This window comes from Acidobacteriota bacterium, assembly GCA_039683095.1.
Classification (GTDB): domain Bacteria; phylum Acidobacteriota; class Aminicenantia; order Aminicenantales; family Saccharicenantaceae; genus RBG-16-66-30.
The window spans coordinates 1,029,902-1,087,572 of sequence record JBDKSB010000012.1 but is presented as its reverse complement, the minus strand read 5'-3'; the positions used below and the strand labels follow the sequence as shown (position 1 = coordinate 1,087,572).

The following is a 57,671-nucleotide window of genomic DNA, read 5'->3' as shown; positions in this document are numbered from 1 at the left end:
ACCTTAGAGCCGGAAAGGATGGAGTGTTCATGAGAGCCTTACCTCGCCTCAAGGTCAACGCCAGCGCGCGTACCGCCATCTTCGGGCTGGCCGCGGTCGTGCTCGCCGCCGGCCTGGCCGCCGGTCCCGCCTCCGGGGCCATGGGCGCGGCGCGCACCAAGATGAGCAAGGCCCACGCCGAGTGGCTGGACAAGGTCGATTACATCATCACCAAGGACGAGCGCAAGATCTTCCGCGAGCTCCCGGAGAGCGGCCGGGACGATTTCATCGCCGAGTTCTGGAAGCGGCGCGATCCCAGCCCCGATTCCGAGCGCAACGAGTTCAAGATCGAATATGAGAACCGGGTGGCCAAGGCCGCGACCCTGTTCCTCGGCGAGGGGCGGCCGGGCTGGCGGACCGACCGGGGCCGCATCTTCATCCTGTTCGGGCCGCCGTCGGAGCGCCTGACCTATCCCATGGACGCCTCCGGCTACTGCCGGGAGATCTGGTATTACGGCGCCTTCCCGGTCGTCTTCATCGACGAGCACTGCTCCGGCTACTTCGTCATGCGGGCCATCAACCTGGAGCATCTCCAGGAGCTCAACATCGCCCAGGGCTACTTCCAGAAGACCTTCTCGCAGGAGAAGAAGTTCTTCGATTACGAGGTCTCGATGCAGAAGACCCGGGCCGAGGGCGGGGTCTACGAAGGCCGGGTCTTCGTCGACGTCCCCTACGACACGATCTGGTTCAATTTCAAGGGCGGACGCCTGGAGACGGCCTTCGAAGCGCATCTCGAGATCTCGGACAATTCCGGGACGATCCTCTGGCAGGCCGAGAACACGTTCCCGCTGACGCTCGAGGAAAAGGACCTGACCGAGAACCGCAAGAGCCGCTTCCGCATGGAATTCCCCCTGCTCCTCGACAAGGACCTGGATCGGCTGAAGTCCCAGAAGCTGCGGCTGGACGTCTCGGTCCGGAGCACGTCCGAGGGCGAGGAGCTGAAGAAGGCCGTGGCCTTCCAGCTAAAATTTTAGATTGAGGTTCAGCCGGATCGTCCGCGTGCCGATATACGGCGTCAGGGTCCCGTAGGTGCCGCTGAGGATCCGCGTGCCCGCGCTGGCGCCCGCGCCGTCCGGGGCCCAGGTCCCGCCGTCGTTGAGATCGAGCGTCCGGTATTTCTCGCCGAGCAGGTTGAAGACGTCCACCGACAGGGAGAAGCGGCTGAGCCCGGCCCGCAGGAAGTCCTTTTCCAGCCGGAGGTCCAGGGTCTTCCAGGCGTCGTAGCGCCGCGAGCCAGGGTTCTCCAGGTAGACCGTGATGGGGGTCACCTTGGCGCCGTTGGCCGCGGCCCACGCGGCCGGCGGGATGATGGTCACCGTCCGGGCCCAGGTGCCGCCGCTCTGCATCTTGAAGAGCGCGCTGGCGTAGATGTCCAGCGGGAAGCGGAAGGTCCCGGCCAGCTTCAGGACGAGCGGCCGGTCCTGCAGGAGCCGGTCGGTCGCGGCGATGTTGGTGAAGGAGTTCGGGGTCAGCAGGACGGGGGAGTTGCCGGCGCCCCAACGGGAGGCCACGCTGGTCGTGCCCGTGGCCCGGTTCCAGGCGATGGAGCCGAAGGCCTGCCAGTTATGGGACATCCTCTTGTGGAATGAGAACTCGACGCTCCGGTACCGGGCTTCGAGCTCCGGGACGTTCTCGATCCGCTTGAAATAATCCGGGGCCTGGGTCGCCGGGAGGTAGAGGTTCAGGGCCACGTCGGGGTAGCCGCCGGTCCCCGGGACGACGGTCGAGAAGGGAACCCACCAACCCTCGGGCGCGTCCTCGGCCCGCCACCATTCGGCCCCGGTCGAAGGATCGAAGACGACCTGGCCGATGAGATTGGTCTTGCGGCGGTCGATGTAGCGGGCGGCCAGGACGAGATCGGCCCCGGCCGACTGCTCCAGGCCGGCCGTCCATTCCTCGGTCACGGGGGCGGACAGGTCGGGGTCGACGGCCTGGCGGAAGTAGGTGCTGCTGTAGACCCGGTAATCATAGGGGACTATGGCGTACGAGTCGTCGTCGCCGACCAGGCCGTCCCCGTCCTCGTCGTACCAGAAAAAGTCGTGGGATGCGGTCGGGTCGACCTGGGCCAGGTCCTGGGAGTAACCCAGCCCGAGGTATTCCGGGAGCCGGGCCCAGGTGCCCTTGATGACGGTCCGGCCGTTGCCCAGGAGGTCGAAGCTCAGGCCGAAGCGGGGCGAGAGGGAGTTCCAGACGATGGCCTTGTCCCAGCTCGCGAGGCTGAGCGAGCTGAAGATGCTGTAGCCGAGGAGCGGCTTGATGAGGTCGGTGCCGAGCGTGACGCTCACGCTGTTGCCGCTCGCGCTCTTGGAGAAGGAGTTGAACCGGGTCTCGGACCGGTCGAACCGCAGCCCGGCGGACAGGGACAGGCGCCCGCCGACCTTGATCGTGTCCTGGGCGAAGAAGCCGACCCGCTTGAGCTCGCGCTTGAGCGACATGCCGCCCTCGGCCTTCGGGGCGATGTAGAAGCCGATGAGGCCGTAGCCGACCTCGTCGCCGGACGTGGGCGACGTGGCCGTCCCGAAGGTGTAGGGGCTGCCGGAAACGTAGTTGTAGATCAGGTTGTCGGCTTTCCAGGTCGATGACCGCGAGGCGGTCGTCTCGTACTCGGCGCCGACGACGAACTCGTGGAAGGCCCCGAGGAGGCCGTCCTCGAGCCGGGTCAGGGCCGCGGCGCCCCGCATCCGGCTGGCGGCTTCGCGGTCGTTGAGCGAGCCGCTGCCCCACGCGCGCCCCGAGATCAGGTCCGCGTACTGGGGCTTGTCGCTGGCCGCCGAGTTGAGGCGGAGCGGCTGCTCGTACTTGGCATAGCCGATGTTGATGTCGATGCGCGTGCTCTGTCCGGAGACGTAGCTGCCGCCGATCCGGGCCAGGAAGGTCCCCTCGCCCTCGAGGTCGCGGGTGGACGATTCCGGAGTCAGGGTGCCGATGTCGGCCCCGTAGGCCGGCTCGTAGTGGCGCGTGTAGCCGAACTCCAGGACGCCCTTGAACTTGTCCAGGACGTCCATCGACAGTTTGAACATCCCGGAGAGGTCCCGCTGCTTGTAGTCGTAGACGAAGTGACGGAGGCCGAGCGGATCGGTCCAGTAGGTGAAGGGGGCCCGGCGGCCGAGGCTGTCGTACCGGAAATTGGCGAACATCCAGGCCATGTCCCGGAGGACGGGGGCGCCCAGGGTGAGCGACAGGTCGTTCTCGCGCCGGAGGGCCGTCGGTGTGGCCTGGGGCATCCCCGCCAGCTCGTCGGCCGTCCAGAGCGAATGGGTCAGGCCCTTGCCGGAGACGCTGTAGGAAACGAGCCCTTCCGTTTTGGCCGCCCCGATCTTATGGGCGATATTGATATAGGCCCCCTGGCCCGGCCCGGTCTCGGCCGAATGGCCGGCCGATTCGACCACGACCTCCTGGATGAGATCGGTGTTGATCCGGTCCATGACCCGGCCGTCGGTCGGGTGGGTGACGATGACGCCGTCCTGGACGACGACCGCCTCCGTCAGGGGCGAGCCGTCGAGCGACATCCGCCCCTGGTTCGGGACGGTCTCGAAGATCAGCCCGGGGACGATCCCCAGGAGGTCCGTCAGGTCGCGGCGGAGAGGCAGGCGTTCGATGAGCGGCCGGTCGATGACCACGGCGGCGCGGGCCGAGTCCCGGTCGAGGGTCGATCCGGGCCTGGCCGTCGCCGCCTCTTCCTCGACCTCGGCGGGGGGCAGGCGGAAATCCACGGTGGCGGTCGCCCCGGACGAAACGACGACGCCGTCGATCGTGACCGTCTTGAAGCCCGGCATCTCGGCGACGACCTTGTACTTGCCGGGCGCCAGGCCGACGATGGCGAAGCGTCCCGATTTCGTGATCGTGTAATTGGCCATGCCGAGGGCGGTGGGGGAGGTCACGTAGAGGTAGGCGCCGTTGAGGGGCTTGCCTTTCCCGTCCATGACCCGGCCCTTGAGGGCGCCCGTCGGGCCGGCCGCGCCGACGGGGAGGACGAGGCCCAGGAGGATCGCGCAGAAGGCCAGTGAAACGACGGATTTTCTGGTCAACGCGGCCTCCTTGGTCCTGGGTTCCACCGTATTTTTATATTTTTTTCTACCCGGGATGTCAAAACAATTAACTCCCCGCCGGGCGGGTTGGTTACAGACGGCCGAGCGGCGTCCGGGGCGGCTCATCCCCGCCGTCCCGCCTTGAGGCCGGCCCAGGCGGCCGCGCCGACGAGGCCGGCGTCGTTGCCCAGGGCCGCTTTCTCGACGCGGCAGCCGGCGAACGGGATGGGATGGGACCAGCGGCGGGCTTCCTCGACGACCGGGTCGAGCAGGAGCCGGCCGGCCGAAACGACGCCGCCGCCGATCAGGACCTTCTCGGGGTCGAGGGCCGTGACGATGATGCCGATGCCGATGCCCAGCCAGTGGGCGAGCTTGCGGAAGCTCTCCAGGGCGGCCGGGTCGCCGGCCTTGGCCCGGAGATAGACCTCTTTGGAATCCGTGACGTCGGTCCGGCCCGAAAGGGCCCGGTAGTTGCGGACCAGCCGGGGGGCCGAGGCCTCGGTTTCGAGGCAGCCGCGCCGGCCGCAGCCGCATGTTTCGCCGTCGGGGTTGACCGTGATGTGGCCGAGCTCCCCGGCGTAGCCGCCCTCTCCTTCCCAGAGCCGGCCGTCGAGGATGATGCCGCCGCCGATGCCCGTGCCGACGGTCAGGAGGACCAGGCTGCGGGCGCCCCGGCCGGAGCCGTGCCGGAACTCGCCGTAGGCGGCCAGGTTGGCGTCGTTGCCGATCCGGACCGGGACATCGATGACCCGGCGCAGGGCCGGCAGGATGGGGTATCCGTCGAGGCTGGGATAGTTGGGCGACTGGAGGATCTTGCGGTCTTTCGTGCTGTAGAAGCCGGCGATGCCGAAGCCGCAGGCGCGGATGGGCCCGGGGGACTTCTTCTTGAGGCCGGTCCAGGTCTCCCCGAGGACGGCCAGGATCCCGGCCATGCTCTCGGGGCTCCGGACCTTTCCCTTTACGGCCAGCCGGCCTTCGGGGTCGACCAACCCATACTTGATCTGCGTGCCGCCGATGTCGAAGCCGGCGTTGTACGAGGATGTCATGAAGAGCTCTCGGGGCCTGCCCGGCCGGAAGGCCCCGGCGGGCTCAGGGACAAGGCGTCAGTTCTTTGGGGACTCGGGGGGCTTGGGGCCTTCGTGCTCGTCCTTGATCGACTTCTTGAAATTACGGATGCCTTCGCCGATGGACTTGCCGAGGTCCGGGAGCTTGCGTGCGCCGAAGATGATGACCACGATGAGCAGGATCAGGATCAGTTCGGGCGCTCCGAGGGATCCAAACATGCGAATCTCCTTGATTCCAGGCTGATTTTCTCCCCTAGAAGATACCCCCGCACCCCCCAAATGTCAATTTTTGCCGTGCGGGGGCCGGCCGGGGACTTTTTCGCCGGAATCTGCGATAATAGCTGATTCCATGAAGAACATCAGGAACTTCTCCATCATCGCCCACGTCGACCACGGCAAGTCGACCCTGGCCGACCGGTTCATCGAGCTGACCGGGGCCCTGTCCGCCCGGGAGCTCAAGGAGCAGGTCCTGGACACCATGGACCTCGAGCGGGAGCGCGGCATCACCATCAAGGCCCAGACCGTCCGCCTGAATTACCGCAGCCGCTCCGGGGAGGAATTCGTCTTCGACCTAATCGACACCCCCGGCCATGTCGATTTCTCCTACGAGGTCTCGCGGAGCCTGAGCGCCTGCGACGGGGCCCTCCTCGTCATCGACGCCTCCCAGGGGGTCGAGGCCCAGACCCTGGCCAACACCTACCTGGCCATCCAGAACGACCTGGTCCTCGTCCCGGTCATCAACAAGATCGACCTGCCCCAGATCCAGATCGAGGACTCCCTCGAGCAGATGGAGCACATCCTCGGCCTGCCCCGGTCGGAGGCCCTGCTCGTCAGCGCCAAGACGGGCCAGGGCCTGCCCGAGCTCTTCGAGGCCGTGGTCCAGCGCATCCCGCCGCCGAAAGGCGACCCCGATGCGCCCCTCCAGGCCCTGCTCTTCGATTCCTGGTTCGACGTCTACCGCGGCGTCGTCGTCCTCGTCCGGATCGTCGACGGCGAGCTGCGGGCCGGCGACCGGATCGTCCTCATGGCCTCGGGCGCGGAGTACGAGGCCGAGGAGGTCGGCTACCTCACGCCCAAGCCGGTCAAGTCCGGCGTCCTGAGGACGGGCGAGGTCGGCTATCTCGTCGCCGGGATCAAGAAGCTCAGCGACGCCCGGGTCGGCGACACGGTCACGCGCCGGGACCGCCCGGCCGCCCGGGCCCTGCCCGGCTTCAAAGAGGCCAAGCCCATGGTTTTCTGCGGCGTCTTCCCGGCCGGCGAGAGCAACATCGAGGAGCTCCGCGACGCCATGGAGAAGCTCCGCCTCAACGACGCCTCGTTCCAGTACGTGCCGGAGAACTCGCCGGCGCTGGGACTGGGCTTCCGGGCCGGCTTCCTGGGCCTCCTCCACCGGGAGATCGTCCAGGAGCGGCTCGAGCGCGACTACGGCCTGACCCTGATCACGACCGCCCCGAGCGTCGGCTACCGCGTGACCGACCGCAAAGGGGAGACTTTCGAGATCCACAACCCCTCGGAGATGCCCGAGCCGACCGAGGTCGCCCGGATCGAGGAGCCGATCATCGAGGCCGTCATCCTGACGCCCGACCGCTACCTCGGCAACCTGTTCAAGCTCCTCGAGGAACGGCGGGGCGTCCAGAAGAAGATGGAGTACATCGGTCCGGGGCGCGTGCTGCTGACCTACGCCCTGCCGCTCAACGAGGTCGTCTTCGACTTCTACAACCAGCTCAAGCAGCTGTCGCAGGGCTACGCCTCGCTCGACTACGAGTTCGCCGGCTATCGCGAGGGGCCGCTGGTCAAGCTCGACATCCTCATCAACGGCGATGCCGTCGACGCGCTCTCGCTCATCGTCCACGAGGACAAGGCCGTGACGATCGGCCGGGCGCTCGTCGAGCGCATGCGCAAGGTCATCCCGCGGCAGCAGTACGAGGTCGCCCTCCAGGCCGCCGTCGGCAAGCGGGTCATCGCCCGGGAGACGGTCAAGCCTTTCCGCAAGGACGTCCTGGCCAAGCTCTACGGCGGCGATTATACCCGCAAGATGAAGGTGCTGGAGAAGCAGAAAGCCGGCAAAAAGCGGATGCGGCGCGTCGGCAAGGTGGATATCCCCCAGGAGGCCTTCCTGGCCATCCTGGAAGTCAAATAGGCCTAAAAGGAAGAAGACCCGGAGATCTTTAACTATATGGAGATTCTTGCTTTCGAGGGCTTTGAGTAGCTCTTTCGGGGAACGCCTTCTCTCTGCGTCTATAAAGATGTTCTTTTTGTTGAACTTCAGATACAAAACAGATAGGACACATATTAGGAGTATTGTGTTAACGAAAAGGAGCCCTTTTGCCTTCCCCGCCAACAACCTGCCCACCTTATTTTCTCCGTATTCCTTTTTTGTACCTGTCAAGAAGATCCTTTGAGAAGGGTCTGCATGATCGGCCAAAAAATGATTCTTACTCGAGCTCCCTTTCCTGACGGGCGACTGAACTGAGCGACGACGAAAGTCGTATATAATGGGGCGTCGAATTTCATAAGGAGTTGTTCATGACCAAGAGACACCTGTCGACGATCGCGGCCGCCCTCGGGATCCTCGTTTTCGCCGCCGTGGCCGCGTCCGCCGCGCCGGCCGACCCGAAGCCGTTCCTGGGGAACTGGAAGGGCACGCTGAGCATCGCCGGGGCCGAGCTCGAGATCGGCCTCAACTTCTCGCTGGACGAGGCCAAGAATATCAAGGGCACCTTCGATTCCATCACCCAGAACGCGATGGGCATCGAGCTGGGGAAATTCGAGATCAAGGGCAGGGCCATGACCTTCGTCATCGACAATCCGAACGTCCCCGGCTCGCCGGCGTTCAAGGCGACGGTCGACGAGACCGGCAAGAAGATGACCGGCGATTTCACCCAGAGCGGGTACGCCGGCACGTTCTCCGTCGAGAAGCAGTAGGAGCCGGCCCGGGCCCTTGATCGGGGGCGGCTGACGGAGGTTGGCCATGAGCCGGAAAGGCGTCGAGGCGGCCCTGGCCAGGGGCGTCGAGATTCTCGACGAGCTTCTGCCGCTCAAGACCTGGCTCTATTTCCCCATCCTCTACGCGGCTTGCGTCTGGGCCGTCCGGCGGGTCTTCGATTACCGCGAGCGGATCCTGGCCTGGCAGGTCTGGCTCGATCCCGATTTCGTCCGGACCAAGCCCGACGGCTTCGTCCTCGATTTCTTCCGCGGCCAGCCCGCCCTCGCCCGCGAGTACGCCGGCGAGATCGCCCGAGGCGATGTCCGCGTCCTGCGGACGGCTTTCCCGGCCCTCTACACCGTGATCGGCCTCGAGGACGCCTTCCTGAAGGCGCTGTTCAAGCCCGAGCTGGACGCCGCCGACCACCGGGCCATCGTCGTCGAGTTCGCCGCCCGGACGGCCAAGGCCCGCGAGGACATCCGGCCGGCCGCGGCCGACCCGGCCTTCTGGGCCGCCCTCGAGCGGATCGGCCGCGAGGCGGCTTCGCTCGGTCTTCATCTCCTCAGGGACGAGGAGGTCCAGGACCTGATCGTCGGCTTGATCAAGGGGCCGGCGGCCCTGGGCCTGCCCGTGCCGCCCGAAGCATGAGAATCCGGCCCGCCCGCCTCCTGGCCCTCTTCCTCGCCGTCGGCCTCTCGGTCTCCTGCCTGGCTCCACTGCGCCGGGCCAAGCGCTATTACGCCGAGGGGCAGGACCGTGCCCGCGCGTACCGGACGGAGCAGGCCGTCGCCTGTTGGAAGAAGGCCCTGGACGAGGCTGACCGGGCCTGCCGCCGCCGGCCATCGGCCCAGGCCTTCATGGTCAAGGGCCTGGCGGAAGCGAACCTCGGCCGCTGGCGCGAAGCCGAGGCCTCGTTCCTGCGGGCCTTCGCCCTCGGCTTCGGGGACGGGAAATCCTGGGCTTCCGACTCGGCCCTGGCCGGCCTGGCTGCGTCATTCGAGGAGCTGGGGCTCGAGGCGCCGGCCCTGCGCGTCTATGCCCGGCTCGTGGACGGCTCGGAGTTCGAGCCGGCGCTCATGCTCGCGGCCGAGCGGCGGACGAACCTCGTCCTGGCCCGGGCCGCGGGACTCGAACCCGGCGAGAGGGACCGGACCCTGGCCGCCCTCGTCAAGACCCTCGACCGCCTGCTCGACCGCGATTTCGCCTGCGGCCTCTATCATTACCTTCACGCCCAGGTCGACGGCCACCTGGGCGACCTCCGCCGGGCCTACGAGGAGGCGGTCATGGCCCGCGAGCTCGGCCTGCCCGGCGAAAAGATCGGGCGAGACAACGACAACCAGCTCGTGTATTGTTATGTCCGGCTGATGGATTCGCTGGCCCCGGCCGAGCGGGAGGAGCTGGCGGCGGCCCAGGCGCGCTGGACCGCGAAGTGGGGCTGGCGCGACGACCGGACGCCGGCCTGGAAGAAGGAGTGACCGATGCTGCCGACGATCGCCTGGCGGGGCCGTTCCGTCATCATGATCGACCAGCGCAAGCTGCCCGGGCAGGAGACCTACGTCCGCTGCCGCACCTACATCCAGGTGGCCCAGGCCATCGAGAAGATGGTCGTCCGGGGGGCGCCGGCCATCGGCATCGCGGCCGCCTACGGGCTGGTCCTGGGGATGATGGCCGCGAACGCCGAGACGGGGCGGTCGATCGAGCGCGATTTCGAGAAGGTCTACAGGCGCCTCGAGCGGACCCGGCCGACGGCCCGGAACCTGTTCTGGGCCCTCGAACGGATGAAGGCCGTCTATGAGCGGACGCGGACCGAAGGGCTGCGGGCCATCCGGGCCGCGCTCCTCGGGGAGGCCAGGGCCATCGAGCGCGAGGACGCCGAGACGAACCGGGCCATCGGGCATCACGGCCAGGCGCTTCTCCGCGACGGCATGACCGTGCTGACCCACTGTAACGCCGGGGCCCTGGCCACGGCCGAGTACGGCACCGCCCTGGGCATCATCCGGGCCGCCGCGGCCGAGGGCAAGCGCATCCGGGTTTTCGCCGACGAGACGCGGCCCTTCCTCCAGGGCGCCCGGCTGACCGTCTGGGAGCTCGACCGGGACGGCATCCCCGTCGTCCTCATCACCGACGGCATGGCCGGCTGGTTCATGCGCCGGGGCGAGATCCAGGCGGTCGTGGTCGGGGCCGACCGCATCGCCCGCAACGGCGACACGGCCAACAAGATCGGCACCTATTCCGCGGCCGTGCTGGCCAGGGAGAACGGCCTGCCGTTCTACGTCGCGGCCCCCGAGAGCACCATCGACCGGACCCTCCCGGACGGCGGCGGCATCCCCATCGAGGAGCGGAACCCGGACGAGGTCCGCCAGGTCGGCGGCCGCCTGCTGACCTTGCCCTACGCCGAGGTCCGCAACCCCGCCTTCGACGTCACGCCGGCCAAATACATCACGGCCATCGTCACCGAGCGCGGCGTCCATCGCCCGCCCTACGAAACCAGCCTGCGCGGGCGCTGACGCCGGGCGGGCGGACGGGCCCCGGCCCTGCGCCGCGTTCGCCTTCCCGCGGCGCCGGAACCTAGCCCCGCCGGTCGGCGAACGGGTCGTTCTCCCGCGGCGCCGCTCCGCCGGCCCTCCGGGGCCCGAAAAGGTCCCGGGCTTCGCGGGCCTTCTCGGCGCCCCAGGCCCGCAGGCCGTCCCAGTGATAGTAAAGGACCGGGATGACGATGAGGATGAGCAGCGTCGATGACGTCATCCCCCCGACCGTGCACAGGGCCAGCGACGTCCAGATCTGGCGCTTGTTCTCCTGGGCGCTGATCAGGAGCATCGGCAGCATGCCGAAGACGGTCGTCATCGTGGTCATGAAGATCGGCCGGACGCGGTCCTTCGTGCCGCGGACCACGGCCTCGATGAGGCCCAGCCCCTCCCGGCGCCTGGCGTTGATGTGGTCGACGAGCAGGATGGCGTTGTTGACGACGATGCCCGAGAGCAGGATGACGCCGATGTAGGCCGTCGGGTCGAACGGCTCCCTGGCCACGACGAAGGCCGCGAAGACGCCGATGAGCGAGAGCGGCACGGCCAGCATGATGAGGAACGGCAGGATGAACGACTCGTAGAGCGCGGCCAGGATCATGAAGATGATGACCAGGGCCGCGGCGATGGCGAAGTTGATCTGCTTCTGCTCCTCCCTGGTCACGGCCCAGCTTTCTTCGAGGCTGGCCGAGAAGCCGGGCGGCAGCTGGAGCGAGTTGAAGACGGCCTTGCGGTAGCGCTCCTCCGCCTTGGACGGGCCGCGGAACTCCCACATGATGGTCTGCTGGAACTGCTGGTTCTCGCGGTCGATGGAGCCGGGGATGGGCGACTCGACGAAGGAGGCGATCTGGCCGAGCCGCAGATACTCCCCGCCCCGCGTCCGGAAGAGGGATTCGGACAGGGTCCGCATGTCGAGCGTCGCCGCGTCGGGGTACTTGACCGAGACGGTGATGTCCCGGCCCTCAGTGCGGATCCGGGCCGGCTGGCCGAACGTCCCCTGGATCATGGTCTGCAGGGCGAAGTAGAGATAGGCGGGATCGACGTCGTAGCTCTTGAGGGCCGTCTTGTCGATCTTGAGGACGTCCTCGAACGTGTCTCCGCGCCACCAGCCGTAGCGGCTGGAGACCGTCCGGACCTCCTTGATCCGGGGATTGCGGCGCAGGGTCTTCTCCAGGTCTCCCGTGATCTCCTTGAGCTTCTTGAGGTTGTAGCCGAAGAACTTGATCCGCGAGCTGTAATAGGTGCCCGCGCCCATGCTCGAGGAGTAGTACTGCGGGTCGAAGCCGGAGACGCTGATGTCGATGCCGGCGAACTGGGTGGCCAGCTGGATGAGCTCCTCCTTCAGCGCGTACGGCCGGTAGGACCTCTCGATCCCGGGCGGGAACCCGATGCGGGCGTAGGCGCTTTCCGGGGCGACGTCTACGTTCATCTCCTTCTCATAGCCCTGGGCCATGACCTTGTCCTCGAAGGCCCGGATGGTCTCGTCGGTGCGGGCGATGTCGGTGCCGGGCGGCATGCCGACGTGGACGTAGAGATATTCCTTCGAATACCAGGACCCCCAGCGGCCCGTCGGCACCTCGGCCCGGAACCACTTGTAGGACCCGGCGAGGAGGGCCGCGACGACGAGCAGGACCTCGAGGGGATGGCGGACGAGGGCGGCCAGGGCCTTCTCGAAGCGGGGGCTTCTCCTCTCGGCCCCGGCGGCCGCCCCTCTTCTTTTCTTGAGCACGAGCGGGCTCAGGGCCGGCACCAGCGTGTACGAGACGAGGAGCGAGGCCGCGATGGACGAGGCGACGACGATGGCCAGCGGCTGGTAATAGAGCTTGAGCTTGCCCTGGAAGAAGGGGAAGCTGAAGAAGACGGCCATGGTCGTCAGCGTCGAGGCCAGCACGGCGACGAACACCTGCCGGGGCCCTTCCACGGCCGCCTGGCGCGGGTCCATGCCGCCCTCGCGCAGGCGCAGCGCGTTCTCGAAGACGACGATGGAGTTGTCGACGAACATGCCGAAGCCGAGGGCCAGGGCCCCGAGGGTCAGCATGTTGAGCGAGATGCCGAAGGCGTAGAGAAGGTTGAAGGTGATGACGACCGAGAAGGCGATCGAGGACAGGATGAGCAGCGAGGGCGTGAACCGCCGCAGGACGACGAAGATCATGACGAAGACGATGACCGTGATCAGCCCGGCCAGGAGGTAGAGGTCGTTGAGGTTCTTGCGGATATCGTCGCTCTCGTCGTCGACCTGCTTGAAGACGAGGTTGGGCGGGAGATCCGCCCTGACGGTCTCGAGCCTCTTCTTGACGGCGGCGGCCACGCGCAGGGTGTTGGCCCCGCGCTCCTTGGAGACGGTCAGGCTGACCGTGGGCTGGCCGTTGATGCGGTGGATCTGCAGGATCTCGGCGTAGGTCACCTCGACCCTGGCCAGGTCCTGGACGAGGATCGGGTTCTGGCCGGAGTGGGCGACGACCGTCCGGCGGAGCTCGTCCAGGCCGTCGATGCGGTCGGCGAACTTGAACAGGAACTCCTGGCTGCCGCGCCGGACCCGGCCCGTCGGGTAGGTGCCCAGCCGGGCCCCGATGGCCGAGTTGACCGTATAGGGGTGGAGCCCGAGGGCCCTGACCCGGTCCTCGTCGAGCGTCACCCGGATCTCCGGCTCCGCGCCGCCGGCGACCTCGACGCCGGAGACGCCCCGGACGGCGCCCAGGCCGATCTCGAGCTTCTCTTTCACGACCTCCTGGAGCTCCTGGAGAGCGTAGGGGCCCGAGACCGTGTAGGAGAGGAACGGCCGGACCCGGAAATCCTCCGGTACGTAGGGCTGGACATAGGGCCGGACCCGGGCCGGCAGGAGCGGGCGGGCCTTGGTCAGCTCTTCGCGCAGGGCCAGCGTCGCGAACTCCATGTCCGTCTTGGGGCCGAATTCGAGCGTGATCCGGGAAGCGCCGATCTCGGACGCCGAGCTCATCCTGGTGATGCCCTTGACCGCCGCGCAGGCCTCTTCGAGCGGGGCCGTCACCTGGGCCTGGATGACCTCGGGCGGCACGCCGGGCCAGCTGGTGATGATGCTGAGCTGGGGGAACGTCTCCTTGGGCGCCAGCTCGATCGGCGTGTTCAGGAACGAATAGACGCCGGTGGCCAGCAGGGCCAGGAAGACCATGGCCGTGGCGATGGGCCGGTCGATCAGGAACTTCATCGCTTGCGGCTCTCCACCCACTCATAGGCCACGGGGATCAGGATCAGGGTCATGAAGGTCGAGAAGGTCAGGCCGCCGATGACGACGACGGCCAGCGGCTGCATGAGCTCGGCCCCGCGCTCCATGGCCAGGGCCATGGGGATGAGGCCGACGAGCGTGCTGCCCGTGGACATGAGGATCGGCCGCAACCGGACGTGGCTGCCCTCCTCGACGGCCTGCCGCAGGGGCATCCCGCCGCGCCGGAGCTGGTTGGTGTAGTCGATCTTGACCGTGGCGTTGTCGACGACGATGCCGACCAGGACGACCAGGCCGATGATCGAGATGACGTTGTAAGTCCCGCCCGTCAGGAGCAGGGCGACGATGGCCCCGGCCGCGCCCATGGGCAGGGTGAGCATGACGATGAAGGGATGGACGAGGGATTCGAACTGGGCGGCCATGATCATGTAGGTCAGGAGCGCCGCGAGGAGCAGGGCCAGGACGAGCGACTTGAAGGAGCGCGACATCTCCTCGCGCTCGCCGCTCCAGGCGACGCGGTAGTCGGTCGGCAGGCGCAGGCCGGCGATGGCCTTGTCGACGGCCGGCGTCACCTCGCTGAGCTTGCGGCCCCTGAGGTTGGCCGAGACGAGGACCTCGCGCTGCTGGTTCTCGCGGCGGATCTCGCGGGGGCCGCGGACGATCTCGTAGGACACGAGATCGCGGAGCGGGACGGCCCGGCCCTCGAAGGGCAGGGTCTCGCCGAGCAGGGTCTCGATGTTCTCGCGCGAGGCGTCGTCGAGGCGGACGAGGATATCGTATTTCTTCTCCATCTCCCGGAACTGGGTGGCCACCCGGCCGCGCACGGCGCTGACGAGGAAATCGCCGATCGTCGCGGGCGAGAGGCCCGGGTACCTCCCGAGGGCCTCCTTGTTGACCGTGACCTTGAACTCGGGCTTGCCCTCGCCGATATTCGTCGTCACGTCGGCGATGCCGGGGATGGCGGCCAGCCGCGACGTCAGGTCGGCCGCGATCGCCTTGAGGCGGTCGAGGTCCTTGCCCTTGACCTGGAGGCCGATCTCGGCCCCCGACAGGGCCAGGAACTGACTGAACGTCGAATCCTCGCGGACGACGGTATAGGCGATGTCGGGGAAGCGGGCCAGCCGGTCGCGGGCGGCGTCGAGGACGCCCCCGAGGTCCCTGGGCCTGCGGACCTCGACGTAGAGGCGGGCCGAGTTGACGGAGATCGAGGGATCGGCGCTCTCCATGCCGCTGACGATCCCGACCTGCGACAGGACGGTCTTGACCGGGGCGAGGCGCCGCAGGTGCGACTCGAGCATCACGGACATCTCGGTCGTCTGCTCGAAGGAAAAATCGACGGGCATCTTCAGGTCGAGCTCGAACGTCGTCGTCTCCATCGGCGGCATGAGCTCGCGGCGGATGAGGCCGCCCAGGGCGAAGACGATGACGAAGAAGACGACCGTCCAGGCCATGACCCGGCCCTTGTGGTCGAGGCTCCAGCCGAGGAAGCGCTGGTAGCCGTCGATGAACCGGTTGTAGACGGCGTTGAAGGCCCCGTAGGCCAGCTTGAGGAGCGGGCGGAAGGGCAGGGCAAGATAGTGCCCGGCGAACGCGGCCAGCTGGACGACGAAGCTCACAAGGACGTTGAGGGCGAAGCCGGCGGCCTTGAAGACCGCGTAGACGGCCACGCGGACGGCCCGGACGGGGTAGACCAGAAAAGCGGGCCGGCGCGATCGCGTCTTCGCGGGCGGGCCCGCGGCCGGGCCGGACGGGTCGGCCGGATCGCCCGGGCAGTCGCCGGCGGGGGCGGCGGCCGCCGCTCGCCGCGGCTTCCAGATCCGGCCCAGGCCCCAGGTGAAGCGCCAGCGCCGCTCCCGGCCCATGCCGAAATCGAATTCGCGCGATTCGAGCGTCGCGATCAGGGTCAGGGAGACGAGGAGCGAGGCCAGCAGGGCGAAGGTGACGGTCAGGGCCGTGTCCTTGAAGAGCTGGCCGGCCACGCCGTGAACGTAGATGACCGGCAGGAAGACGACGATGGTCGTCAGGGCCGTCGAGATGACCGCCGGGCCGACCTCCCTGGTCCCGACGTAGGCCGCCTCCTTCAGCCCCTTGCCGAGGCTGCGGTGCCGGAAGATGTTCTCCGAGACGACGACGGAGCAGTCGTCGAGCATGCCCACCGCCAGGGCCAGGCCGCCGAGAGACATGATGTTGAGGGTGATGTGGCCGAAGAAGAGCAAGCTGAAGGCCCCGATGATCGAGACCGGGATGACCGTGCCGATTATGAGCGGCGTCTTCCATTCCTGAAGGAAGATGAGCAGGGTCAGGAAGGCCAGCACGGCGCCCTGCCAGAGCTCGCTCTTGACGGCCCCGATGGCCCCCTCGATCGTCCGGGCCTGCTCGCTGACGACGCTCAGCGCGATGCCGGGGTTCTCCCGGCGGATCTGGCCGATGGCCTCGCGGACGAGCCTGGTAACCTTGACCGTGTTGGCCCCGGACTCCTTGCGGACGAGGAGGCCGATGCTCTCGGCGCCGTCCAGGCGGGTCATGCCCTGGCGCTCCTTGACCGAGTCCAGGACCCGGGCCACGTCGCGGAGGCGGACGACGCCGCCCTCCTTGGTGACGAGGAGGCCGATCTCGGCGATCTCGTCGAGCGACTCGAACTCGCCGACGACGCGGAGGGCGTACTTGAACGTCCCCTTGCGGATGGTCCCGCCCTGGAGGTTGCGGTTGAAGGCGTCGACGCGCGCGGCTATGTCCTCGATGGTCAGGGCGTAGAGGGCCAGCTTGGCGGGATCGGCCTCGATCTGGATCTCGCGCTCGACGCCGCCGGTGATCTCGGCCGAGCCGACGCCCTCGATCTGCTCGAGGCGGGGCTTGATGAGCTCCTCGGCCAGCTCCTTGAGCTCGAGGAGCGTCCTGTCGCCGGACAGGGCCAGGGTCATGATCGGCCGGCTCTGCGGGTCGAGCGGGATGATCGTCGGGCTCTCCGCGTCCTCGGGGAAGCGGTCCTTGGCGTTGTCGAGCTGCTCGCGGGTGTGGAGCATGGTGAAGTCCATGTCCGTGCCCCAGTCGAACTCGAGGGTCAGGAGCGAAACGCCCTCCTTGGAGACCGACTCGACGCGGCGCAGGCCGGGGACGCGGCTGACGGCCGACTCGAGCGGCGCGGTGATGAGCGTCTCGACCTCCTCGGGCGCGACGCCGGGGTAGTTGGTGATGACCGAAAGCCGCGGATAGCTGATGTCGGGCAGGAGGTCGACCGAGAGCTCCCGGAGCGAGACGGCGCCGAGGAGGATGACGGCGAAGTAGAACATGTACATCGTCACCGGCCGGTCGACGGCCAGCTTGGCGAGCTTCATGACGGCCTCCCCGGGCTCGATGTCATGTCGTCCTCCTCTTCCCCGCGCCTCGTGCCGGCCGCCGCGAATGACGCCTGGCTCATTTCTCCACGATCCGGTACTGGTAGACCGTGACGCCGCGCTCGCGGTCGATGAGGAACAGGCTGTCGCCGGCGATGCGGATGACGTCGGCGAAATGGGCGAGCGGGACCTGGCCGAGGAGGACGCCGTCCGGGGCAAAGACGTCGAGCCGGAAGGCGTCCGTCGTCCGGAGGTCCGTGTTGCCTTCGGTCTTGACGGAGACGCTGCTGACGCCGGCGCGGCCGCCGACGCTCGTCATCGAGGTCCGGACCTCTTCCTCTTTCCTGAGCTGGCGGGCGCAGGTCAGGACCCAGATCCGCCCCCGGCCGTCGACGGCGACGCCCGCGGAGCAGCGGTTCATCTCCGGCGCGGACATCGAGATGCCCTGGCCGGTCTGCTCGATCTTGCCTTTCTTCCGGACCGCGGTGTCATAGCCGAGCGGGCGGTCGGCCCGCCAGAGGAGCGTCCCGTCCGGAGCGTACTTCTCGACCCTGTTCTGGGCGTTGAAGCTGACGGCGAAGGCGCCCTGCCCGTCGATAGCGTATTGAGCGGCGTTCCCCATGGCGTTGGTCATGGGCTCTCCGAAATCGGTCAGAAGGCCGAACGAGGCGGCGATCCGGCCGTCCGGCGCGATCCGCCGGAACAGGCGCATCTCGCCGGCGGTCTTGGCCGGCTGGCCTTGCCGGGGGAAGGAATAGGTCGAAGCCTTGCCCGCGAGATCCCCGGACGCCAGGGGACGAACGCCGCTGATCATCCCCTCTTTGATGACGATGGACCGGACGTCCCGGCCGCCGCCGATGACGACCTGGACGCGATTCTGGAACGAGTCGGCCACGACGAGGTTCCCGTCCTTGTCAAAATCGAGAGAATCCGGCATGATGAACTCGCCCGGCCCCTGGCCCTTGCGGCCGATAGTGGCCAGGTACCGGCCATCGGGGCCGAATTCTTGAACGCGGGCGTTGGCGGAATCCAGGATGTAGATGTTGCCGTCCTTGTCCACGGCGACGTCGGAGGGGAAGTTGAAGGCCAGATGTTCGTCCTCGGTGTCTATGTCGCCGATCTTGCGGACGAGCTCGAGGGCGACCTTGGGGGTCTTCCCCCACACGCCGCCCGGATTGTTGTGGACGATGCGGACTCCGTCGACGGTCTCGATCTTCTGCGGCGCCGCCGGCGCGGCGGCCGCGAGGCCGAATAGGAGGATGATGATCGCGGTAACGGTCCTGGACAGTGCCTTTTTCATGCGGCCCCCTTGTGGATCCGGCGGCTACTGCGCGACGGTGACCCTGGTGTCGTGGGCCAGCGTGACGTGCCCTTCGACGATGACGGCGTCGCCCGCGGCGACGCCCCAGCCCGGCTCCCTCCCCGGCAGGACCTCGGCGAAGCGCTCGTTCTCCAGGCCGACTTCGACGTAGCGCCACTTGGCCGTGTCGCCCTCGACGGCGAAAACGAGCTTGCGGCCGCCCCGGACCAGAATGGCCTGCTGGGGGACGAGGAGCCGGCCGGCGAAGATCTCGGTCGGGAACTCGACCTCGGCGTGCATGCCCGGCTTGATCTCCTCGGACGGATTGTCCATGGCCACGTAGACGGCGCAGGTCTTGTCTTCGGTGTTCACGATCGGGCTGACGGCCTCGATGCGGCCGCGGAAGGTCCGGCCGGGAAAGGCGCTGAAGCGAAGATCGACGTTGCGGCCGGCCACGACCTTGCCGACCTCGCTCTCCAGGACCTTGGCCTTGACCTTGATGCGGCTGATGTCGACCAGGGTGAAAAGCTCGCGGCCGGCGTCGAGGCGCTCGTTGGGGGAGAGCTTGAGGTCGGTGACGATGCCGGCGAAGGGGGCCCGGACGCGGGTCTTCTCGAGCGCCAGGCGGGCGATCTTGACGTCGACCTCGGCCTGGGTCAGGCCCTTGGTGGCGGCCTGGACCTCCTCTTTCTTGCGGCCGGCCTCGATCAGGGCCAGCTCGAGCGCGGCCTGGGCCTTCTCCAGGTCCGCCTGGGAGGCCACGCCGCTCTTGAAGCCCTCGGATACGCGGTCGTAATCGGCCTGGGCCCCGGCCAGCTTGTCCACGACGGACTGGGCGAGCGGCTCCTCGGCGATGGAGAACTGCCGCTCCAGGAAAAGCTCGGAGAGATAGCGCAGGCGCTGGGCCTCGAGCCGCTCGAGGTTGAGACGGAACTCGCGGTCGTCGATCTCGACCAGCAGGTCGCCCTGGCGGACGTGGCGCCCCTCGGCGGCCAGGAGGCTCTTGACGGTGCCGCCGACCTCGGCCTTGAGGACGACGCGCTTCTCGGTGTAGGCTTCGCCCGGCGACTTGAGGGTCATGACCAGGTCGCCGACGAAGGCCTTGCTGACCTTGACCGGAAGCGGCGCGGCCTCGGCCTTCTGGCCTGCGGCTGGAGCGGAGGACGCGGAAGAAGACGCGGGAGAGTCGGCTCCCGACCGGCTTTCAGCGGCGGCAGGGTCCTTGCGGAGGACGAGGAAGTGGACGCCTGCGGCGACGAGGACGACGATCAGGAATCCGCCCAGCACCGACCTGGGAACGCGCATCAGCCACCTCCTGGTTTATCGGAACAGAAGAGAGCATCCGCCGCAGTGGAGGAACAGTTTCGCCGATTTTACTTAACGGCCATGAAATAAGCAACTTTCGGGCAAGATAGGATGCCCCTTCAATCAATAAAGACAGCCGCGGGGGCCTGAAGTTCCCATGGCGTTCGAAATAATTACGTCCGGGGCGGACCGGGCGTTGCGGAAGATGCGAAAATATTAGCACTTTTGAGGGACTGAGCCGGGGACGGGTGCCCCTGACGCCATGCCGGCTTTTCTGGTAATATGGCGGAGGAAGGCGGACATCGAGTGCTCGTTCTGGCCATCGAAAGCTCGTGCGACGAAACGTCGGCGGCCGTGCTGCGCGCGCCCGATCGGGGGGCTCGGGCCTCTGACGCCCCGGACACCGGGATGCCTGCTCCCGGCGCCGGCTTTCCGCCTCCGGTCGCTGCCCCGTCGCCGGAGGCCGCCCCCGAAGTCCTCAGCAACGTCGTCCTGTCCCAGGACGAGGTCCATGCGCCCTACGGCGGGGTCGTGCCCGAGCTGGCCTCGCGCCAGCACATCAAGTCGATCACGCCGATCGTCGGCGAAGCCCTGGACCGGGCGGGGGTCGGGCTCGAAGAGATCGACCTTTATGGAGTGACCCAGGGCCCGGGCCTCATCGGCTCGCTTCTCGTCGGCCTGTCGTTCGCCAAGGGGCTGGCTTATTACCACAGGAAGCCGCTCATCGGCATCGACCATCTCGAAGGCCATCTCGAGGCTTGCTTCCTCGAGAATCCCGGGATCGCCTACCCGGTGCTGGGGCTCCTCGTCTCGGGCGGGCACACGGCCCTCTACCTGATGGAAGAGCCGCTGTCGTACCGGCTCCTCGGCAAGACGCGCGACGACGCGGCCGGGGAGGCCCTGGACAAGATCGCGAAGTTCATCGGCCTCGGCTATCCCGGCGGCCCGGTCATCGAGAAGATGGGCAAGACGGGAGACCCCAGGGCCTTCCGCTTCGCCGTGCCGCGGACGAAGGATCGCAGCCTGGACTTCAGCTTCAGCGGGCTGAAGACCGCGGCTCTCAAGGTCATCCGCGAGAACGGCATCGCCAAGGACAGCCCGCGCCTGGCTGATTTCCTGGCCAGCTTCGAGGAGATCGTGGCCCGGACGCTGATCGAACACATGAGGGCGGCGGCCGACCAGGTCCAGCCGCGCTCGCTCATCCTTTGCGGCGGCGTCGCCCGCAACACGCGCCTGCGGACCAGCTTCCGGCAGCTGGCCCGGGAATGCGGCATCGAGGCTTACGTCCCGTCGCCGAAGCTGTGCACGGACAACGCGGCCATGATCGGCGCCGTCGCCCTCAAGAGATTCGCCCGCTCGCCCGGTCTTGCGATGGACCTCGACCTCGACGCCTTCGCCCGTTGAAAATGGGGGACACAATACCCGTTTCCTATTTTCCCAGGGGCGGGAAAGCAGGGACATGTACCTATTTCCGATCCTGGGGAGAGCGCGCAAAAGCTGGGAAAGCTGGGGGACATGATCCATTGACCCCATGAGGGGTCGTGTCCCGCTTTTATTTCAGGCGGGAAAAATAGGAAACGGGTATTGTGTCCCCCAATTTCAGCCAATTTCAGCGGGCGTCGTAACGGATGAAGGCCGCGTATGCCGCGGCGAACAGGACGACGCAGCAGCCGGCGAGGACGCCGAAGGGCGGCAGGGCGGCCTGGATCCTCCCTCCCAGCCCCTCCTCGGCGTAGCGGAACCGGGGCGCGTCGGACATGTCCACGGCCGTGTTCCAGGTATCCACCGTGGGGTCCTTGGCCCTCATCGCCGCGACCTTCTTCGGCCGGTAATCGTCATCGAAGCTCCGGCTCCAGAGCCTGGCCAGCCGGCCGAAATGGACCTGGTTCCGGGTCCCCGTCGACGACAGGTCCGTGGCCAGGTAGCTGAAATCGGCCAGCGGTGAGATCATCGAGATCGCCCGGGCCAGGCCCGTCTGGGCCTCTTCCTTCCGCCTCAGGTCGTCCCGGATCTCGTCGATCTTGGCGCTTTGGATCCGGTTGGCCTCGTTCCAGGCCCTTTCCGCGGCGGCCCGCCTGGCCTCGTACGCCTTCCGGTAGAGGGGGTCTTCGGCGACGCGCCTCTTGACCTCGGCCTCGGACAGCCGCTCGGCCAGCACGGGATATTCCTGGAGGACCTCCGCCCGGTACCGGGCCTGGAGCTTGTTGCCGAGATCGTCCCGGTCGGTGTCGCCCAGGCGCTCCGTCTCCCGGGCCACCATGATCCGCGACGGGGCCGGCGAGAGGAACGATGCCACATAGGGGCTGAGGTTGGGCACGACCAGGACCAGGAGCGTCCAGATGAAGAGCGAGGTCATGATCGACGACGCGCTCGACCGGTGGACGGACGAGACCAGGATGCCGACGAGCAGGAAGACGCCGCCGTAGATCGCCGCCCCGGCGACGATCAGGCCGAGCGCGGCCCAGTCGATCCCGCTCCAGTCGACCTTCGGGTGGAGCAGGATGACCAGCATGCCGGCGGCGAGCGAGACAACGAGCGGGCCGGCCAGGGTCAGGCCGGCGCCGGCGGCCTTGGCCAGGATGATCTTCGAGCGCGGCAGTCCGTTGGCCAGCATGAGCTTCAGGGTCCCGTCCTCCTTCTCGCCGCAGACGGCGTCGTAGGTCAGGATGAGGGCCAGCAGGCTGATCAGGACGCCGACGATGAAGGTCAGGTCGATGAGCGGGAACATGACCGGCAGCGGATCGTCGTCGAAGCCGTCCCTGTTGACGTCGGCCGACAGGCCGCGGACGAGGGCCCAGAAGGGGATGGGCGGCTGGCTCGGCCGCAGGACCGCGCCGATCCGGTTGAAGTGGGCGTACTGGCTGAGGTAGCGGTCGATCTCCGCCTGCCGGGCCGAGTACTCGTCGAGCTTGCGGACGTAATCATTCGTCAGGACGACGGCGGTGACGACGACGAGGACGAACAGCAGGACGAACCCCGCCAGGAAGCGGAAAGAGACGAGGTGGGACCGGAGCTCCTTGAGGACGAGCGTTTTTCCCATCGTCTCACCTCACGTCGTAGCGGACGAATGCGACGAACGCCAGGGCGTAGGCCAGGATGTTGAAGACAGCGAGCCAGGCCGCGTCGAACCAGGCCCCCGCGGCGAAGACCTCGCCGACAGCCCTCGGCCGGTAGGCGAAGGCCGGATACAGGCCGTCGCGGCGGCCGGCGAGCATGTCGTCGATGACCGGGTCGATGATCGAGTTCTTGTAGCGGACGACCTCCGTCTTGAGGCGGATCTCCTCGTCGATGCCCGTGCCGGCGATCCCGGTCGCGGCGTCGAGGAGGCTGGCCGCCGGCGAGAGGCGGTTGATGTTGCGGGAGAGGCGGACCAGGCGCTCGAACCTGCGCCGGTAGTCCTCCTCCATGCGGTCGTTCTCCCGGCCGATCGTCCGCCAGTGCTCGCCGATGTCGGCCTTCCCGGAGATCCCGAGCAGGATCTCGCGCGTCCAGGTCTGCTCCCGCTTCTCGCTCAGGGCCTGGACCGAGGGGACGCGGACGAACTGGCGGGCCGCGAGCGTGCCCAGGTTGGGCAGGACGAACACCAGGAGCGCCCAGGCGAACAGGAGGACGATGATCGAGGTGGCCGCCCGCCTGGTCATGGCCGAGACGAGCATGCCCAGGCTCAGGAAGAAGGCCAGGTAGAGGAGGGAAAGGGCCAGGATGAGGCCGAGACGCCCGAGCTGGCCGGCCGAGAAGCGGACGTTCGGGTCGAGGAGCAGCATGGCCGTCCCCAGGACCGTCACGAGAAGGAAGGGCGCGGCCAGGCTGAGAAAGTTGCCGAGCCACTTGCCGGCCAGGACCCCGGCCCGGGAGACGGAGTTGCCGAGGACGAGCTTCAGCGTCCCCTGCTCGCGCTCCCGGCTGACCTGGTCGAAGCCGAAGAGCAGGGCGACGAGCGACAGGACGACCCGGACGACGTAGAGGAAATCCGGGGCGGGGAAGAACGAATAGACGATGTTCCCGGACGACTGGCCGGCCCGGACGGTGACACCGATGACCTCGACCTCGAAAGACCGGGTCATGGCGTTCTCCAGGCCCTTGGCGAAGATCGACAGCGGGTTGGGCGGGACGACGGCGATGGGCGCGCCGGGCTTCGGGCGGATGACCTGGTAATCGGCCATGCGCTCGGCGAAATCGCGGTGCATGACGAACAGGCTCGTGGCCACGAGCAGGACCATGAGCAGGAGGACGACGAGGAACTTGTAGCTGAGGAGGTTGGAGGCGATCTCCTTGCGGGCGATGGTGCCGATCATGCTCCTCTCCCTCTGAATCGGTGATCCCACGCGCATTCCCGTCTCACCTCACGTCGTACCTGATGAACTTAGCGTAAGCGTAGGCGAAGGGCGCGATGAGCCAGAAGAGGAGCGAAAGGAGGCTGCCCGTGTTCGCCTGGAACGCCTCGGCCGTCGACGCCGGCGTGATCGAGAACCGGGGCAGCTTCGAGACGTCGACGGGCAGGGCCTGGAAGCCCATCGACATCCGGCCGCCGTCATGGATCATGAGGGTCCGCTTGACCTTGCTGAAGAGCTCGCCGTCAAGGGCCTTCTGGTGGGCCCGGACGGCCTCGAGGTAACGGGCCCGCTCGAGCTCGCCCGTGCCGCAGACGTCGGCGATGAAGCGGGCGAAGGCGGCGCTCGGCGACAGCACCGACAGGCTGACGGCCAGGCTGAGCTGCCGCCGCCGCTCCTGGAGATAGGTCTCGTCGATGGCCGAGAGCTGCTGAGACTTGCGCTCCCTGGTCCGCTGCTGGATGCCGTCCCGGATCGGGCCCCATTTCTTGTTCTCAGCGGAATCCTGGTTGTCCCGGGCCTCCGGGGCCGCGGAGGCGAAGATGAGGTCCCACTGATGGCCGAGGTCCTTGGCCGTCTCGAGGTCGAGGGCGCGGACAAGGAGCGATTTCTGCAGGGAGATCTGCGTTTCCGTCGGGACCGGATGGATGAGGCGGGCGACCATGTCGCCGAGACGCGGCACGATCAGCTGGAAGGCGGCCCAGACGATAAGGATGGCGACGAGCGAGGTCCGGGCCTTGGACGTGCTGGCCGAGACGGCGACGCCGATCGTGAAGTAGGTCAGGACGAAAAGGGACGTCGCGAGCAGGACGACAAGGACGCGGGCCGCCGTCCCGGCGCCGGCCAGGGGGAAGGTCCCGAGCATGAGGACGGCCGCGCCGATCAGGAAGGACAGGAGGAACGGCGCCCAGAGGGCCAGAAAGCCGCCGCCGATCTTGCCGGCGAGGAGGGTGTCCCGCGGCAGGCTGTTGGCCAGCATGGCCCGCAGCGTCCCCGATTCCTTCTCCCCCGAGATCATGTCCGACGCGAAGAGCATGGAGATGAGGCTGATGACCATCTGGACGATGAAGATGAAATCGACCTTGCCCTGGACCGAGAGGATGGTCTCGTCGTCGCTCGCCGATTCGCCCGGCCTGAAGCCGTCCTGGGTGAACTCGTAGTAGCGGGGAAGCGCGCTCTCGAAGCCCTGGGTGAAGACCGAGAGAGGCGCGGGCGGCCGAAAGCCCTTGATGGTCACCGTCCCGGCCATGACGTCCTGGATCTTGATGGCCGCCGCGGCCTCGTCGGCCAGCCGGACCTGGTCGCTGTAATCACGCACCCGCTTGGCGTAATTCGCCTGGTTGACGGCCAGGCCGAGCGGGATGAGGAGGAGAGAGATGACGGCGAAAAGCGGAAAGCGGTAGCTGAAGACGGTCTCCAGCACTTCCTTCTTGACGATCGTTCTCAACATGGCGGCAGCCTCCTGGCGCGGCCGGCGCGGGCGTTCATGGGAGAGCCAGCGGCTCGGACTTCATGTAGTCGATGTAGATCTTGACCAGGTCCTCGTACTGCAGCTCCTGGCGCGTCCGCTCCATGACCAGGCGGCCTTCCTTCATGATGCCGACCCGGTCGCCGATCTCCTTGGCCCGGAAGATGTCGTGGGTCGACATCAGGATGGCCTTGCCTTCCTGCTTGAGCTCGGCCAGGATCTCCTGGAACTCCTCGGCCGCCTTGGGGTCGAGGCCCGAGGTCGGCTCGTCGAGCAGGATGCCCGGCGCGTCCTTGATGATGGCGATGGAGATGCCGAGCTTCTGCCGCATGCCCTTGGAGAAGTTCTTGACCCGCTGCTCGAAGGCCTTCTCCTGGAGCGAGACCCGGCGCATGACCTGGTAATAGTCGTCTTTGCCCAGGCCGGCCCGGCCGCCGAGCTTGGCGAAGAAGTCGAGGTTCTGGCGGGCCGTGAAGTTTCCGTAGAGCATGACGTTCTCGGAGACGAAGGCGACGTGCCTCTTGGCCTCGAGCGGGTCCCGGTTGACGTCGATGCCCCTGATGGCGCAGGTCCCCGTCGTCGGCGGGATGAAGCCCAGGAAGAGGTTGATCGCCGTCGTCTTGCCGGCGCCGTTGGCGCCGAGCAGGCAGTAGACCTCGCCCGGGCGGACCTCCAGGTTGAGGTGGTCCAGGGCCAGGACCCCGTCCTCGTAGCGCTTGGACAGATCGTCGGCTTTCAGGATCGGAAGCGTGTCGATCATCGGATCCTCCTCTTCTTCGTACCCGGCTTACCGCCGCGTCAGCTTGATGCCGAAGACGACGATGCCGACGAGCAGGCCGATGAGCAGCAGCACCAGGGCGCCGATGCCGAGCACGTTGGCCTTCGACGAGATATGGATGCGCACGATCTTGTCCTCGGACTCGACCCGGCGGTTGTCGGCCAGGGCGTCGGTCCGGATCTTCGGCTCGTAGTCGCCGACCGAGACGCCGTCCGGCGGCAGGAACTTGATCCGGACGACCTGGTCCTTGTTCTGCTCGAGCGTCCCGATCAGGTCGGGCGCGATCTCGGCCCGCCAGTTGAGCGGCAGGTCGCAGAAGACGCGGACGTTGTTGAGCCGGCGCGTGCCCGTGTTCCGGATGGTCACGTCCATGCCGATCGTGTCGCCGACCTTGATCTCGTGGTAGAGGTTGACGGCCTGGACCTCGACCTTGGGCACGCCCCGGGGGATGAGCTCGAGCTTGACGTAGCCGGCCTTGAGGCCGTCGATGGCCGCGGCGCCGAGCCCGGTCCCGCCGGCCGCCGTCTCGAGGCCGCGGAGCTTGTCCGTTTGGTCGTTGTCGAGGGCCAGGACGAAGAACTCGAGGGGCTTGTCCAGGACGACCCGCTCGTCCGGGTTCTTTGGCAGGAAGAGCTTCAGCTGGAGCTTGAGGCTCGTGACGCCCTCGCTGAACTTGATCTGCGACAGGCGGGCGCTCGTCGTCGGGTCGCTGAACTCGTACGTGATCTGCGCCGGCAGGTTGACGGTCTCGAGCTTGAAGACGTTGGCCTCGCCGCTGAACTTCTCCAGCGACAGGTCGTAGGTCGCGGTGCTCTCGAGGTCGGCCTCCTGCGAGAACTGGGCCGAGTTGACCGTGACCATGTTGGCGCTGACGCCTTTCTGGAGGAAGACGGAGGTCGTCTCCGCCTTGCCGGAATAAGAGACGCTGATATCGAGGTTCTCGACGTCCTTGAGGAGCTGGAAGGTGACCTCCCGTTCGGTCTCGATGGGCATGGCCGGGATCGACTTCTCATAGGGGTCGGAGATGATCTTGCCCTCCGAGAGGAGCGAGACGTAGACGTCCTTGATCTCCTTCATGAAGTCGAGCGGGAAGAGGTCCTCGGCGCTGATCTTGAGGTTGGCCAGCTCCTTGAGCTCCTTCGAAACGTAGCGCAGGGAGACCCGGACGAATTTCTTGCCGCTGCGGTCCTGGTACTTGACCGCGCTGGCGACAGAGATGCGGGCTTCGCTGCCCATGAAGCTGATCAGGGCCTGCTGGTAGTCGACCTGGGCCTGGAGGTAGGCCGTCTGGCGCTGGGCGAAATCAGCCTCGGCGGCCAGGCCGTCCTCCCGGAGCTTGAGATAACGTTCATAGTCGGACTTCTTGAGCTCGAGCGAGAGCTGGGCGCTCTTCAGGCGCAGGAGCTTCATGTTCTGGGATTCCTGGGCCTGCGGGTGCAGGGCGACGGCCAGGACGAGCGTCGCGGCCGCGATGGCGATGGCCTTGGTCAGCTTCATGATGATGCCTCCGTCTATTCGGCCTGAATATTGCAAAGAAGATGCCAACATGGAATTTGAACTCGGCGCGATCAGCCCCTGTCGCCGTCCCGGCCGTGAGGACCGAAAGAGAGCTGTCGCATCAACAATGTTACCTATTTTACCCATATCTGGGAAATCAGTTACACCTTTTTACACTTTCGGACGTTTTTACTTTAAACGGAAAATGCGCTATCCTCGTTTTAAGGGAGTTTTGAGGTGACGATCTTCGGCCGCGTCGGGAAGGCCGTCCGGGGCGCCCGGCGCCGGAACGCCCCTCCCTGGACGATCCTCCGGGAATTCAACGAGAGCCTCAACCTGATCGAGGATTTCGATCAGATCGCCATGAACCTCCTGGGCACGATCCGGGAGGCCGCCAAGGTCGAACGCCTGGTGCTCTTCGTCCATGACGCCGACCTCGCCCAGTTCCGGGTCGGCGCCTCCTGCGGCTGCGATCCGGCCGATCTGCGCGGCGTCTTCCTCTCCGGAGAGGACCGGCTGGCCCGCTGGCTCAAGGTCAACAAGACCTTCCTCGAGATCGACGCCCGCCCCGGGGTCATGGGCTTCCTGGGCGAGGCCGAGAAGGCCGTCATCGCGCGGCTGGGGCTGGCCCTGCTCTACCCCGTCCTCTCGATGAACCGGCTCATCGGCATCCTCGGCGTCGGCCGCAGGAGCGAGGGTGGGCGGCCTTCCGCCGAGGAGTCGGCCTTCATCGACTCGCTGATGCCCCAGGCCGGGATCGCCCTCGAGAACGCGCTCCTCTACAAGGAGCAGAAGGAGCGTTTCCGCCGCATGCTCCGGGCCGACCGGCTGGCCACGATCGGCGAGCTGGCCGCCGGGGCCGCCCACGAGATCAGGAACCCGCTGACCTCGATCCGCTCCTCGCTCCAGTACGTGGAGTCGCGCTGCCGCGAGGAGAACGAGCGGAAGCTCCTGGGCGTCGCCCTGCGGGAGACCGACCGCATCGACGAGATCCTGTCCGCCCTGCTGTCCTTCTCCCGGCCCTCCGAGATCCGCAAGGAACCCTGCGACCTCCTGGCCCTGGTCGATGAGAGCGCGGCGCTCGTCGCCATCCAGGCCCGGGCCGGCGGGATCGAGGTCCGGACGGCCTTCCCGCCGCGCCCGATCGTCGTCGAGGCCGACGCGTCCCAGCTCAAGCAGGTCTTCCTCAACGTCTTCCTCAACGCCGTCCAGGCCATGGCGGCCGGCGGCCGGCTGACCGTCGAGGTCCCGCCCCCCGAGGGCGGGAAGGCCGTCGTCCGCGTCTCCGACACCGGGCCCGGCATCCCCGAGGAGACCCTGGAGAAGGTCTTCGATCCCTTCTTCACGACAAAGAAGGGCGGCACCGGCCTGGGCCTGTCGATCTGCTACACCATCGTCAAGGCCCACGGCGGAGAGATCGAGCTGCGCAGCCGCCCCGGCGAGGGGGCCACGGTCCTGGTCAGCCTGCCCGCGGGCGCGAGGAGCCACGCATGAACCCCCGCATCCTGGTCATCGACGACGAGAGGAGCATCCGCGAGGTCTTCGCCGTCCTCCTCGGCGACAAGGGCTACCAGGTGGAGACGGCCGAGAATGGCCGGCGCGGCCTGGAGCTGGCGCGCGTCTTCGCCCCCGACGTCGTGATCCTCGACATGAACCTGCCCGACATCCCCGGGCTCGAGGTCCTGGCCGGGCTGCGCCAGGCCCGCCCCGAGCCGGGCATCATCATCGTCACGGCCTTCGGGACCATCCGCAACGCCGTCGAGGCGACGAAGCTCGGCGCCTCCGCGTATCTGGAAAAGCCCGTCGACAACGAGGAGCTTCTGCTCGACATCGCCCGGATCCTCGAAGTCCGCAACCTCCGCCACGAGGTCGAGGCCTTGCGCACGGAGCTCGTCTCGCGCTACCGCTTCTCGAACATCGTCGGCACGTCGGCCCGGATGAACTCGGTCTTCCAGCTGATGGAGAAGATCAGCCGGGTCGACGGGACCGTCCTCATCACCGGCGAGAGCGGCACGGGCAAGGAGCTCGCGGCCCGGGCCGTGCATTTCGCCGGTCCGCGCAAGGACGGGCCGTTCGTCGTCGTCAACTGCGGGGCCGTGCCGCGCGACCTCATCGAGAGCGAGTTCTTCGGCCACGTCAAGGGCGCCTTCACCGACGCCCGCTCGGACAAGACCGGCAAGTTCGAGCAGGCGAACGGCGGCACGATCTTCCTCGACGAGGTCGGCGAGCTCTCCCAGGACGCCCAGGTCAAGCTGCTGCGGGCCCTGGGCGAGAGGGAGATCACCCGGGTCGGCGGGACGAAGACGGTGCCCGTCGACGTCCGCGTCATCGCGGCCACCAACAAGGACCTCGAGGCCGAGGTCGGGCGCGGGAACTTCCGGGAAGACCTCTATTTCCGCCTGGCCGTCCTGTCGATCGCCCTGCCGCCGCTCCGTGAGAGGGCCGAGGACATCCCGCTCCTGGTCGAACATTTCGTCCGCAAGTACGCCGCCGAATTGAAGAAGAACGTGTTCGGCTTCACCCCCGGCGCGCTCCATAGGCTGGCCGCCTACGCCTGGCCGGGCAATGTCCGCGAGCTCGAGAACGTGGTCTACGAGGCCATGGTCATGGCCGAGGGCGATTGGCTGACCGAAGCGGCCCTGCCGGTCCGGCTTCGCCTCGCCGTGGCCCCCGCGGCGGCCGAAGCGCCGGCCGGCCCGGACCGGGTCGCGCCCCTGAAAGAGGCCGTCCAGAACGTCGCCGCGGCCCGGGAACGGGACCTTATCCTCGAGGCGCTCCGGCAGGCCGGCGGCAACCGGACCCGGGCCGCCGGGATCCTGGGGATCAGCCGCAAGACCCTTTTCAACAAGATGACGGCGCTGGGGATCCGCTGGCCGGAGTGAACGAAAAGCCGCCGGCTGCGTATCTATTTATAAGCGATCTTGCATTTTGGCATCGTTTTTGCAAACAGGATTCTTTCGAAGATATCTCGTTGATCGGAGGACGACCATGATCAAGAGACGGATCCCCGGCGCGTTCTTTGCGCTGGCCGCGCTGGCCCTGGCCTGCGGCACCGGCTTCGCCCAGGAAAAGAAGGAACTCAGCCTGACCCTCGAGGACTCGATCCTCCGGGCCCTCAAGAACAACCTCAACGTGGCCGCCGAGGTCATCAACCCCAGCCTGGCCTCGGCCACGGTCTCGCAGGCCAGGCAGATGTACGCGCCGACCTTCGAGGTCGGCCTGAGCGGCAACCACTACGAGCAGCTCTCTACCTGGTCCCTCCAGTCCGCCGGCAGCTACATCGATCGCTCGACCAGCGCCAGCGCCGCGATCACGCAGAAGATCCCCTTCGGCGGCACGCTCCAGGCCGCGTTGAGCTACGACTATTCGAAGAACAACCAGCTCTTCCAGAGCTACAATCCGTCATACACCAGCCGCCTGAACTTCGTCCTGACCCAGCCGCTGCTCAAGAACTTCGGCTGGACCGTCAGCCGCAAGGAGATCCTCGTCGCCCAGAACAACTTCGAGGTCTCCCGCAGCCAGTTCCGGAACACCCTCATCGACACGATCTATTCGGTGGAATCGGCCTATTGGAACCTCGTCTACAGCGTCGAGAACCTCAAAACCCTGCGGCTGTCCCTGGAGAGCGGGAAAGACCTCCTGGCCAAGACCAAGCGCGAGGTCCAGGTCGGCACCAAGGCGCCCATCGAGGTCCTGAACGCCGAGGCCACCGTGGCCCGCCGCGAGGCCGACATCCTCCAAGCCGAGGCTCTGGTCAAGAGATGCCAGGACCAGCTCCGGACGCTCCTCAATATCGAAGTCGACCCTTCGGCGCTGGGCACGAGCCTGGTCCCGGCCGACAAACCCGAGTTCAAGCCCCTCACCATAACCCTCGAGGACGCCATGGCCAAGGCCGTGGCCCGGCGGCCCGATCTCGAGGCGTCCAAGTCGGCGATCGAGGGGAAGCGGATCAATTTCCGCGTGGCCAAGAACCAGCGCCTGCCCCAGCTCGACCTCCAGCTGTCCAAGGCCAGCCCGGGCATCTCCGGACAGCAGTACATCTACGACGAGAGCAACCCGTTCCTGCCGCCCACGGCGGGAGATCCGGGCAGCGCTTCGGCGGCCTTCCGCGACGCTTTCAAGTTCCTCTATAACAACTGGACGGCCGGAGTGACCCTGACCGTCCCCTTCGGCGACATCTTCGGCAAGGCCCAGTACACCTACGCCAAGCTCGACCTCGAGCAGGCCGTGGCCAAGCTCAAGACCCAGGAGCAGCAGGTCTTCCTCGAGGTCAGCGACGCCGTCCGGTCGCTCGAGACGGCGGCCAAGAGCGTCGACGCCTACCGCATCGCCCGCGAGCTGGCCGAGAAGCAGCTCGAGGCCGAGATGAAGAAGCTCAGCGTCGGCATGTCGACGAACTATTTCGTCCTGACCTACCAGGACGCCCTGGCCAGCGCCCGGTCGCTGGAGATCAAGGCCCTGGTCGACTACAACGTCGCCGTCGCCAACATCGCCAAGGCCACCGGCTCGACCCTGGAGGACCGCGGCATCACGCTCAGCGACTACATCAAGTAGCGCCCGGCTCGATCGGGCCCTCCTCCTTTCGGAAGAGGACATTTCGGGCTGTTCGTCGAATATCGGGGGATCCCTCTCTCCGGCTTGGCGGCCCGAGGGGCGCACGACTGCCCGGCTGTCACGCCCGGGAGAAGTGATGGTTTCGCCGGCGGGCCCGGTGTGCTAAAATTGCCCAGTGAGCGTTTTTCTCGTCGATTCCGTCCGCGAGTGGCGCGAGGACCAGCGCCAGGTGCTGGCCGTTGCCCGTGAGCTCGGCCGCAGGGGCTACGCCGCGCACCTGATCCTCGAACCCGGCAGCGACATCCTGCGCCGGGCCTCGGACGAGGGCCTGCCCGTTCTCCCGGTCCGCATGCGCGGCCGGATCGGCTGGCTCGTCCGCCGCAGGCTGGCCGGCCTGATGCGGGCCCGCCGCTGCCGGCTGGTCCACGCCTTCGACGCGCTGGCCGCGTCGCTCGGCCTCGCGGCGGCGGCCGCGGCCGAGGTCCGCGTGCGCGTCCTGTCGCGGCCGGCCGGCTCGTCGCCGCTCGAAGGGCGGCCTCCCTTCGGATCGATCGACGCGGTCATCGCCGGGACGGAGGCGATCAAGTCCATCCTCGTCCAGGGCGGCGTCGCGGAAACGTCAGTCGAAGTCGTGCCTCCGGGCGCGGATTTCTCGCGATTCACGTCCCAGCCGCCCGACGACCTCGTCCGCCGGGAACTCGGCCTCGATCCCGGGGACTTCCTCGTCGGCGCGATCCTGCCGCTCGAGGACGATTTGGGCCAGCGCGCCCTGCTCGAAGCCGCGGCCATCGCCGCCGCCCAGTCGCCGAAGATCAAGGTCGTCGTCCTCGGCGAGGGATCGCTCCGTCTCGAGGCGGCCGAAGGGTCGGCCCCGCCGCCCATGGACAACGTCCGTTATCTTCTCGGCCTGCGCGGCCAGGCGCCGCGGGTCCTGGCCTCCCTGAACATGTTCGTCCTGTTCTCCCATCTCGACGGCCTCGGCGGCCAGCTCGTCGAGGCCATGGCCAGCGGGCTGCCCGTCGCGGCCGCCGATATCGGGATGGCGAGGGACCTTGTCGTCAACCGCGAGAACGGCTTCCTCGTCCCCGCCCGGAACGCCAAGGCCCTGGCCGATGCCATCCTCAAGGTCCACTTCGACCGCAACCTGGCGGCGCGCCTCGGGGCCAAGGGCCGGGAGACGGTCCTCGAGAAGTATTCCGAGGAGGCCATGGCCCGGCGGATCGTCGGCGTCTACGAGTACCGGGCCCACCGCAAGGGCCTCAAGCTCAGCTGACGCCGGCCGCCAGCGGACGCCTTCCCCGCAAACCTCAACATCTCGGGGGCCGTCCCCCTCGAGGCGTCACGCGGCGACCGCCCCCCTCAGGCTTCGGCGGTGAAGTGCTCGGCCAGGATGTCCTGGGCTTCCGTGGCTCGATCCGCGGGGACGAGAAGGGCCGCGCGGCCCATCCCGTCGACGGTCATCCCGAGAACCTTGCCTACGGCTTCGGCACTGACCCGCGCGGGGATGCCGAAGGATTCGAGCATGTTCCTGAGGATCTCCGCCTCCGTGACTCCGTTGGATGTATGGACGGTGACCCAGTTCATGCCTTCATGATAGCACTTTGGCCCGCCGGCTTGAACTCCCCCCTCCCCCCGGCGGCGGAAGGCTACTTGCCGGCGTCCTTGATGGCCTGGATGTAGTCCTGGACCTGCTTCTTAAGCTCGCCGGCCTCGATCCTGGGCAGGACCGCCTCGAAGACCTTGCGGGCCCTGGTGGACTCGCCGCTGTTGAACAGCGCGATGCCCAGGTTGACCTGCAGCCCGACGTCCTCCGGGAGGAGGACCAGCCCCGCCTGGAAAGCCCCGGCGGCCTCGGCGTAGCGTCCCTTCTGGTTGAGGAGCACGCCCTTGAGGTTATAGGCCTTGGCGCTCTTGCCGTCCTTCTGGATGGCCTTGACGGCGTAATCCATCGCTTCGTCGAACCGTTTCTGGGTGTAAAAGAGCTTGCCCAGGGCGTAGGCGGACTCGGCGTCGCCGCCCGCGTCGAAGGCCGTCTTCAAGGCGGACTCGGCCTTCGCCGTCTCGTTGAGCCCGAGGTAGACCAGGCCCAGCTGCCTTTGGACGTCGCCGGCCCCGGGCTTGATGGCCGCGGCCTTTTCGAAGGCCTCCGCGGCCTGGACGAGCTCTCCCTTCTGAGCGTAGGCCGACCCGAGCAGCTGCCAGCCGTCGAAGAACGACGGGTCGAGGGCCACGGCCTGCCGGCCGTAGAGAACGGCCTGGTCGGGCAGGCCGTAGCGGAGGGCGATGACGCCCAGCTCGCATTGGTATTTCGGGTCCTTCTCTTCGGACACCTTCTTTTTCTTCTGCGGCGCCGCGCCGCCGCCGCCCGGCCGGGCCGGCCCGGCCAGCGCGCCGGACGCGAACGCCGCAGCCAGGGCCAGCGCCAGGAGCGTCCTTCCGGTCTTTCGCCGAGCGGTCATGATGCCTCGAGGCACTATGATGGCATATCGTTCCCGGGCGGTCAAACCGTCCGGCGGCCCCGTCCCGTCTTGCCGGGGGGCCGTTTTCGGTCTACAATGGCCGGGCAGGAAGGGAATCCATGGACACGCCGCGCCTGACCGAAGCCGAGGCTGCCGCGCTGAAGCGGCGCGAGGCCGAGATCCTGGCCCGCATCGACCGCCTCAAGCGGACCATGAGCGAGACCAAGGCCCTCGACACGCTGGCCTTCAAGTCCAAGCTCTTTCAGGAAGCGCAGGACGAGCTCCGCCGTGTCCAGGACAAGCTGGCCGGGCTCACCGAAGACTGATCCCCGGCGGGGCCGCTTTCGATCGATCATGCCTTGGCTGTCGGATAGTCCACGATAGGGAGGTCCGGTCGATGAAGACCTGGGTGCTTGTCCTGGCCCTCATCCTGGCCATTGTCGTCCTCGTCCTTTTCGCCTTTGGCGGGGGCGTCTCCGGTCCCCTTCCGGGGTCCTCCCGGCAGGCGCCCCCGGCCCAGGATATCTTTGACGCGCTCCGCAAGGGCGATATCGCCGCCGTCAAGGCGCTCGTCGAGAAGACGCCGGCGCTCGTGGACGCGCGCGACGGCGACGGCCTGACCCCGCTCCATCACGCCGCGGCGGGCGGGGACGCCGAACTGATCGCCCTCTTGATGGCCAAGGGGGCCAAGTTCGACTCCGCGAACATCCGGGCCAAGACCCCGCTCCACCTGGCGGCGATGAACGACCACGCCGGCGCGGTGGCCGCGCTGCTGGCCGGGGGGGCGCCGCTCGAGACGCGGGACGACTATCAGCGGACGGCCCTCATCCTCTGCGCCCGCGAGCGCGGGCAGGCGGCGACGGGGCGCCTCCTTATCGAGGCCGGGGCGGACGTCAACGCCGCTGACAAGTTCGGCTCCAGCGCCCTCGACCTCGCGGCCTGGCGCGGCAAGGCCGAGTTCGTCGACCTCCTCCTGGCCAAGGGCGCCCGCGTGCCGGAGGGCGGGCGGTCGTGGCAGGGCCTGCTCTTCCAGGCCGCTTCGAACGGGCTGGACACGCTCTTCCGGCGCCTGACCGACAAGGGCCAGGACGTGAAGGCGGAGGATCCGTCCGGCCAGACGTTCCTGCAGGCCGCGGCCGCGGGCGGGTCGGCCGGGATCATCGGCCTCCTGATCGACCGGGGCTTCGATCCGGCCCGGGCCGACGGCTTCGGCTGGCCGCCGCTCCATTACGCGGCCAGGGACGGCCGGCTCGAAGCGGCCCGGACGCTCCTAGAACGGGGAGCGCCGCTCGAGGCCCGCACGATCATGGGACAGTCGGCATACGACGTCGCGAAAGAGCGGGCGATGGCGGACACGGCCTCGTTCCTGGCCGAAAAGGGCGCCGATCGCGGCGGCATCCGCTTCCCCGTTCTGGAAGGCGATTTCCTGGGCCAGAAGCCGCCGGCCGGGGACGAGCCCGAGCTGTTCGCCCCGGGGATCGTGTCCTCGGTCTGGGGCCTGCACAGCGCGCCGGTCTTCTCCCCGGACGGGAACGAGGTCTATTGGGCGCCGATGATGACCTTTCCCGGGGAGGTCTATTCCCGGGGCGGACTGCTGATGATGAAGCGGACGAACGGACGATGGTCGCCGCCGGCCTGGGCCCCGTTCTCCGGCCCCGAATTCAGCGACGACGTCCCGTTCTTCTCTTACGGCGGGAAGAGGATCTATTTCATCTCCTCCCGGCCCCTGGCCGGCGAAACGGCCGGCGGGTCCGAACGGATCTGGTTCGCCGAGAGGACCGCCGCCGGCTGGTCCGGGCCGCGGCCGCTCGATCCCGGCGTCAACGCCTATGACCTGCATTGGGCGTTCTCGCTGGACAGGCGGGGGGACCTCTACTTCTCCGCCCGGGCCGCCGACAGCCGGGGCGGCGAGGACATCTACCTGGCCCGCTTTTCGGACGGGAGGTACGAGAAGCCGGTCAACGTCGGCGAGCCGGTCGACACGGCCGCCGGGGAGAACACGCCTTTCGTCTCGGCCGACGGCAGCTACCTCCTGTTCTGCCGCGAATACGACATCTGGGCGAGCTTCCGCGGGGCGGGCGGCCGCTGGTCCGGGCCGGTCAAGCTCGGCCCGGAGATCAACACCGCCGCGGTCGAGATCTGTCCCGTCGTCACGGCCGACGGCAAGTATCTGTTCTTCCTGAGCGGCCGCGGCGGGGAAAGCCGTGCCTATTGGGCGAGCGCCCGCGCGATCGAGAAGCTCAGGCCGGCGGCCCCGCAAAAATAGGGACGAACGCGGCGACCCGGCTTCCCCGCGGAGGGGCGTGGTATAATCTTTGGCCGGGAGAGAAGACGTCATGAGCCCCATGGCCCGGCCGGCCAACAAGAACAAGCCCGCGAAGCCCCTGCGCCGGGCCGCCGACATCGCCCTGATCGTCCTGGCCGTCGGCGCCGTCGGGCTGTTCGTGGCCGTGAAGATCATCGGCGGCCACGCCGCCGGCCCGTCGAAAGCGCCGGATGCGAACGGCGCCCGGGCCGCCGCGCCGACCATGGGCCCCGAAGGCCCGCTCGCGAGCTCCGACGAGTTCGCCGACCTGGAGCCCGGCCCCGAGGACCTCGAAGGCGAGCCCGGCGACGAGCCCCTGCCCGGACCGGTCATGCTCTCCGATCCCTCCGCCGCGCGCCCCTTCTCGCCGGTCGACGACGCCCGGCTGGCCGCCATCCTGGATCCCGAGATCGAGCGGGCCCTCAAGCTCGGCCGCATCCCGTCCATGGCCGTCGTCTGCGTCTCCGGCGACCGCATCGTCTGGACGCGCTCGGCCGGCCTGTCCAACGTCCGGGTCAAGACCCCGGCCGCCTGCGACAGCGTCTATCTCATCGCCTCGACATTCAAGACCATGTCGGCGACCGCCCTGGTGCAGCTGATGGACCAGGGCAAGTTCAAGCTCGACGACCGGGTCAGCGACTATCTGGACGACCTCAAGATCGAGGGCGAGAACAAGCGCTATCCCGTGACCTTCCGCAACCTCCTGACCCACACCTCCGGCCTGCCGACCGATTTCGGGCGGCACTCGGTCTGGGAAGATCAGGTCCCGTCCTCGCTGGCCGATTACCTGCGCGGCCGGCTGCGCCTGGCCCGGCGGCCCGGGACGCGGCTGCTCTACTCGAACGTCGCCTTCACCCTCGTCGCCTATTTCGTCGAGAAGTTCTCCGGGATGCCGTTCAAGGACTACATGCGCAAGAACATCTTCGGCCCGGTCGAGATGCGGGACACCGCCTTCGAGCCGCGGGCCGACATGGCCGAGCGGCTGGCCATCCCCTACATGCCGGTGCGGCGGCGGGCCGGCCTCTTCCGGCCGGTGGATTGGGTCAAGGCCGACGCCTGGCCGGCCGGCGTCGTCTACGGCACGGCCATCGACCAGGCCCGCTGGCTCATGGCCGCCGTCAACGGCGGCGTATACAAGGGCAGGCGCATCGTCTCCGCGGCCGCGTTCCGGGAGATGACCCGCCGCCAATACGACCGCTTCGCCGGGCCCATCAACGGCGGCTGGCTCAACGAGACTTCCGGCTACGGGCTGGCCTGGTGGGTCTCGACGCTCGAAGGCCGGAAGGTCATCGCCCACAGCGGCAGCGTCAACGGGTATACGGCTTTCCTGGCCGGGGACCTGGACCGGAAGACCGGCATCGCCATCCTGACCAACGGCAACAAGGCCCACCGCTGGCTGTACGCGCTGGCCCTCAAGGCCCTGGCCGCGCTCTGAGGACCGTCCCCGAAGAGGCCGTCCCTTTTTTCCCTTGGCTTGCCGATGCCTGGCGCCGGTTCGCCGGGCCTAGTCCTCGGGCTCGCGCGCCCTGCGGCCGATGCCGAAGCCGAAGGACAGCGCGGCGGCGACGTCCCTGCTCGTGCTCAGGTAGAACAGGGACAGGGTCAGCCGGCCCGGGCCCGCGAAGTAGCCGACCTGGGCCTTGGGGACGAGCCGGCCGCCGGCCATCGTCTTCCAGTCGGAGACCCGGCCGACGGCGCCCCCTCCGACATAGAAGTTCCTGAAGCGCAGGTTCACCGTGGCCCCGGGCACGACGCGGACGCTGCTCCCGGCGTTCTGCCGGACCCAGATCGCCGCTTCGGGGTTGAACGTGACCAGGCGCCCGAGCCGGAACTCGAGCTCGGGACCGAGGCTGACCCATTTTGGATAGGTGAAGAGATTGATGTAGCCGAAGTCGATGTAAAGCTGGACCGGCCGCGTGTTCAGGCGCGGCTGGGCCGCGGCCGGCAAAGCCGCCGCCGCCAGGAAGATGAGCCCCGCCGCGGCCGTCGTCAGGAAGATCTTCTTTCGCATGTCCGCGCCCTCCGTCCCTAAGGCTCATTATACCCCGGCGGACGAACGTTCGTTGCGCCGCGCCGCGCCGGCCTAGCGCTGGAAAAGGACCTTGCCGCCGACGATCGTGTAGAGGACCTCGGTCCCGGGGATATCGGCCTCCGGGCAGGTCATGATGTCGCGCGACAGGACCGTGATGTCAGCCAGCTTGCCGGGCGCGAGAGATCCCTTGAGCCCAGTCTCGAACGCGGCGTAGGCGCCGTTGATGGTGTAGCCGCGCAGGGCCTCCTCGCGGGTCATCCTCTGGTCCGGATAGAAGGCAGTTCCGTCCTTGAGCCCGCGGGTGACGGCCGCGTAAAAATTGGCCATGGGATCGACGCGTTCGACGGGGACATCCGTGCCGATGGGGATGGTCGAGCCGGCCTCCATGAGCTTGCGCCAGACATAGGCGCCCGCGGCCGCCCGCGCTTCGCCGATCCGCTTGGGGACCCACGGCCCGTCCGAGGTGCAGTGGATAGGCTGCATGGCCGGGATGACCCCGAGCCCGGCGAAGCGCGGGATGTCGGCGGCGCCGAGGTGCTGGGCGTGCTCGACGCGCCAGCGCAGGTCGGTTTTGCCGGGGTGGGCCTTGAAGGCCTCCTCGTAAACGTCGAGCGTCTCGCGGTTGCCGCGGTCGCCGATGGCGTGGGTGGCCAGCTGGAAGCCGTTCTCGATGGCGAACTTGGCCGTGGCCTTCATCTCTTCGATCGATGTCGTGTTGAGGCCGGTCGACGACGGGAGGTCGCTGTAGGGCTCGAGAAGCCAGGCGCCGTGGGCGCCGAGCGCGCCGTCCATGAGGCGCTTGACGGCCCGGACCGTCAGGTGATTGCCGGCCTCGCCGATCATGCGGTAGGCCGGGCCGCGCTCGGCCAGGGCCTTGCTGCCGGCGCTGAGCATGACATAGAGCCGGACGGGGAGGGCGCCCTCGCCGGCCATCTTCCTGTAAAGGTCGACCGCGGCGAACGGGACGCCGGCGTCGTGGAAGGTCGTGACGCCGTGAGCCAGGCACTCCCGGGCGGCGAGGTCGACGAGCCTGCGCATCTTCGCCGTCTCCTCTTCGGGCGTCGCCGTCCCCTCCTCTTCGTAGCGGATCAGGCCCATGGCTTCCTCGAGGAAGGCGCCGGTGGGCCGGCCCTTGGCGTCGCGGACGATCTTGCCGCCGGCCGGGTCGGCCGTCGCCGCCGTGACGCCCGAAAGGGCCATGGCCTTGGCGTTGGCCAGGGACGAATGGCCGCTGGCATGCTCGAGAAGCACGGGATTGTCCGGCGTCGCCCTGCTCAGGGCGTCATGGAGAGGCAGACCCTCGACGCTGGGCACGGGGACCTTGTCCCACTTGTCCTGGTGCCAGCCCCGGCCGATGATCCACTGTCCGGGCTTGGCCGACCTGGCCGCCTCGGCCGCCAGGGCGACGATGTCCTCCCAGGTCCTGGCCCTGGTCAGGTCCAGGATGGTCATGGACTCGCCGAGCCCCAGGAAGTGGCCGTGGCTCTCGATGAGCCCGGGCACGGCCAGCGCCCCGCCGAGGTCGATGATCCGGGTGCCGTCGCCGACGTGGCGCCGAAAGCCTTTCGAGTCCCTGCCGACGGCGGCGATGCGGTCGCCCGCGACGGCGATCCAGGTCGCCTCCGGGAACCGGTCGTCGACGGTCACGATCTTGCCGTTGACGAGGATCAGGCTGGCCGTTTCGGCGGGCTGCTTCTGCCGGCGGTTGACGATGAACAGGACCGTGATGACGGCGACGAGGACGACGAGGATTCCCAGGCGGCGGTTCTTGGCGGACATGCGATGGACCCTCCAGGCTCGCGATTCCGGGCGTGGCCAATTATAGCCCCGGGCCGCGGCCTGTCAATCCGGGAAGAGGGATACCGTCGGGAGGAGAAAAAAGGGCGTCCCGGGGACCGGCCCCGGGACGCCCGTGGTTCGCGCGGATCGCGTCCTTACTTCTTCTTGCGGATGTAGATGTCGCCGCTGAACGTGTTGAACGAGAACTCCTGGCCGCCGCCGTTGACGAGCCCCAGGAGGGACCTGTCGAAGGAGATATGGTACTTGCCGGCCTCGGCCTTGCCGGCTTCCTCGCTCCGGGTCGCCTTCCGCCCCACGGTCATGTCGAAGTCGCTGTAGATCTCGCCCTGGTCGGACTTCATCTTCAGGTTGGCCTTGATGTCGGCCGGCAGGGTGACGTCGATGTCGCCGCTCATGGTGCTGAAGGACAGCGGCTTGTCGGCGGCGACGCGGTTCAGGGACACGGTGATGTCCCCGTTGACCGTGTGCACGAGCGTGTTCCCGGAGACGTTCGTCAGGGTCACCGGGCCCTGCATGTTGTTGATGTCGATCTCGCCGCTGACGCCTTCGACGACGACCGCGCCGTCCATGGACGACCGGACCTCGAGCGACGTCGTCCGGGGGACCTGGATGACCAGGTCGGTGGCCGCCTTCCAGGACTGGGTATTGATCGTCACGACGTTGTCCTGTTCCTCGACCTCCAGGCCCGAGTTCGAGCCGGAGAGGCGCTTCATGCCGGCGATCTTCTTTTCCTTATCTTCGAGGGCTTTCTTGCCGTCCTGGAAGAACAGGCTGTAGTTGCCGGCCTGCCGGTCGTAGTCGCGTTGGATCCTCTTGGCCAGCCGTTCCTGTTCGTCCAGCAGGCGGGCCTGGAGCTCCTCCTCGGTGTGCGGCCGCACTTCGGCGTCGCCTGTCGCGGCCTTGGGGGCGGGCGCCGGCACGGCGGCCGGAGCCGGCTGGGCGGGAGGTGCGGGCATGGCCAGAGCGTAGCGGCCGCCCCGGGAATAGAATTCGACGAGCCCGCTCAGCGCCTTTTCGCGGACCCGGGCCTCGACGACGACGTCCTTGCCGTCGTAGCCCTTGATGGTGATGCTGCCCCGCATGACCGAGACCTCGATCCTGGCCGGCTTGGCCGGGTTCGAGAGCGGCACCACGGCCCGGTCAGGGGCCTCTTCCTTGGCTTGGGCCAGGGCCCAGCCGCACGTCCCGGCCGCGAGCAGGGCCAGGGCCAGGATGTTGCCGATCCGTTTGTTCGTGTTCATATCGTTTCCTCCATGTCCGTCTTGGACGTTGATATCGATCGGCGGGCGATCAGGGCGCCGCCGTCGCCGTTCATTCATGGCCGTCCTCAGAGCGCGATCTGCTGCAGGCCCTGCTCGGCCCGCTTCTTGACGTCCGGGGTGAGCTCGCCGGCGTCGATCAGCTTCTTGAGGGCGTCGGCGGCCTTGGCCTCGCGCACCTCGACCAGGAAGTCGATGAGCGCCACCTGGACGAGGGGATAGGTCTGGACCGACAGGGAACGGACCAGGCTCTCGCGAACGCCGGGCCGGTCGCGGAAGAGGTACAGGGCGTCGACGGCGGCCAGCCGCACGTTGGGATTCGGGTCGGCGTCGACGGCCTTGAAAAGCGCGGCCAGGGTCGCGTCGCTCGGGTTCTTGACCTCGGCGGTGTAGCCGACGCCTTGGATCCGCTCGGAGGCCGAGGGGTCGTTCAGAAGCGACAGGGCGACCTGCTGGCGCATGTCCTGGACCTGGCGGGACAGGGCGGCGTAGCTCCCGCCGCCGCGCCGCGCGCCGCTGATGAGCCAGCCGGCGCCGAGGCCGACGAGGAGCAGGAAGGCCGAGAACGAGGCGGCGAAGGCGGGCCGGCGGAAGCTGAACCGGCCGGCGAAGCGGGACCGGGGCGCGGCCGCCGCGGCGGCGGCCCGGGCGATCTTCCGCCGCTCGTCCTCGAGCATGGCGTAGAAGCGGGCGCGGACGACGCTGCCCGGCTGCTCCTCGGGCAAAACGCCGAGCTTGGCCCAGACCACGGTCAGGTTCTCGAGATCCTGGCGGCAGGCCTGGCAGCCGAGGATGTGGGCCTGGACCTCGGCCCGGCCGGCCTCGTCGAGGTCCCCGGTCAGGTAATCGGCGAACTTTTCCTGGGTCTTTTCGCAGGTCATGACAGGTCTCCACGCTGAAGCTCGAGGTAGGCGCGGCTGAGGTCCTTGAGGGCCCGGTGGACCTGGGCCTTGACCGTGCCCACCTGGACTCCCGTGAGCTCGGCGATCTCCCGGAGCTTGAGGTTCTGGAAGCGGAAGAGGACGAGGATCTCCCTCTTCCGCACGGGCAGGCGGTCGAGGGCCCGGCGGACGAGGTCAGCCTCCCGGTCGGCCTCGTAGGCGGCCTCTGGCAGGGGCTCGCGGCCGGGCATCTCGGCGTACTGCTCGTCGAGGGGGAGAGCCGGCTTCCGCTTCCTTAAATGGTCGATATGGGCGTTGCGCGCGATCTGGAAGAGCCAGACGTTGAACCGGCTCTCGCTGAGGTAGCCGGTCCGGTACTTAAGGATGCGGACGAAGACCTCCTGGACGAGATCCTCGCTCGCGGCCTGGTCGCCCGTCAGGCGGAGGAAGAAGTTGTAGAGCATGGTCTGGTATCTCTCGAACAGGACGGCCAGCTTCTCGACCCGGCCGTCCCGGACGTCTTCCATCAGCTCGTTGTCCGTCGGTGACATGCGTCCGGTCATCCTTGTCCTTAAGTGATCGGCGTTCATCGATAAATACCGCCCCTCGGGGAAAAGGTTACACCGCGGTGCAGAAGGGGTCAAACCTGCTTTTTGCTCATTTTTGCGCAAAAAGCAGTTTTGACCCCCTCTATCCGGTTCGGCCCCGGCTTGTCCGGTTTGACTTGGCCGGGAGCGGATGCTATAAACAAGGAGATTCCCCCCTGGAGAACGAACATGCCCCGTACCCGAGCGACCTATAAGAAAGCCGGCGTAGATATCGACGCCGCCGACCGCTTCATCGGCCTGATCAAGCCGCTCGTCCGGACGACGGGCCGGCCGGAGGTCCTCGGCGGGATCGGCGGCTTTTCGGGGCTTTTCCGGCCCCGCCTGGCCGGGATGAAGAAGCCGGTCCTGGTTTCCTCGACGGACGGCGTCGGGACCAAGCTTCTCATCGCCGACCTGGTCAAGAAGTACGACACGGTCGGCGTCGACCTGGTGGCCATGTCGGTCGACGACGTCGTCGTCCTCGGGGCCGAGCCGCTTTTCTTCCTGGATTACATCGCTGTCGGCAAGGTCGAGCCGCCGATGCTCGTCGACCTCGTCAAAGGCGTCGTCCGGGGCTGCCGCGAGGCCCGCTGCGCCCTGGTCGGCGGCGAGACGGCCGAGCTGCCCGGCCTCTACGCCCCCGGCAAGTGGGACCTGGCCGGCTTCTGCGTCGGGCTCGTCGACCAGCCGAAGATCATCGACGGCCGGTCCTGCCGGGCCGGGGACGCCGTCATCGGCCTGGCCTCGAGCGGCCTCCACAGCAACGGCTATTCGCTGGCCCGCAAGGTCTTCTCGCCCAGGGAGATCAAGGCCGGCCTGTGGCGGGATCTCCTCCGGCCGACGAGGATCTACTGTTCGGCCATCCTCGAGGTCCTGAAGACGGTCCGCATCAAGTCCATGGCCCATATCACCGGCGGCGGCTTCTACGACAACATCCCCCGGGTCATCCCCGAAGGATTCGGGGCCAGGATCGAGAGGGGATCGTGGCCCATCCCTCCCATTTTCCTGAAGATCCAGCAGGCCGGCCGGATCGAGGAACGCGAGATCTTCCGGACCTTGAACATGGGCATCGGCATGGCCCTGGTTGTCGCCCCAGGGGACGTGGACCGGACCATTGGCGGCTTCGACAGATTGGGCTTCCGGGCTTGGACCATAGGTGAAGTGGTCCGCGGCCCGCACGAAGTCGCCCTGATCTGACGGCCGGCTCCTTACAACCGCCGTGTCATATCCTGACAAAATGGGACATTTCTAAAAACCCGCTTGACATCACAAGTGAAATGCTTATTGTCACATATGCGGGAACGGGAAGGTGCGGTCACGGGACCCACTAGAAGGTGAGGAGTAGAAGAGGGGAAGGGGGTTTCCCCGAGAGCCGGGGACCGAGCTTCTAAGTTCGGATCCTCGGCTTTTCCATACATCTCGCGGCCAGCATAGAAGGCGGATCTTTCCCCGAAGGAACGATCCGGCCCGGTTTCGCCGGCAACCCGCGCGCGGCGGGTCCGGCTTACAGGACGACCGCCGAACGGGGCGCGACCGTCCGTCCCTCGATCATCCTCATGTCGTCCGAGAGGTTGGCGGCCAACCGGATGTCCCCGCCCCGCCCGTCCTTCCTGCCGATGATATAGGCGTCTTCCCCGCACTCGCCCAGCAGCCCCTCGACTCCGGCCCGGCCTCCCCGGAGCGCCAGGGCGCGCCGGAGCAGCGCCTTTTCGTCGGGGCCCAGGAGCGAAAGCCGGTCGCTGTCGATGACCATGTTGTCCAGGGCCCCGGCGGCCAGGGCGTAGAGCTCCCGCTCGCTCGCCGTCAGCTCGATCTCGCGGTCCCGCAGGAGAACGCAATCCGGGTCGTTGAGCCAGAAGGCCCGGTGCATGAATTGCCGCATCAGGGCGTTCCTCAGGGCGAAAAAGGCGTTCGGCCCCTGGAACGGCGAGGGCTTGGTCTTCCAATAGGGCGCCGTGTCCTCGCCGATGCGCATGCCGTCCACCAGGCCGACCGATGGCAGGAGCGGCGCGCCGCAGCCGAGGACGAAATCCCGGCCGGCCGCCCGCCTGATGAGGCGCAGCCCTTCCCGGTAGGCCTGGACCGGGGTGACGTTCCGGCGCCGCTCGCCCGGCATGGCCGCGGCGAACAGGAAATCGATCTTTAGATACGAGAACCCGGCCTGACGCAGCGTCCGGAACGTCGCGTCGAGCCACCTCCGGACCTCCGGGTGCGTCGTGTCCAGGGCGTAGATCGTCTTTCCCCAGCCCCTGTAGCAGGGCTTGGGCCGTCCGCCCTCCGCGACCATCCAATCGGGGTGTTCGGCGAAGAGCCGCGACGTTTCCGCGGCGCTGAACGGGGCCGTCCAGATCCCGGCCCGGAACCGCCTTGACTTGATGGCCCGGGCCAAGCCCCCGAGATCGGGATACCCCGGCCTGGCCGACATCCAGTCGCCGATCTCCGTCTCGTAGCCGTCGTCGACCTGGAAGACGTCGAAGGGGAAGGACTTCCTGTCCGCGGCCGCCGTGTCGAGGTTCTCGACGACGTCCGGCCAGCCGAGCTTCCCGAAGTAGTGGTACCAGCTGCACCAGCCGGCCGGGTTCCAGGGATTGACGCGGACGCGGTTGGCCCTCTTGACGAGGCGGGCGTAGGCGTCGAGGAGCTCCCCGGCCGGCCCTCCCGCCAGGACCGCCAGGGGCTCGAGCGCGACCGGCGCCTCGAACTCGGCGTCGAAATAGTCGAGCCAGCCGACCAGGTCGTTCCCTTCGATCGTGAAGAACGGGTGGGCGACCCGCGATGTCAGGAAGCCGGCCAGCCCGCCGTCCCAGGCCGCGAAATAATCGCTGACAGGCCCGCGCAGAAGCTCGTCCGGGACGGGCGAGAAAAGATACGGGCTGTAGTCACGGACGACGGCCTCGAGCTCGGGGAAGCGCGTCGACGGAATCGCCCGCTGCATCGGGCCCCAGGACTGCCAGTTGTTGAGGAGGAACGCCGGCGGGGCCGGGGCCCGATAGACCTCGATCCGCCCCGGCCGGCCCGGGATCGTGCCGCTGACGAGATATCCCCCCCCGATCTTCTCGACGGAGGCCTCGAGGCGGGCCCGGCCATAGCGGCGCACCAGGCGGCCGGCGCGGGCGGGTTTGCCGAAAAGCTGGAACGTCACGGCCGGATAATGTCGTTCTTCCTGTAGAAGTTCTCGATCTTTTCCAGGAGCTCGTCGGCCTTGCGGCTGGCCCGCTCCTCGGTCAGCTTGGCCCGGAGCGCCTCCAGCTCGGCCCGGAGCTTCTTCATGGCGTTGACGGCCGTGTCGGCGTCCGCCGTGGAGTCAATGCCGATCAGGCCAGATCGGCCCGCGGCGCTGGCGAATTCGTTGACGACGACGGCGTATCGCTCGCGAAGGTGGGCGACGAGCTGCTCTTCGTCGGATGGCGTCCGTTCGAGTCGCTGGTAGACGAAATAGCCGGCCGCGGCGATGAGGACGAGGACGACGATCGTCTTGCCCATGGCGAGCCCTCCGCCCGCATTGTAGACCAGCCTGGCGGCCGAAACAATGGGGCTTTGCCCGGCCGTCTTGACGCCTCCTCCGCAGCGATACTATATTGACCGCCGGGGAATCGCCGCGCGGACGCGATTCGGAGATCCGCCCGGGTTCGGAGGCGATCCGGACAAAAAGGCGATCGACAGGAGGGACATCAGGATGAAGCAGCGCTTGCCCGCCATCATCTTCGCGGTCGTTTCCTGCCTGATGGGGCCGGTCCTTGCGGCGGCGGAGGGCCGGGCCGCTCGCCCTTCGGCGCTCCCGGCCGGCCAGGTCCCGCCGGTCGCGCTGAGCCCGGACTTGACCATCGGCGTCGAGGACGGCGACGAGCGGCTTATGTTCGGCCAGATCGTCCGCGTCGATGTCGACGGCCGGGGAAACATCTATGTCCTCGATTACAAGTACCGCAGGGTCAGCGTATTCGACGGCCGGGGGGATCTCCTGAGGCTGATCCCCGTCCCGGAAGGGCAAGGCCCGCGGGAGGCGACCAGCCTCGGCGGCATCGCCGTCACGCCCGGGGGAACGCTGTTCGTCAACGACGCCCAAAAGGTGATCGTCTACGGGCCGGAGGGCGAATACCTGCGGACCTTTCGGGTCGATTTCATGATCACTTCGATCGGCTGCCCCGGCAGGGAGGAGCTCGTCGCCATCGGCCCGCATGAAGGAAGGATCCTGCACGTTTTCGACGCCGAAGGGAAGGGCCTCGCGTCCTTCGGCGATGCGTTCGTCCCGCCCGGCGACCTGGAGCCGCTGAAGGGCATGCCCATGTTCGGCGCCCCGATCCTCTTCGACTGCGCCAAGGACGGACGCGTTTTCGTCCTGAACCCGCACGGCTACGAGGTTTCGGTCTTCAAGGACAGGAAGCGCGAGCGCGTCCTCAAGGGCGAGAATCCGGCTTTCAAGCCCATCCAGAGGATGGGCCGGGCCTTCCTCTCCACCGCCGCCCACATCGTTTCGAGCGGCGACCTCGTTCTCGTGGAGTTCCAGGACCTCGATCCCAAAGCCAGGATGTCCGCCGACGTATTCCAGGCCGGGCGGCAGATCGGATCGATCGATATCCCGGGGACGCTCCGTGCCGCGGACACCGGGGGCAGGATCTACGTCGCCGAAGAGGAGGGATTCCCCAGGGTCGTCCGCTATGCCGTCAAGAAGAGCTGAGCGCCGTCCGGACCGTCGGGCGGTTGATGGCGGTGGGCCGTTCTGGTATCATGAGGGGGCTTTTCAGGGCAAGACAGACCCGAAGCGCAAGGCGTGGGCGGTTAGCTCAGCTGGGAGAGCGCGGCGTTCGCAACGCTGAGGTCGGGAGTTCGAATCTCCTACCGTCCACCAATTTTTCCCTTTTCCCGGCCCCGCGGGGCGCGGGGGCGGAAACATGATGATCAGCCACGACATCTGGGTGCTGGCCGGTACGGCCGCCACCCTCGGCCTCGTCCACACGGTCATCGGCCCCGACCACTACCTGCCGTTCATCGTCATCGGCCGGGCCCGCAACTGGACGCTCCGCAAGACCCTCTTCGTCTCCTTCTTCGCCGGCCTCGGCCACATCCTGAGCTCCGTCGTCCTCGGCTTCGCCGGAATCGCCCTGGGCATCGCCGTGGCCAGGCTCGAGGGCGTCGAATCGACGCGCGGCGCGATAGCGGCCTGGCTCCTCATCGGCTTCGGTTTCGCCTATTTCGCCTGGGGCATGCGCCGGGCCTGGCGCGGCCAGCCCCACACCCACCCGCACTTCCACGACCACGAGGACGCGGTCGTCCATCCCCACGGTCCCGACCAGGGCCCGCACGACACGGACCACGAGCACGTCCACCAGCACGCCCACGCCCACACCCACGAGCTGGCCGAGCACGCCCATCCCCACGGCGAGGACCCCGGCAAGGCCAACATCACGCCCTGGGTCCTGTTCACGATCTTCGTTTTCGGCCCCTGCGAGCCGCTCATCCCGCTGGTGATGTATCCGGCCGCCCGCCACAGCACGGCCGGAGTGGCCCTGGTGGCCGGCGCCTTCGGGCTGGCGACCATCGCCACGATGCTGGTCATCATCTCCGCGGCCTCGTACGGGGCGAGCTTCGTCAAGCTGGGCAAGCTCGAGCGCTATTCCCACGCCCTGGCCGGCCTGATGATCCTCGTCTCCGGCCTGGCCGTCCAATTCCTCGGCCTCTAGGAGGCCCATGACCTTTGTCGCCGACTGCATGCTCGGCAGGCTGGCCAAGTGGCTGCGCATCCTCGGCTTCGACGTCGCCTACTTCTCCAGGGCCGAGGACCGCGACCTGGCCGCCCTGGCCCGCCGCGAAGGCCGAGTCCTCCTGACCCGCGACACCGGCCTCATCGAGCGGACGGCCAAACGGCCCAACCGCCTGTTCGTCCGCAGCGACGACTGGGAGGACCAGGTCGTCCAGGTCCTCGACGAGTTCGGCCTCTGGGACGCGGTCCGGCCGAACACGCGCTGCATCGCCTGCAATCTCCCGCTCAGGCCCCTGAGCCGCGAGCGGGCCAGGAACCTGGTCACGCCCTTCGTCACCGAGCACGCCGCGTCGTTCGCCATCTGCCCGGGCTGCCAGCGCGTTTTCTGGCAGGGCACGCACTACGGCGACATGGAGCGCAAGATCGCCAAGCTCCGCGGGCGCCGGGGGTGATTGACTTTCCGGATTCGTTCCTTTAGAAGGGAAGGCGGACACGCCCGATCCCAACGCCGAGGAGGCCTCCATGAAAGGTCCGATCCTCCCGAGGCGGGCCCCGGCCCGCCTGCTGGCCCTGTCGCTGCTGGTCCCGCTCGCCGCGCCCGCTCTGGCCGCCGGACAGGCGGCGTCGATCTCGAAACCGTACGGCCATGACGAGCTCGTGCGCTCCGGCCCGGTCCGCGCCTTCGAGGGCCCGGCGCTCGGCGAGGTCGCCTTTCCGCTCGGCGGCGTCGGCACCGGCACGATCTCGCTCGGCGGCCGCGGCAACCTCCGCGACTGGGAGATCTTCAACCGGCCGGGCAAGGGCGTCCACATGCCTTTCACCTTCTTCGCCCTGTACTGCGAACAGTCCGGCCGCAAGGCCGTCCGGGTCCTGGAAGGTCCGCTCGCGCCGCCGTTCACGACCGGCTTCGGCTTCAAGCGCGTCTTCGTGCCCGGCCTGCCGCGCATGGAGAAGGCCAGCTTCAAGGGCGAGTACCCCTACGCCGAGGTCGAGCTTTCCGACAGCCAGGTCCCGCTCGCGGTCAGGCTCGAAGCCTTCAACCCGCTCGTCCCGCTGGAGCCGGACGATTCCGGCATCCCGGCCTTCGTCCTGCGCTACCGCGTCAAGAACACGGGCGCCGCGCCGGTCAAGGTCACCATCGCCGGCTCGATCATCAACCCCATCGGCTACGACGGCGTCGGCCAGGTCGACGGGCTGGCCAACGACAAGTTCGGCCAGAACGTCAACGAGATCAGGGCCACGCCGGCGCTCCGCGGCCTGGCCATGTCCTCGCGCAAGGTCAAGCCCGGCGAGCCGGCGTTCGGCACGATGGCCCTGGCGACCCCCTGGCCCGACGTCACCTACCTCAGCCACTGGGTCCGCGGCGAATGGTGGGACGATCTCCAGATCTTCTGGGACGACTTCTCCGCCGACGGCAGGCTCAAGGACCTGGCCGAGGTCTCGCCGTCGCCGGACAAGCAGACCGACGTCGGGACGCTCGGCCTCATGGCCACGATCGGCCCCGGCGAGGAGGTCGTCCTGCCGTTCATCGTCTCCTGGAATTTCCCCAACCTCATCAACTACTTCGACGTCGTGCCCGAGCAGCGCGGCCGCATCTTCAGGAACTACTACGCGACGAGGCACGCCGACGCCTGGGCCGCGGCCGAATACCTGCAGGCCAACCTCGACCGCCTCGAGAAGACGAGCCGGGCCTTCCACGACGCCTTTTTCGGGACGACCCTGCCGCCCTACGTCCTCGACGCCGTCTCGAGCCAGGCCGCCATCATTCGCACGACGACCGGCTTCCGCCTCGAGGACGGGAACTTCTTCGGCTTCGAGGGCTGCGGCGACCAGGGCGGCTGCTGCCCGCTCAACTGCGCGCACGTCTGGAACTACGCCCAGTCGCTGGCTTTCCTCTTCCCCGCGCTCGAGCGGACCATGCGCGAGACGGACTTCCTGAACAACGTCAAGCCCGACGGGGCGATGATGTTCCGCACCTCGCTGCCGCTCGGGAGCGGCGTCCTCTGGAACTTCAAGCCGGCCGCCGACGGCCAGCTGGGCCGCGTCATCAGCCTCTATCGCGACTGGCAGATCTCGGGCGACACGGCCTGGCTCAAGAAGCTCTGGCCGCAGGCCAAGAAGGCCCTCGACTACGCCTGGAAAGCCTGGGACGCCGACCGCGACGGCCTGCTCGAAGGCGAACAGCACAACACCTACGACATCGAGTTCTACGGCCCGAACAGCATGCTCAGCGGCTTCTACCTCGGGGCGCTCAAGGCCGGCAAGGCCATGGCCTATGCCGCCGGCGACATCACGTCGGCCAAGGTCTACCTGGCCATGTACGACAAGGCCCGGGCGGCCTACGACGCCGCGCTCTGGAACGGCGAGTACTACGTCCAGAAATACGACAAGGTCATGGAGAAGAAATACCAGTACGGCGAGGGCTGCCTGTCGGACATGCTCCTCGGCCAGTGGCTGGGCATGGTCGCCGGTCTTGACCGCTGTCTGCCGGCCGAGCGCATCAAGTCGTCGCTGCGGGCCATCTACGTGCACAACTTCCTCGCCGACTTCCGGAACTTCGCCAACGTCCAGCGGACCTACGCCCTCAACGACGAGAAGGGCCTGCTCCTCTGCTCGTGGCCCAGGGGCGGCCGGCCGCCCCTGCCGTTCCCGTACTCCGACGAGGTCTGGACGGGCATCGAGTACCAGGTCGCCTCGCATCTCATCTACGAAGGCCTGCTCGAGGAGGGGCTGAGCCTGGTCAAGGCGGTCCGCGACCGCTACGACGGCCTCCGCCGCAATCCCTGGAACGAGGTCGAATGCGGGCATCATTACGCCCGGGCCATGTCCTCGTGGGGCGTGCTGCTGGCCCTGGCCGGCTATTCCTATTCCGGGCCGGAAAAGAGGATGGGATTCGACCCCAAGATGAACGCGGACGATTTCCGGACGGTCTGGACGGCCGGCTCGGGCTGGGGCGCCTACTCCCAGAGGTCCGAGGCCGGCGGGAAGCTGGCCCTCCGGCTCGAGGCCGGGGCCGGTTCGGTCGAGCTCGCGGAGCTCGATTTCACCCTGCCGCCCGCGGTCGCCGGCAAGGCCCCCCGCTCGATCAAGGCCGCCGTGGCCGGGACGACGCCCGCGGCCACGGTCCGGAAGACGGGCGACGCCGTCCGGGTGATCTGGCTGGCGCCCGTCCGGGTCGGGCCGGGCAAGCCGCTGACGGTCGATATCGCCTTCTGAGCGCTTTTTGATAAGATAGGCGCTCGATGATCACCGGTCCCCGGAGGAAGAGCTTGAAAAAGAACCCAGCCGCCATCCTGCCGCTCGTTTTGATCGCCCTGGCCGCGGGGGCCTGCGCCGCGAAAGGCCCCGCCCCGGCCGCCCCGCTGCCCAAGGGCTATCTCTTCATCATCGGCGGCGGCGAGCGCGACGCGCCGCTGATGAAGCGCTACATCCGGCTGGCCGAGGCTCACGACACGGGCCGGATCGTCATCTTCACCATGGCCAGCGGCTCGCCCGACGAGGTCGGGCCGGAGCTTCTCACGGAGTTCAAGGGCAACGGCGCCAGGGATGTCGTCTATTACAACCTGACCCGCGACCAGGCCCTGAAACCCGGGAGCGACAAGATCCTCGACGGCGCCGGCGGGATCTGGTTCTCCGGTGGCGACCAGGCGCTCCTGGCCGCGGCCCTCCTCGATACGCCCATCCACAAGCGCATGCTCGACCTCTACGCGCGGGGCGCCGTCGTCGGCGGGACGAGCGCCGGCGCGGCGGTCATGAGCGAGTTCATGATCACCGGCAACGAGAAGCGAACACGCGGCGAGGAGGGGACCTGGGAGGTCATCCTGGCCGACGACGTCGAACACACCCGCGGTTTCGGCTTCGTCCAAAAGGCCGTCATCGACCAGCACTTCGTCACCCGCCGGCGGCACAACCGTCTGATCGCGGTCGTGCTGCAGAACCCGGCCCTGGTCGGCGTCGGCATCGAGGAGTCGACGGCCGTCCTCGTCCGGCCCGACGGCAGGTACGAGGTCCTCGGCGAGGGCCAGGTCATCGTCTACGACGCCCGCCGGGCGAAGACGGCCGTGGCGCCGGACGGCCATCTCGGCGGCCACGGCCTGACCATGCACGTCCTCCTCGCCGGCGACGTCTATGACCTCGCCTCCGGGCGAGCCGAGGAGCCGTCGAAGTGAAGAAGCCGCTCCGCCTGCCGCACACGCTGCTCCTCATCTACGTCATGGTCGTCCTGACCGTGGCGCTCACCTGGATCATCCCCGGCGGCGAGTACCAGCGGGTGGAGAAGGACGGCCGGACCGTTCCCGTGGCCGGCTCCTACCACCGGGTCCCGAGCGAGCCGCAGGGCCTCGGCGGGCTGTTCGTCTCGCCGGCCCGCGGCTTCATCGACGCCGCGGCCATCATTGCCATCCTGTTTATCGTCGGCGGCGCCTTCAACGTCATCCAGAGGACCGGGGCCATCAGCGGCGTCATCCACAACATCACCTTCACCTTCGGCCGCAAAAAGGCCCTGCGGGTGCTGCTCATCCCCGTGGTCATGGTCATCTTTTCGCTCGGCGGCGGGATCTGGGGCATGTGCGAGGAGACCATGCCCTTCATCCTCATCTTCGTCCCTCTGGCCCTGTCGCTCGGCTACGACACCATCGTCGGGGTGGCGATGTGCTTCCTGGGCGCCGCGGCCGGATTCGCGGGGGCGTTCTTCAATCCCTTCACGGTCGGCATCGCCCAGGGCATCGCCGGTCTGCCGCTCTACTCGGGCCTCGGCTACCGTCTGGCCGTTTGGGCCGTCGGAACGGCCGTGGCCATCGCCGTGGTCATGCGCTACGCGGCCAGGATACACAAGCGGCCGGAGCTCAGCCCGACCTACGAGGAGGACCAGGAGAAGCGCAGGAAGCTCAGCGTCGACAAGCCCGTCCTGGAGCGCGTCGCCCTCACCGGCCCGCAGAAGCGGGTGCTCTTCGTCTTCGTCGGCGGCTTCGCCGTCATGGTCTTCGGCATCCTCAGGCACAAGTGGTACATCAACGAGATCGCGGGCGTCTTCCTGGCCATGGGCGTGCTGGCCGGGCTGGCCGGCCGGCTCAAGGGCGACGAGTTTGGGAAGGCCTTCGTCGAGGGGGCCAAGGACATGGTCAACGCGGCGCTGATCATCGGCACGGCCCGGGCCCTGCTCATCGTGGCCCAGGACGGCAAGATCCTCGACACGCTCCTGGCCGGCATGGCCGGGGCGATCTCTCAGCTCCACCCGGTGCTGTCGGCCCAGATCATGTTCCTGTCCCAGTGCGTCATCAATTTCTTCGTCCACTCGGGCACGGCCCAGGCGGCCCTGACCATCCCGATCATGGCCCCGCTCGGCGACCTCGTCGGCATCACCCGGCAGACGGCCGTGCTGGCCTTCCAGTTCGCCGAGTACATCAACCCCGTGCTGCCGACCTCGGGGGTGACCATGGGCGTCCTCGGGCTGGCCGGCCTGCGCTGGGAGAAATGGGCCAAGTGGCTGCTGCCGCTCCTCATCCTCTGGGCCATCTTCGCCGCCCTGGCCCTCATCCCGCCGGTGCTGCTGAAGTGGGGCCCGGCCTGAGGCCGCAGGGCGTGACTGTCCCCGGCGTGGGAGCCGTTCCTCCGTCCCGATCCCTCGATCAGTCCAGGTAATGCCAGGCGGCGGCCTCGTTCTGGCCGTCCTTGACCACGAACTTGATCTCGACCCTGAGGCCGTTCTTGTATCTTTTCATGAAGCCGATGGTATTGCCGGCCGGGTCCGTGACGGTCGTCGTCTTTCGGAGGTTGAACCAGACCACCTGGCCGTCCTCGCCCCTGATCTCGGCTTTGATGTAGGGTCTGGCCATGCTCCCTCCCATGCGATGGCCGATGATCGTTCCGGCGAAAGAATCGCCGGCCGGCGTCGGAGCCGACGCCGCCTGGGCCGGCGGGGTCGTTCGAGGAGCGGATGTCGCTCCGCCCTTGGGCACACCCATGCAGGCCGCGAGCATCGCCAGGGCCGATACGAGCAGAAGGTTCTTCATGACGGGCACCTCCTTGAATTTTCGTCAGCCGGATCCGCGCGGCTGTAGCATTTTATTGATATTAGTCGTCAACGGAGGCCAGAATATGTCGGATCGGCGCGATTCTTTGAGTCGGCCGGATCGTGCCGGCCGGGCGGATTGACAGCCGGGCGAAGCGGTCGTATCCTCGAGGACGGAGTCCCATCCCCGGCAAAAGGAGGCCGCCATGTCCGCCGATCCCAAGGCCGAACCCCGCATCAAGGTCACGAAGAACGGGCCGTATCTGGTTTCCGGGAAGGTCCCGCTGGACGAGCAGCGGATCGCCTTCGGCAGCGACGGCGAGCCGGCGAAATGGGAGCAGGGTCCCGTCTACCCGGAGCGGGAGACGTACGCCCTGTGCCGGTGCGGCGCGTCGAAGAACAAGCCCTTCTGCGACGGCAGCCACGTCACGGCCGTTTTCGACGGGACCGAGACGGCCGGGCCGGAGCCATATCTTGACGGCGCGGAGCGGACGGCCGGCCCCCGGGTGGACCTGACCTGGTCGCCGAAGCTCTGCATCGGGGCGCGCTTCTGCCACGCCGGCCTGGACGCCTGGAACTACGCCGGGGCGTCCGATGATCCCGGGTGCCGCGCCAGGGCCGTCGAAGAGGCCTGCAATTGCCCGTCGGGGAGCCTGGCGGCCTGGGACAAGACGACGGGGCGGGCCATCGAGCCCGCCTGCCGGCCCGGCATCAGCCTGATCGAGGATCCCCGGACGGGGCTGGCCGGCCCCATCTGGGTCAGGGGCGGGATCGCTATCGAATCGGCCGGGGGCCGCGAATACGAGCGGCGCAACCGGGTGACCCTGTGCCGGTGCGGCCGGTCCGCGAACAAGCCCTTCTGCGACGGCGCCCATTCGGCGATCGGCTTCAGGTCCAGACCCTGACCGCCCCGGTCCTGCCGGGCAACCTTTTCCCCCCCGTTTTCATCTATACCGGTGTGAACGAGATGAGCGCCTGCAGCTTGCTCCTGGCGGTTCCCGGCCAAATCGGGGATAATGGATTCTGTGACGATTACGAATCCTTCCTCGAGTCGGCCCTAGACATGGAGCGCTTGCGCGGCGAGGGCCCCATCTGGGGAACGGCCGACAAGGCCCGCCTGGCTGATCTCGTGGACCGGGGCCGGGCCGGCGAGATGGCGGCGCTCGAAGCCATCTACGAGATGTTCAAGGGGCCGGTCTTTGGCCTCGTCTACCGACACGCCCAGGACCGGGCCTCGGCCGAGGACCTGCTCCAGGACGTCTTTCTCAAGGTCTTCAGCCACATGAGCGAAGTGCGCGACGCCTCCACGTTCCCGGCCTGGGTCTACCGCATCGCCCTGAACACGGCTTACAGCCATCTGCGCCAGAAAAGAACCCAGGCCGGCAAGGTCGTCCCGCTGGCCGATATCGAAGGCCGGATCGAGGAGCCTGGGACGGATCCTGTCGAGAAGGACATCCAGGGGCCCCTCGAGGAGGCCATCCAGGCCCTGGCCCCGCGGCTGCGCACAGTCTTCGTCCTCCACGACGTCCAGGGCTTCAAGCACGGGGAGATCGCCCGGACGATCGGCTGCGCGGTCGGGACCTCCAAGTCCCAGCTGTTCAAGGCCCGGCTGAAGGTCCGGGCCCATCTGCTGGCCCGGAAGGCGGTCTAGGAGAGCGACGATGAGATGCCGCAAAGCCATGAAAGACATCAGCCGCCTGGTCGACGGCGAGCTCCCGGAGCGCGAGCGCGCCCGGCTGGAGCGCCACCTGGCCGCCTGCCCCGGGTGCCGCGAGCTCGAGGCCGACCTGCGGAAGATCGTGGCCGGGGCGGCCAGGCTCGGCGCCCCCGAGCCGTCCGGGAGGGTCTGGGCCAGCATCCGGGCCGACCTCGCGGGCCGGCCGGCGGAAGCGGCGGCCGGGAGGAAAAGGGCTTTCCGGCGCCCGGCGCCCGGCGCGTGGCTGCCGGCCTTTCGTTACGCCGGCGTGGCGGCCGCGGCCGTCGTCCTCGTCGCCGCGGGGATCGTCGCCGGACGGCGCGTCGGCCGCGGGCCGGCGGCGCCCGGGCCCGAGGCCCGCGAGCGATACACGCTGGCCAAGCTCGACGAGGCCGAGCGCCACTACCAGCAGGCCATCACGTCCCTCAGCGAGGCCTTCGCCGCCCAGAAGGGCGTCCTCGCGCCCGAGGTCGCCGAGGTCTTCGACCGCAACCTGTCGGTCATCGACGCCACCATCCAGGCCTGCCGGCGGGCCGTGAGTGAAGAGCCGGACGACCTCGACGCCCGGAATTACCTGATGGCCGCCTACACGCAAAAG

46 protein-coding genes and 1 tRNA gene (1 of these 47 cut by a window edge) are annotated in these 57,671 nt (G+C 67.8%); 25 read left to right on the top strand and 22 right to left on the bottom strand.

What is annotated here, in order from left to right:
• The first annotated feature begins 29 nt into the window (after positions 1 to 29).
• Positions 30 to 1,013 (top strand): GWxTD domain-containing protein, encoded by a 984-nt coding sequence (locus ABFD52_12480; GenBank protein MEN6561583.1) that lies wholly within the window; start codon positions 30 to 32, stop codon positions 1,011 to 1,013.
• Here ABFD52_12480 and ABFD52_12475 read toward each other — a convergent pair.
• The 3 genes from ABFD52_12475 to ABFD52_12465 form a co-directional block, all read right to left on the bottom strand.
• Positions 1,002 to 4,067, bottom strand: a complete 3,066-nt coding sequence (locus tag ABFD52_12475; GenBank protein ID MEN6561582.1) for a TonB-dependent receptor — start codon at positions 4,065 to 4,067, stop codon at positions 1,002 to 1,004. The two genes, ABFD52_12480 and ABFD52_12475, sit on opposite strands and share 12 nt — an antisense overlap.
• Before the next feature lie 122 nt (positions 4,068 to 4,189).
• Positions 4,190 to 5,113 (bottom strand): ROK family protein, encoded by a 924-nt coding sequence (locus ABFD52_12470; protein ID MEN6561581.1) that lies wholly within the window; start codon positions 5,111 to 5,113, stop codon positions 4,190 to 4,192.
• A gap of 57 nt (positions 5,114 to 5,170) precedes the next feature.
• Positions 5,171 to 5,350: a twin-arginine translocase TatA/TatE family subunit gene (locus ABFD52_12465; protein ID MEN6561580.1), complete on the bottom strand. Its 180-nt coding sequence runs from the start codon at positions 5,348 to 5,350 to the stop codon at positions 5,171 to 5,173.
• Positions 5,351 to 5,480: 130 nt separating this feature from the next.
• Here ABFD52_12465 and lepA point away from each other — a divergent pair, with 130 nt between their 5' ends.
• The 5 genes from lepA (at position 5,481) to mtnA (ending at position 10,564) form a co-directional block, all read left to right on the top strand.
• Entirely contained in the window at positions 5,481 to 7,271 is a 1,791-nt protein-coding gene (lepA, locus tag ABFD52_12460; GenBank protein ID MEN6561579.1) for a translation elongation factor 4, read from the top strand.
• A gap of 386 nt (positions 7,272 to 7,657) precedes the next feature.
• Positions 7,658 to 8,056, top strand: coding sequence for a hypothetical protein (locus ABFD52_12455; GenBank protein MEN6561578.1), 399 nt, complete (start codon positions 7,658 to 7,660; stop codon positions 8,054 to 8,056).
• 46 nt (positions 8,057 to 8,102) lie between these two features.
• Positions 8,103 to 8,705 carry a hypothetical protein gene (locus tag ABFD52_12450; GenBank protein MEN6561577.1) on the top strand — a complete coding sequence of 201 codons (603 nt, stop codon included), beginning with the start codon at positions 8,103 to 8,105 and terminating at the stop codon, positions 8,703 to 8,705.
• A complete protein-coding gene (locus ABFD52_12445; protein MEN6561576.1) occupies positions 8,702 to 9,532 on the top strand; it encodes a hypothetical protein in 831 nt (276 codons plus the stop codon). Before ABFD52_12450 ends, ABFD52_12445 begins: the two co-directional genes overlap by 4 nt.
• 3 nt (positions 9,533 to 9,535) lie before the next feature.
• Complete coding sequence (mtnA, locus tag ABFD52_12440) at positions 9,536 to 10,564, top strand: S-methyl-5-thioribose-1-phosphate isomerase (protein MEN6561575.1); 1,029 nt, start codon at positions 9,536 to 9,538, stop codon at positions 10,562 to 10,564.
• A gap of 61 nt (positions 10,565 to 10,625) precedes the next feature.
• Here mtnA and ABFD52_12435 read toward each other — a convergent pair whose 3' ends face one another.
• The 4 genes from ABFD52_12435 to ABFD52_12420 form a co-directional block, all read right to left on the bottom strand.
• Positions 10,626 to 13,763, bottom strand: coding sequence for an efflux RND transporter permease subunit (locus ABFD52_12435; protein MEN6561574.1), 3,138 nt, complete (start codon positions 13,761 to 13,763; stop codon positions 10,626 to 10,628).
• Positions 13,760 to 17,113 carry an efflux RND transporter permease subunit gene (locus ABFD52_12430; protein ID MEN6561573.1) on the bottom strand — a complete coding sequence of 1,118 codons (3,354 nt, stop codon included), beginning with the start codon at positions 17,111 to 17,113 and terminating at the stop codon, positions 13,760 to 13,762. The genes ABFD52_12435 and ABFD52_12430 overlap by 4 nt, the downstream gene beginning before the upstream one ends.
• Before the next feature lie 79 nt (positions 17,114 to 17,192).
• Complete coding sequence (locus tag ABFD52_12425) at positions 17,193 to 18,413, bottom strand: NHL repeat-containing protein (GenBank protein MEN6561572.1); 1,221 nt, start codon at positions 18,411 to 18,413, stop codon at positions 17,193 to 17,195.
• A 24-nt stretch (positions 18,414 to 18,437) separates the two neighbouring features.
• Complete coding sequence (locus ABFD52_12420; GenBank protein ID MEN6561571.1) at positions 18,438 to 19,718, bottom strand: efflux RND transporter periplasmic adaptor subunit; 1,281 nt, start codon at positions 19,716 to 19,718, stop codon at positions 18,438 to 18,440.
• A 282-nt stretch (positions 19,719 to 20,000) separates the two neighbouring features.
• Here ABFD52_12420 and tsaD point away from each other — a divergent pair, with 282 nt between their 5' ends.
• Positions 20,001 to 21,122 (top strand): tRNA (adenosine(37)-N6)-threonylcarbamoyltransferase complex transferase subunit TsaD, encoded by a 1,122-nt coding sequence (tsaD, locus tag ABFD52_12415; protein ID MEN6561570.1) that lies wholly within the window; start codon positions 20,001 to 20,003, stop codon positions 21,120 to 21,122.
• 205 nt (positions 21,123 to 21,327) lie between these two features.
• On the opposite strand, the gene ABFD52_12410 is transcribed toward tsaD, so the two are convergent.
• Genes ABFD52_12410 through ABFD52_12390 form a run of 5 tightly spaced genes read right to left on the bottom strand, consistent with a single transcriptional unit; the run spans position 21,328 to position 27,792 of the window.
• Entirely contained in the window at positions 21,328 to 22,758 is a 1,431-nt protein-coding gene (locus ABFD52_12410; protein ID MEN6561569.1) for an ABC transporter permease subunit, read from the bottom strand.
• A 4-nt stretch (positions 22,759 to 22,762) separates the two neighbouring features.
• On the bottom strand, positions 22,763 to 24,013 hold the full coding sequence (locus tag ABFD52_12405) for an ABC transporter permease subunit (protein MEN6561568.1): 1,251 nt from the start codon (positions 24,011 to 24,013) through the stop codon (positions 22,763 to 22,765).
• Between the two features lie 43 nt (positions 24,014 to 24,056).
• Positions 24,057 to 25,499 (bottom strand): ABC transporter permease subunit, encoded by a 1,443-nt coding sequence (locus ABFD52_12400; protein ID MEN6561567.1) that lies wholly within the window; start codon positions 25,497 to 25,499, stop codon positions 24,057 to 24,059.
• Between the two features lie 34 nt (positions 25,500 to 25,533).
• Positions 25,534 to 26,259 (bottom strand): ABC transporter ATP-binding protein, encoded by a 726-nt coding sequence (locus tag ABFD52_12395; GenBank protein MEN6561566.1) that lies wholly within the window; start codon positions 26,257 to 26,259, stop codon positions 25,534 to 25,536.
• A 45-nt stretch (positions 26,260 to 26,304) separates the two neighbouring features.
• Positions 26,305 to 27,792 (bottom strand): NEW3 domain-containing protein, encoded by a 1,488-nt coding sequence (locus ABFD52_12390; GenBank protein MEN6561565.1) that lies wholly within the window; start codon positions 27,790 to 27,792, stop codon positions 26,305 to 26,307.
• 237 nt (positions 27,793 to 28,029) lie between these two features.
• Between ABFD52_12390 and ABFD52_12385 the strand changes: the two genes are divergently transcribed.
• From ABFD52_12385 to ABFD52_12370, 4 genes are all read left to right on the top strand, one after another.
• Positions 28,030 to 29,286, top strand: coding sequence for an ATP-binding protein (locus tag ABFD52_12385; GenBank protein MEN6561564.1), 1,257 nt, complete (start codon positions 28,030 to 28,032; stop codon positions 29,284 to 29,286).
• On the top strand, positions 29,283 to 30,674 hold the full coding sequence (locus ABFD52_12380; protein MEN6561563.1) for a sigma-54 dependent transcriptional regulator: 1,392 nt from the start codon (positions 29,283 to 29,285) through the stop codon (positions 30,672 to 30,674). The genes ABFD52_12385 and ABFD52_12380 overlap by 4 nt, the downstream gene beginning before the upstream one ends.
• A gap of 106 nt (positions 30,675 to 30,780) precedes the next feature.
• Complete coding sequence (locus tag ABFD52_12375; protein ID MEN6561562.1) at positions 30,781 to 32,346, top strand: TolC family protein; 1,566 nt, start codon at positions 30,781 to 30,783, stop codon at positions 32,344 to 32,346.
• Between the two features lie 175 nt (positions 32,347 to 32,521).
• Positions 32,522 to 33,619, top strand: coding sequence for a glycosyltransferase family 4 protein (locus ABFD52_12370; protein ID MEN6561561.1), 1,098 nt, complete (start codon positions 32,522 to 32,524; stop codon positions 33,617 to 33,619).
• Between the two features lie 86 nt (positions 33,620 to 33,705).
• Here the strand turns inward: ABFD52_12370 and ABFD52_12365 are convergent, their stop codons facing one another.
• Positions 33,706 to 33,930 (bottom strand): DUF2007 domain-containing protein, encoded by a 225-nt coding sequence (locus tag ABFD52_12365; protein ID MEN6561560.1) that lies wholly within the window; start codon positions 33,928 to 33,930, stop codon positions 33,706 to 33,708.
• A 62-nt stretch (positions 33,931 to 33,992) separates the two neighbouring features.
• Complete coding sequence (locus ABFD52_12360) at positions 33,993 to 34,805, bottom strand: tetratricopeptide repeat protein (GenBank protein MEN6561559.1); 813 nt, start codon at positions 34,803 to 34,805, stop codon at positions 33,993 to 33,995.
• 119 nt (positions 34,806 to 34,924) lie between these two features.
• On the opposite strand from ABFD52_12360, the gene ABFD52_12355 reads away from it, so the two are divergent.
• From ABFD52_12355 to ABFD52_12345, 3 genes are all read left to right on the top strand, one after another.
• Positions 34,925 to 35,131, top strand: coding sequence for a hypothetical protein (locus ABFD52_12355; GenBank protein MEN6561558.1), 207 nt, complete (start codon positions 34,925 to 34,927; stop codon positions 35,129 to 35,131).
• A gap of 71 nt (positions 35,132 to 35,202) precedes the next feature.
• A complete protein-coding gene (locus ABFD52_12350; GenBank protein MEN6561557.1) occupies positions 35,203 to 37,071 on the top strand; it encodes an ankyrin repeat domain-containing protein in 1,869 nt (622 codons plus the stop codon).
• Positions 37,072 to 37,141: 70 nt separating this feature from the next.
• Positions 37,142 to 38,545, top strand: a complete 1,404-nt coding sequence (locus ABFD52_12345; protein MEN6561556.1) for a serine hydrolase domain-containing protein — start codon at positions 37,142 to 37,144, stop codon at positions 38,543 to 38,545.
• A gap of 69 nt (positions 38,546 to 38,614) precedes the next feature.
• Here the strand turns inward: ABFD52_12345 and ABFD52_12340 are convergent, their stop codons facing one another.
• The 5 genes from ABFD52_12340 to ABFD52_12320 form a co-directional block, all read right to left on the bottom strand.
• Positions 38,615 to 39,121 carry a hypothetical protein gene (locus ABFD52_12340; GenBank protein MEN6561555.1) on the bottom strand — a complete coding sequence of 169 codons (507 nt, stop codon included), beginning with the start codon at positions 39,119 to 39,121 and terminating at the stop codon, positions 38,615 to 38,617.
• A gap of 72 nt (positions 39,122 to 39,193) precedes the next feature.
• On the bottom strand, positions 39,194 to 40,921 hold the full coding sequence (locus ABFD52_12335) for an amidohydrolase family protein (GenBank protein ID MEN6561554.1): 1,728 nt from the start codon (positions 40,919 to 40,921) through the stop codon (positions 39,194 to 39,196).
• A gap of 155 nt (positions 40,922 to 41,076) precedes the next feature.
• Positions 41,077 to 42,183, bottom strand: a complete 1,107-nt coding sequence (locus ABFD52_12330) for a DUF4097 family beta strand repeat-containing protein (protein ID MEN6561553.1) — start codon at positions 42,181 to 42,183, stop codon at positions 41,077 to 41,079.
• An 86-nt stretch (positions 42,184 to 42,269) separates the two neighbouring features.
• Entirely contained in the window at positions 42,270 to 43,082 is an 813-nt protein-coding gene (locus ABFD52_12325) for a HEAT repeat domain-containing protein (GenBank protein ID MEN6561552.1), read from the bottom strand.
• Positions 43,079 to 43,633, bottom strand: coding sequence for a sigma-70 family RNA polymerase sigma factor (locus tag ABFD52_12320; GenBank protein MEN6561551.1), 555 nt, complete (start codon positions 43,631 to 43,633; stop codon positions 43,079 to 43,081). The genes ABFD52_12325 and ABFD52_12320 overlap by 4 nt, the downstream gene beginning before the upstream one ends.
• Positions 43,634 to 43,858: 225 nt before the next feature.
• On the opposite strand from ABFD52_12320, the gene purM reads away from it, so the two are divergent.
• The gene (gene purM, locus ABFD52_12315) at positions 43,859 to 44,866 is read left to right on the top strand and encodes a phosphoribosylformylglycinamidine cyclo-ligase (protein ID MEN6561550.1); all 1,008 of its coding nucleotides are present in this window, start codon (positions 43,859 to 43,861) and stop codon (positions 44,864 to 44,866) included.
• A gap of 307 nt (positions 44,867 to 45,173) precedes the next feature.
• Here the strand turns inward: purM and ABFD52_12310 are convergent, their stop codons facing one another.
• Positions 45,174 to 46,811: an alpha-galactosidase gene (locus ABFD52_12310; protein MEN6561549.1), complete on the bottom strand. Its 1,638-nt coding sequence runs from the start codon at positions 46,809 to 46,811 to the stop codon at positions 45,174 to 45,176.
• Positions 46,808 to 47,152, bottom strand: a complete 345-nt coding sequence (locus ABFD52_12305; GenBank protein MEN6561548.1) for a hypothetical protein — start codon at positions 47,150 to 47,152, stop codon at positions 46,808 to 46,810. Before ABFD52_12305 ends, ABFD52_12310 begins: the two co-directional genes overlap by 4 nt.
• 193 nt (positions 47,153 to 47,345) lie before the next feature.
• Between ABFD52_12305 and ABFD52_12300 the strand changes: the two genes are divergently transcribed.
• The 7 genes from ABFD52_12300 (at position 47,346) to ABFD52_12270 (ending at position 54,936) form a co-directional block, all read left to right on the top strand.
• Positions 47,346 to 48,344, top strand: coding sequence for a 6-bladed beta-propeller (locus tag ABFD52_12300; protein MEN6561547.1), 999 nt, complete (start codon positions 47,346 to 47,348; stop codon positions 48,342 to 48,344).
• 95 nt (positions 48,345 to 48,439) lie between these two features.
• Positions 48,440 to 48,515 (top strand) — tRNA-Ala (locus ABFD52_12295).
• Positions 48,516 to 48,558: 43 nt separating this feature from the next.
• Complete coding sequence (locus tag ABFD52_12290; protein ID MEN6561546.1) at positions 48,559 to 49,347, top strand: sulfite exporter TauE/SafE family protein; 789 nt, start codon at positions 48,559 to 48,561, stop codon at positions 49,345 to 49,347.
• Positions 49,348 to 49,354: 7 nt separating this feature from the next.
• Complete coding sequence (locus ABFD52_12285; protein ID MEN6561545.1) at positions 49,355 to 49,819, top strand: Mut7-C RNAse domain-containing protein; 465 nt, start codon at positions 49,355 to 49,357, stop codon at positions 49,817 to 49,819.
• Between the two features lie 70 nt (positions 49,820 to 49,889).
• The gene (locus tag ABFD52_12280; protein ID MEN6561544.1) at positions 49,890 to 52,583 is read left to right on the top strand and encodes a GH116 family glycosyl-hydrolase; all 2,694 of its coding nucleotides are present in this window, start codon (positions 49,890 to 49,892) and stop codon (positions 52,581 to 52,583) included.
• Between the two features lie 53 nt (positions 52,584 to 52,636).
• Complete coding sequence (locus ABFD52_12275; GenBank protein ID MEN6561543.1) at positions 52,637 to 53,536, top strand: cyanophycinase; 900 nt, start codon at positions 52,637 to 52,639, stop codon at positions 53,534 to 53,536.
• Positions 53,533 to 54,936, top strand: a complete 1,404-nt coding sequence (locus ABFD52_12270; protein MEN6561542.1) for a Na+/H+ antiporter NhaC family protein — start codon at positions 53,533 to 53,535, stop codon at positions 54,934 to 54,936. The genes ABFD52_12275 and ABFD52_12270 overlap by 4 nt, the downstream gene beginning before the upstream one ends.
• A gap of 58 nt (positions 54,937 to 54,994) precedes the next feature.
• Here ABFD52_12270 and ABFD52_12265 read toward each other — a convergent pair whose 3' ends face one another.
• Positions 54,995 to 55,378 carry a hypothetical protein gene (locus ABFD52_12265; protein MEN6561541.1) on the bottom strand — a complete coding sequence of 128 codons (384 nt, stop codon included), beginning with the start codon at positions 55,376 to 55,378 and terminating at the stop codon, positions 54,995 to 54,997.
• 205 nt (positions 55,379 to 55,583) lie between these two features.
• On the opposite strand from ABFD52_12265, the gene ABFD52_12260 reads away from it, so the two are divergent.
• The 3 genes from ABFD52_12260 to ABFD52_12250 form a co-directional block, all read left to right on the top strand.
• The gene (locus ABFD52_12260; protein ID MEN6561540.1) at positions 55,584 to 56,282 is read left to right on the top strand and encodes a CDGSH iron-sulfur domain-containing protein; all 699 of its coding nucleotides are present in this window, start codon (positions 55,584 to 55,586) and stop codon (positions 56,280 to 56,282) included.
• Between the two features lie 158 nt (positions 56,283 to 56,440).
• Positions 56,441 to 57,028, top strand: coding sequence for an RNA polymerase sigma factor (locus tag ABFD52_12255; GenBank protein ID MEN6561539.1), 588 nt, complete (start codon positions 56,441 to 56,443; stop codon positions 57,026 to 57,028).
• A 10-nt stretch (positions 57,029 to 57,038) separates the two neighbouring features.
• On the top strand, positions 57,039 to 57,671 hold the 5' portion of the coding sequence (locus ABFD52_12250) for a zf-HC2 domain-containing protein (GenBank protein MEN6561538.1). 75 nt of this gene lie beyond the right edge of the window; 633 of the gene's 708 nt are visible here — the first part of the coding sequence; it begins with the start codon at positions 57,039 to 57,041; the stop codon falls past the right edge of the window.

Coding starts and splice junctions, on each gene's coding strand:
- ABFD52_12480 (MEN6561583.1), top strand. CDS start 30: ATGAGAGCCTTACCTCGCCTCAAGGTCAACGCCAGCGCGCGTACCGCC.
- ABFD52_12470 (MEN6561581.1), bottom strand. CDS start 5,113: ATGACATCCTCGTACAACGCCGGCTTCGACATCGGCGGCACGCAGATC.
- ABFD52_12465 (MEN6561580.1), bottom strand. CDS start 5,350: ATGTTTGGATCCCTCGGAGCGCCCGAACTGATCCTGATCCTGCTCATC.
- lepA (MEN6561579.1), top strand. CDS start 5,481: ATGAAGAACATCAGGAACTTCTCCATCATCGCCCACGTCGACCACGGC.
- ABFD52_12455 (MEN6561578.1), top strand. CDS start 7,658: ATGACCAAGAGACACCTGTCGACGATCGCGGCCGCCCTCGGGATCCTC.
- ABFD52_12450 (MEN6561577.1), top strand. CDS start 8,103: ATGAGCCGGAAAGGCGTCGAGGCGGCCCTGGCCAGGGGCGTCGAGATT.
- ABFD52_12445 (MEN6561576.1), top strand. CDS start 8,702: ATGAGAATCCGGCCCGCCCGCCTCCTGGCCCTCTTCCTCGCCGTCGGC.
- mtnA (MEN6561575.1), top strand. CDS start 9,536: ATGCTGCCGACGATCGCCTGGCGGGGCCGTTCCGTCATCATGATCGAC.
- ABFD52_12435 (MEN6561574.1), bottom strand. CDS start 13,763: ATGAAGTTCCTGATCGACCGGCCCATCGCCACGGCCATGGTCTTCCTG.
- ABFD52_12430 (MEN6561573.1), bottom strand. CDS start 17,113: ATGAAGCTCGCCAAGCTGGCCGTCGACCGGCCGGTGACGATGTACATG.
- ABFD52_12425 (MEN6561572.1), bottom strand. CDS start 18,413: ATGAAAAAGGCACTGTCCAGGACCGTTACCGCGATCATCATCCTCCTA.
- ABFD52_12420 (MEN6561571.1), bottom strand. CDS start 19,718: ATGCGCGTTCCCAGGTCGGTGCTGGGCGGATTCCTGATCGTCGTCCTC.
- tsaD (MEN6561570.1), top strand. CDS start 20,001: ATGGCGGAGGAAGGCGGACATCGAGTGCTCGTTCTGGCCATCGAAAGC.
- ABFD52_12410 (MEN6561569.1), bottom strand. CDS start 22,758: ATGGGAAAAACGCTCGTCCTCAAGGAGCTCCGGTCCCACCTCGTCTCT.
- ABFD52_12405 (MEN6561568.1), bottom strand. CDS start 24,013: ATGATCGGCACCATCGCCCGCAAGGAGATCGCCTCCAACCTCCTCAGC.
- ABFD52_12400 (MEN6561567.1), bottom strand. CDS start 25,499: ATGTTGAGAACGATCGTCAAGAAGGAAGTGCTGGAGACCGTCTTCAGC.
- ABFD52_12390 (MEN6561565.1), bottom strand. CDS start 27,792: ATGAAGCTGACCAAGGCCATCGCCATCGCGGCCGCGACGCTCGTCCTG.
- ABFD52_12380 (MEN6561563.1), top strand. CDS start 29,283: ATGAACCCCCGCATCCTGGTCATCGACGACGAGAGGAGCATCCGCGAG.
- ABFD52_12375 (MEN6561562.1), top strand. CDS start 30,781: ATGATCAAGAGACGGATCCCCGGCGCGTTCTTTGCGCTGGCCGCGCTG.
- ABFD52_12365 (MEN6561560.1), bottom strand. CDS start 33,930: ATGAACTGGGTCACCGTCCATACATCCAACGGAGTCACGGAGGCGGAG.
- ABFD52_12360 (MEN6561559.1), bottom strand. CDS start 34,805: ATGACCGCTCGGCGAAAGACCGGAAGGACGCTCCTGGCGCTGGCCCTG.
- ABFD52_12355 (MEN6561558.1), top strand. CDS start 34,925: ATGGACACGCCGCGCCTGACCGAAGCCGAGGCTGCCGCGCTGAAGCGG.
- ABFD52_12350 (MEN6561557.1), top strand. CDS start 35,203: ATGAAGACCTGGGTGCTTGTCCTGGCCCTCATCCTGGCCATTGTCGTC.
- ABFD52_12345 (MEN6561556.1), top strand. CDS start 37,142: ATGAGCCCCATGGCCCGGCCGGCCAACAAGAACAAGCCCGCGAAGCCC.
- ABFD52_12340 (MEN6561555.1), bottom strand. CDS start 39,121: ATGCGAAAGAAGATCTTCCTGACGACGGCCGCGGCGGGGCTCATCTTC.
- ABFD52_12335 (MEN6561554.1), bottom strand. CDS start 40,921: ATGTCCGCCAAGAACCGCCGCCTGGGAATCCTCGTCGTCCTCGTCGCC.
- ABFD52_12330 (MEN6561553.1), bottom strand. CDS start 42,183: ATGAACACGAACAAACGGATCGGCAACATCCTGGCCCTGGCCCTGCTC.
- ABFD52_12325 (MEN6561552.1), bottom strand. CDS start 43,082: ATGACCTGCGAAAAGACCCAGGAAAAGTTCGCCGATTACCTGACCGGG.
- ABFD52_12320 (MEN6561551.1), bottom strand. CDS start 43,633: ATGTCACCGACGGACAACGAGCTGATGGAAGACGTCCGGGACGGCCGG.
- purM (MEN6561550.1), top strand. CDS start 43,859: ATGCCCCGTACCCGAGCGACCTATAAGAAAGCCGGCGTAGATATCGAC.
- ABFD52_12305 (MEN6561548.1), bottom strand. CDS start 47,152: ATGGGCAAGACGATCGTCGTCCTCGTCCTCATCGCCGCGGCCGGCTAT.
- ABFD52_12300 (MEN6561547.1), top strand. CDS start 47,346: ATGAAGCAGCGCTTGCCCGCCATCATCTTCGCGGTCGTTTCCTGCCTG.
- ABFD52_12290 (MEN6561546.1), top strand. CDS start 48,559: ATGATGATCAGCCACGACATCTGGGTGCTGGCCGGTACGGCCGCCACC.
- ABFD52_12285 (MEN6561545.1), top strand. CDS start 49,355: ATGACCTTTGTCGCCGACTGCATGCTCGGCAGGCTGGCCAAGTGGCTG.
- ABFD52_12280 (MEN6561544.1), top strand. CDS start 49,890: ATGAAAGGTCCGATCCTCCCGAGGCGGGCCCCGGCCCGCCTGCTGGCC.
- ABFD52_12265 (MEN6561541.1), bottom strand. CDS start 55,378: ATGAAGAACCTTCTGCTCGTATCGGCCCTGGCGATGCTCGCGGCCTGC.
- ABFD52_12260 (MEN6561540.1), top strand. CDS start 55,584: ATGTCCGCCGATCCCAAGGCCGAACCCCGCATCAAGGTCACGAAGAAC.
- ABFD52_12255 (MEN6561539.1), top strand. CDS start 56,441: ATGGAGCGCTTGCGCGGCGAGGGCCCCATCTGGGGAACGGCCGACAAG.